At 42.0% G+C, this 57671-nt stretch carries 54 protein-coding genes (1 of these 54 only partly in view); 13 read left to right on the top strand and 41 right to left on the bottom strand.

Annotated features, from left to right (window positions below):
• From ffh to sdaAB, 13 genes are all read right to left on the bottom strand, one after another.
• Positions 1-747 carry the 5' portion of a signal recognition particle protein gene (ffh, locus tag AC1VU3_RS00535; protein WP_482982448.1) on the bottom strand. Its footprint begins 609 nt before the window's first position, so only the first 747 of its 1356 coding nucleotides appear in the window; its start codon is at positions 745-747; its stop codon lies off the left edge, out of view.
• Positions 748-760: 13 nt separating this feature from the next.
• Positions 761-1090 (bottom strand): putative DNA-binding protein, encoded by a 330-nt coding sequence (locus tag AC1VU3_RS00530; RefSeq protein WP_480388209.1) that lies wholly within the window; start codon positions 1088-1090, stop codon positions 761-763.
• A gap of 568 nt (positions 1091-1658) precedes the next feature.
• Complete coding sequence (gene ftsY / locus AC1VU3_RS00525; protein WP_480388208.1) at positions 1659-2678, bottom strand: signal recognition particle-docking protein FtsY; 1020 nt, start codon at positions 2676-2678, stop codon at positions 1659-1661.
• A gap of 13 nt (positions 2679-2691) precedes the next feature.
• Complete coding sequence (smc, locus tag AC1VU3_RS00520; protein WP_482982447.1) at positions 2692-6246, bottom strand: chromosome segregation protein SMC; 3555 nt, start codon at positions 6244-6246, stop codon at positions 2692-2694.
• A gap of 3 nt (positions 6247-6249) precedes the next feature.
• On the bottom strand, positions 6250-7008 hold the full coding sequence (rnc, locus tag AC1VU3_RS00515) for a ribonuclease III (RefSeq protein ID WP_480388206.1): 759 nt from the start codon (positions 7006-7008) through the stop codon (positions 6250-6252).
• A gap of 145 nt (positions 7009-7153) precedes the next feature.
• Positions 7154-7390 (bottom strand): acyl carrier protein, encoded by a 237-nt coding sequence (locus AC1VU3_RS00510; protein ID WP_480388205.1) that lies wholly within the window; start codon positions 7388-7390, stop codon positions 7154-7156.
• Positions 7391-7453: 63 nt separating this feature from the next.
• Positions 7454-8200: a 3-oxoacyl-[acyl-carrier-protein] reductase gene (gene fabG / locus AC1VU3_RS00505; RefSeq protein ID WP_480388204.1), complete on the bottom strand. Its 747-nt coding sequence runs from the start codon at positions 8198-8200 to the stop codon at positions 7454-7456.
• Positions 8193-9143, bottom strand: a complete 951-nt coding sequence (fabD, locus tag AC1VU3_RS00500; RefSeq protein ID WP_480388203.1) for an ACP S-malonyltransferase — start codon at positions 9141-9143, stop codon at positions 8193-8195. Before fabD ends, fabG begins: the two co-directional genes overlap by 8 nt.
• On the bottom strand, positions 9136-10131 hold the full coding sequence (plsX, locus tag AC1VU3_RS00495; protein ID WP_480388202.1) for a phosphate acyltransferase PlsX: 996 nt from the start codon (positions 10129-10131) through the stop codon (positions 9136-9138). Before plsX ends, fabD begins: the two co-directional genes overlap by 8 nt.
• A gap of 15 nt (positions 10132-10146) precedes the next feature.
• Positions 10147-10713 (bottom strand): transcription factor FapR, encoded by a 567-nt coding sequence (fapR, locus tag AC1VU3_RS00490; protein ID WP_480388201.1) that lies wholly within the window; start codon positions 10711-10713, stop codon positions 10147-10149.
• Between the two features lie 202 nt (positions 10714-10915).
• Positions 10916-12967, bottom strand: coding sequence for an ATP-dependent DNA helicase RecG (gene recG, locus AC1VU3_RS00485; protein ID WP_480388200.1), 2052 nt, complete (start codon positions 12965-12967; stop codon positions 10916-10918).
• Positions 12957-13856, bottom strand: coding sequence for an L-serine ammonia-lyase, iron-sulfur-dependent, subunit alpha (sdaAA, locus tag AC1VU3_RS00480; RefSeq protein WP_480388199.1), 900 nt, complete (start codon positions 13854-13856; stop codon positions 12957-12959). The genes recG and sdaAA overlap by 11 nt, the downstream gene beginning before the upstream one ends.
• 11 nt (positions 13857-13867) lie before the next feature.
• Positions 13868-14530 carry an L-serine ammonia-lyase, iron-sulfur-dependent subunit beta gene (gene sdaAB, locus AC1VU3_RS00475; RefSeq protein WP_480388198.1) on the bottom strand — a complete coding sequence of 221 codons (663 nt, stop codon included), beginning with the start codon at positions 14528-14530 and terminating at the stop codon, positions 13868-13870.
• Positions 14531-15263: 733 nt separating this feature from the next.
• On the opposite strand from sdaAB, the gene AC1VU3_RS00470 reads away from it, so the two are divergent.
• The gene (locus AC1VU3_RS00470; RefSeq protein ID WP_482982446.1) at positions 15264-15602 is read left to right on the top strand and encodes a hypothetical protein; all 339 of its coding nucleotides are present in this window, start codon (positions 15264-15266) and stop codon (positions 15600-15602) included.
• A gap of 85 nt (positions 15603-15687) precedes the next feature.
• Here the strand turns inward: AC1VU3_RS00470 and AC1VU3_RS00465 are convergent, their stop codons facing one another.
• Together AC1VU3_RS00465 and AC1VU3_RS00460 are read right to left on the bottom strand one after the other, a co-directional pair.
• Positions 15688-17343 (bottom strand): DAK2 domain-containing protein, encoded by a 1656-nt coding sequence (locus AC1VU3_RS00465; RefSeq protein ID WP_482982445.1) that lies wholly within the window; start codon positions 17341-17343, stop codon positions 15688-15690.
• Between the two features lie 16 nt (positions 17344-17359).
• Complete coding sequence (locus tag AC1VU3_RS00460; protein WP_480388195.1) at positions 17360-17722, bottom strand: Asp23/Gls24 family envelope stress response protein; 363 nt, start codon at positions 17720-17722, stop codon at positions 17360-17362.
• A gap of 247 nt (positions 17723-17969) precedes the next feature.
• On the opposite strand from AC1VU3_RS00460, the gene rpmB reads away from it, so the two are divergent.
• Positions 17970-18158: a 50S ribosomal protein L28 gene (gene rpmB, locus AC1VU3_RS00455; RefSeq protein ID WP_093263405.1), complete on the top strand. Its 189-nt coding sequence runs from the start codon at positions 17970-17972 to the stop codon at positions 18156-18158.
• A gap of 55 nt (positions 18159-18213) precedes the next feature.
• On the opposite strand, the gene spoVM is transcribed toward rpmB, so the two are convergent.
• The 13 genes from spoVM to gmk all read right to left on the bottom strand — a co-directional run bounded on the left by spoVM (position 18214) and on the right by gmk (position 30664).
• Complete coding sequence (spoVM, locus tag AC1VU3_RS00450; RefSeq protein ID WP_480388194.1) at positions 18214-18309, bottom strand: stage V sporulation protein SpoVM; 96 nt, start codon at positions 18307-18309, stop codon at positions 18214-18216.
• Positions 18310-18325: 16 nt separating this feature from the next.
• Complete coding sequence (locus tag AC1VU3_RS00445; RefSeq protein WP_482982444.1) at positions 18326-18982, bottom strand: thiamine diphosphokinase; 657 nt, start codon at positions 18980-18982, stop codon at positions 18326-18328.
• Complete coding sequence (gene rpe, locus AC1VU3_RS00440; protein ID WP_482982443.1) at positions 18979-19647, bottom strand: ribulose-phosphate 3-epimerase; 669 nt, start codon at positions 19645-19647, stop codon at positions 18979-18981. Before rpe ends, AC1VU3_RS00445 begins: the two co-directional genes overlap by 4 nt.
• 2 nt (positions 19648-19649) lie before the next feature.
• Complete coding sequence (gene rsgA, locus AC1VU3_RS00435) at positions 19650-20531, bottom strand: ribosome small subunit-dependent GTPase A (RefSeq protein WP_482982442.1); 882 nt, start codon at positions 20529-20531, stop codon at positions 19650-19652.
• Positions 20532-20543: 12 nt separating this feature from the next.
• A complete protein-coding gene (pknB, locus tag AC1VU3_RS00430; RefSeq protein ID WP_482982441.1) occupies positions 20544-22541 on the bottom strand; it encodes a Stk1 family PASTA domain-containing Ser/Thr kinase in 1998 nt (665 codons plus the stop codon).
• A gap of 2 nt (positions 22542-22543) precedes the next feature.
• Entirely contained in the window at positions 22544-23278 is a 735-nt protein-coding gene (locus tag AC1VU3_RS00425; RefSeq protein WP_480388189.1) for a Stp1/IreP family PP2C-type Ser/Thr phosphatase, read from the bottom strand.
• Between the two features lie 39 nt (positions 23279-23317).
• Entirely contained in the window at positions 23318-24670 is a 1353-nt protein-coding gene (rsmB, locus tag AC1VU3_RS00420) for a 16S rRNA (cytosine(967)-C(5))-methyltransferase RsmB (RefSeq protein WP_480388188.1), read from the bottom strand.
• Positions 24667-25608, bottom strand: a complete 942-nt coding sequence (gene fmt / locus AC1VU3_RS00415) for a methionyl-tRNA formyltransferase (RefSeq protein WP_480388187.1) — start codon at positions 25606-25608, stop codon at positions 24667-24669. The genes rsmB and fmt overlap by 4 nt, the downstream gene beginning before the upstream one ends.
• A complete protein-coding gene (gene def, locus AC1VU3_RS00410) occupies positions 25605-26099 on the bottom strand; it encodes a peptide deformylase (RefSeq protein ID WP_482982440.1) in 495 nt (164 codons plus the stop codon). The genes fmt and def overlap by 4 nt, the downstream gene beginning before the upstream one ends.
• Positions 26100-26125: 26 nt before the next feature.
• Positions 26126-28540, bottom strand: coding sequence for a primosomal protein N' (gene priA / locus AC1VU3_RS00405; RefSeq protein WP_480388185.1), 2415 nt, complete (start codon positions 28538-28540; stop codon positions 26126-26128).
• The gene (gene coaBC / locus AC1VU3_RS00400) at positions 28537-29745 is read right to left on the bottom strand and encodes a bifunctional phosphopantothenoylcysteine decarboxylase/phosphopantothenate--cysteine ligase CoaBC (RefSeq protein WP_480388184.1); all 1209 of its coding nucleotides are present in this window, start codon (positions 29743-29745) and stop codon (positions 28537-28539) included. The genes priA and coaBC overlap by 4 nt, the downstream gene beginning before the upstream one ends.
• A 73-nt stretch (positions 29746-29818) precedes the next feature.
• Positions 29819-30043 carry a DNA-directed RNA polymerase subunit omega gene (rpoZ, locus tag AC1VU3_RS00395; protein ID WP_480388183.1) on the bottom strand — a complete coding sequence of 75 codons (225 nt, stop codon included), beginning with the start codon at positions 30041-30043 and terminating at the stop codon, positions 29819-29821.
• The gene (gene gmk, locus AC1VU3_RS00390) at positions 30044-30664 is read right to left on the bottom strand and encodes a guanylate kinase (RefSeq protein WP_480388182.1); all 621 of its coding nucleotides are present in this window, start codon (positions 30662-30664) and stop codon (positions 30044-30046) included.
• A 617-nt stretch (positions 30665-31281) separates the two neighbouring features.
• On the opposite strand from gmk, the gene AC1VU3_RS00385 reads away from it, so the two are divergent.
• The 4 genes from AC1VU3_RS00385 (at position 31282) to rraA (ending at position 36216) form a co-directional block, all read left to right on the top strand.
• Positions 31282-32967 carry an Rqc2 family fibronectin-binding protein gene (locus tag AC1VU3_RS00385; protein ID WP_482982439.1) on the top strand — a complete coding sequence of 562 codons (1686 nt, stop codon included), beginning with the start codon at positions 31282-31284 and terminating at the stop codon, positions 32965-32967.
• Between the two features lie 309 nt (positions 32968-33276).
• Positions 33277-33711 carry a hypothetical protein gene (locus AC1VU3_RS00380; protein WP_480388180.1) on the top strand — a complete coding sequence of 145 codons (435 nt, stop codon included), beginning with the start codon at positions 33277-33279 and terminating at the stop codon, positions 33709-33711.
• A gap of 62 nt (positions 33712-33773) precedes the next feature.
• Entirely contained in the window at positions 33774-35657 is a 1884-nt protein-coding gene (locus tag AC1VU3_RS00375) for a M28 family metallopeptidase (RefSeq protein ID WP_480388179.1), read from the top strand.
• 70 nt (positions 35658-35727) lie between these two features.
• Positions 35728-36216, top strand: a complete 489-nt coding sequence (gene rraA, locus AC1VU3_RS00370; protein WP_480388178.1) for a ribonuclease E activity regulator RraA — start codon at positions 35728-35730, stop codon at positions 36214-36216.
• A 160-nt stretch (positions 36217-36376) separates the two neighbouring features.
• Here rraA and AC1VU3_RS00365 read toward each other — a convergent pair whose 3' ends face one another.
• The 7 genes from AC1VU3_RS00365 to AC1VU3_RS00335 form a co-directional block, all read right to left on the bottom strand.
• Positions 36377-36640 carry a hypothetical protein gene (locus tag AC1VU3_RS00365; protein WP_482982438.1) on the bottom strand — a complete coding sequence of 88 codons (264 nt, stop codon included), beginning with the start codon at positions 36638-36640 and terminating at the stop codon, positions 36377-36379.
• Positions 36641-36736: 96 nt separating this feature from the next.
• Positions 36737-37456 carry an exonuclease domain-containing protein gene (locus AC1VU3_RS00360; RefSeq protein ID WP_482982437.1) on the bottom strand — a complete coding sequence of 240 codons (720 nt, stop codon included), beginning with the start codon at positions 37454-37456 and terminating at the stop codon, positions 36737-36739.
• A complete protein-coding gene (locus AC1VU3_RS00355) occupies positions 37446-38411 on the bottom strand; it encodes a DUF294 nucleotidyltransferase-like domain-containing protein (protein ID WP_482982436.1) in 966 nt (321 codons plus the stop codon). The genes AC1VU3_RS00360 and AC1VU3_RS00355 overlap by 11 nt, the downstream gene beginning before the upstream one ends.
• Positions 38412-38466: 55 nt before the next feature.
• On the bottom strand, positions 38467-39732 hold the full coding sequence (locus tag AC1VU3_RS00350; RefSeq protein ID WP_482982435.1) for an ammonium transporter: 1266 nt from the start codon (positions 39730-39732) through the stop codon (positions 38467-38469).
• 239 nt (positions 39733-39971) lie between these two features.
• Positions 39972-40910, bottom strand: a complete 939-nt coding sequence (locus tag AC1VU3_RS00345; protein WP_482982434.1) for a Gfo/Idh/MocA family protein — start codon at positions 40908-40910, stop codon at positions 39972-39974.
• Positions 40907-41347 carry an alpha/beta fold hydrolase gene (locus AC1VU3_RS00340; RefSeq protein WP_482982433.1) on the bottom strand — a complete coding sequence of 147 codons (441 nt, stop codon included), beginning with the start codon at positions 41345-41347 and terminating at the stop codon, positions 40907-40909. Before AC1VU3_RS00340 ends, AC1VU3_RS00345 begins: the two co-directional genes overlap by 4 nt.
• Before the next feature lie 20 nt (positions 41348-41367).
• On the bottom strand, positions 41368-41631 hold the full coding sequence (locus AC1VU3_RS00335; protein WP_482982432.1) for an alpha/beta fold hydrolase: 264 nt from the start codon (positions 41629-41631) through the stop codon (positions 41368-41370).
• A 637-nt stretch (positions 41632-42268) separates the two neighbouring features.
• Between AC1VU3_RS00335 and AC1VU3_RS00330 the strand changes: the two genes are divergently transcribed.
• Positions 42269-43951 carry a transglutaminase domain-containing protein gene (locus tag AC1VU3_RS00330; RefSeq protein WP_482982431.1) on the top strand — a complete coding sequence of 561 codons (1683 nt, stop codon included), beginning with the start codon at positions 42269-42271 and terminating at the stop codon, positions 43949-43951.
• A gap of 458 nt (positions 43952-44409) precedes the next feature.
• Here AC1VU3_RS00330 and AC1VU3_RS00325 read toward each other — a convergent pair whose 3' ends face one another.
• Positions 44410-44868: a phosphate-starvation-inducible protein PsiE gene (locus AC1VU3_RS00325; RefSeq protein WP_482982430.1), complete on the bottom strand. Its 459-nt coding sequence runs from the start codon at positions 44866-44868 to the stop codon at positions 44410-44412.
• Between the two features lie 198 nt (positions 44869-45066).
• Here AC1VU3_RS00325 and AC1VU3_RS00320 point away from each other — a divergent pair, with 198 nt between their 5' ends.
• Both AC1VU3_RS00320 and AC1VU3_RS00315 read left to right on the top strand, forming a co-directional pair.
• Positions 45067-46458 (top strand): TldD/PmbA family protein, encoded by a 1392-nt coding sequence (locus AC1VU3_RS00320; RefSeq protein WP_482982429.1) that lies wholly within the window; start codon positions 45067-45069, stop codon positions 46456-46458.
• On the top strand, positions 46458-47801 hold the full coding sequence (locus tag AC1VU3_RS00315) for a TldD/PmbA family protein (protein ID WP_482982428.1): 1344 nt from the start codon (positions 46458-46460) through the stop codon (positions 47799-47801). Before AC1VU3_RS00320 ends, AC1VU3_RS00315 begins: the two co-directional genes overlap by 1 nt.
• 572 nt (positions 47802-48373) lie before the next feature.
• On the opposite strand, the gene AC1VU3_RS00310 is transcribed toward AC1VU3_RS00315, so the two are convergent.
• From AC1VU3_RS00310 to AC1VU3_RS00295, 4 genes are all read right to left on the bottom strand, one after another.
• Positions 48374-49087 carry a CPBP family intramembrane glutamic endopeptidase gene (locus AC1VU3_RS00310; protein WP_482982427.1) on the bottom strand — a complete coding sequence of 238 codons (714 nt, stop codon included), beginning with the start codon at positions 49085-49087 and terminating at the stop codon, positions 48374-48376.
• 77 nt (positions 49088-49164) lie between these two features.
• The gene (locus AC1VU3_RS00305; RefSeq protein ID WP_482982426.1) at positions 49165-49923 is read right to left on the bottom strand and encodes a class I SAM-dependent methyltransferase; all 759 of its coding nucleotides are present in this window, start codon (positions 49921-49923) and stop codon (positions 49165-49167) included.
• 117 nt (positions 49924-50040) lie between these two features.
• The gene (locus tag AC1VU3_RS00300) at positions 50041-50349 is read right to left on the bottom strand and encodes a hypothetical protein (RefSeq protein ID WP_482982425.1); all 309 of its coding nucleotides are present in this window, start codon (positions 50347-50349) and stop codon (positions 50041-50043) included.
• A 69-nt stretch (positions 50350-50418) separates the two neighbouring features.
• Positions 50419-51891, bottom strand: a complete 1473-nt coding sequence (locus AC1VU3_RS00295) for a helix-turn-helix domain-containing protein (RefSeq protein WP_482982424.1) — start codon at positions 51889-51891, stop codon at positions 50419-50421.
• A 161-nt stretch (positions 51892-52052) separates the two neighbouring features.
• Between AC1VU3_RS00295 and AC1VU3_RS00290 the strand changes: the two genes are divergently transcribed.
• The 4 genes from AC1VU3_RS00290 to AC1VU3_RS00275 are packed head-to-tail and all read left to right on the top strand — an operon-like array spanning position 52053 to position 57308.
• Positions 52053-53381 (top strand): YjiH family protein, encoded by a 1329-nt coding sequence (locus AC1VU3_RS00290; RefSeq protein WP_482982423.1) that lies wholly within the window; start codon positions 52053-52055, stop codon positions 53379-53381.
• Positions 53382-53396: 15 nt separating this feature from the next.
• Positions 53397-55058, top strand: a complete 1662-nt coding sequence (hutU, locus tag AC1VU3_RS00285) for a urocanate hydratase (RefSeq protein ID WP_482982422.1) — start codon at positions 53397-53399, stop codon at positions 55056-55058.
• 4 nt (positions 55059-55062) lie between these two features.
• Positions 55063-56328, top strand: a complete 1266-nt coding sequence (gene hutI / locus AC1VU3_RS00280) for an imidazolonepropionase (protein ID WP_482982421.1) — start codon at positions 55063-55065, stop codon at positions 56326-56328.
• Positions 56325-57308, top strand: coding sequence for an agmatinase family protein (locus AC1VU3_RS00275; protein WP_482982420.1), 984 nt, complete (start codon positions 56325-56327; stop codon positions 57306-57308). Before hutI ends, AC1VU3_RS00275 begins: the two co-directional genes overlap by 4 nt.
• A 39-nt stretch (positions 57309-57347) precedes the next feature.
• Here AC1VU3_RS00275 and AC1VU3_RS00270 read toward each other — a convergent pair whose 3' ends face one another.
• A complete protein-coding gene (locus AC1VU3_RS00270; RefSeq protein ID WP_482982419.1) occupies positions 57348-57647 on the bottom strand; it encodes a hypothetical protein in 300 nt (99 codons plus the stop codon).
• Between the last annotated feature and the right edge of the window lie 24 nt (positions 57648-57671).

The raw sequence follows: 57671 nt of genomic DNA, 5'->3' as shown, positions 1-57671 counted from the left end.
CGTAAGCACGACGCCAGTGATTCCAATGGATTCGTTGAAGTTGTTCGCTACGTTCACGGCATCTTGCCCTGTCATCGCATCCACAACTAAAAATACTTCATCTGGCTCTTTAAGCGCACGGATATCCTTTAATTCCTGCATGAGCGCCTCGTCAATGTGAAGACGACCAGCAGTATCGATGATTACGACATCATTATGATCTTCCTTCGCTTTTTCGAGCCCCTGCTTCACGATTTCTACCGGAGAAATGTCCGTACCCATTTGGAATACAGGCAATGAAAGCTGTTTACCAATTGTTTCTAGCTGTTTAACTGCAGCTGGTCGGTATACATCGGCTGCAATCAATAAAGGCTTTTTATTATACTTTTTACGAAGTACGTTTGCCAGCTTACCTGTAGTGGTTGTTTTACCTGCCCCTTGTAGACCGACCATCATAATAACGGTTGGTGGTCTAGAGGAGAGGGAAATTTGACTTTGCTCCCCGCCCATTAAGTTTGTCAGCTCGTCTTTTACGATTTTAATCACTTGCTGACCAGGTGTTAGGCTTTTCATTACTTCCTGACCGACAGCACGTTCCGATACGTTTTTAACGAATTCTTTTACTACCTTTAAGTTAACGTCCGCTTCTAATAGTGCATAGCGGACTTCCCGCATCATTTCTTTTACGTCTGCTTCAGAAATCTTCCCTTTACCTTTGATTTTCTGAATTGTTCCTTGGAGCCGCTCTGCTAATCCTTCAAATGCCATGCACGCTCGCCTCCTAATCCCATTCTTTTAATTGATCAATTAGTTCGATAAGCTGATCGTTTACCGACTCTTCCTTGGCCAATTGCAGAAGCTGCTCGATTGTTTCTTGTCGGTTTTCGAATTTGGATAGGAGGTTTAGTTTATCCTCATATTCCTCGAGCATTGCTTCTGTGCGGCGGATGTTATCGTATACTGCTTGCCTAGAGATGCTGTATTCTTCTGCGATTTCTCCAAGGGATAAGTCGTCTAGATAATATAGTTGCATATAGCTTCGTTGTTTATCAGTTAATAGTGCCTGGTAAAAATCGAAGAGAAAATTCATTCTAGTTGTTTTTTCAATCAATTCCCATCTCTCCTTACCATTGTTCCTTAGTAGTGCTTTGAAGCTTTAGGTAATCAAATCAGTGATTGGGTTAAGAAATCCCGTTATTAAGTGTAGGCGCTATGGGTGGACGCATTCCGCAGGGTGAGCGATGAGCCAGCACCGGCCGCTTACGCGTGTCGGTGTGCTGTCTCATTTTTCTCACTCATCCTGCAGGAGTCGCCACCCGCCGCTTCCAGTCACAAATAAAGTCGAATATAATTCTGTTCTGATTATGGAAGCCCTCTTAGCAACTACCACTTTGATTAAGAATAGTCGCTTCCTGCCGGTCGCTACCCATTACAAATTAAGTTAAATTAATACTAATTTAATTATGGATCCCTTCTGATTGATTTACAGCTCTGTTAAGTACAGTCATCGCTCAGAGCGTACTCTTACAGCAATCAATAAATCAATCCAAAGAATCCACCGTCTGGGCGGATATCTTACTCTTGCTTTTTTATATAACTTTACTTATCAATTGTATTAATACCGCACAGGTCTGTCAAGTAATTTTACTTGTCTCACTCAGCAAGTATTGGCTTTTCTGTTAGTCGTTTTCTTTCTCGTCTTCTAGCTCGAGGCCGTCTGCGAAGAGGCCGTATACGTACTTTTCTGCGTCAAATGGTTGCAGGTCATCCATTTTTTCCCCTAGGCCTACAAATTTTACAGGGATGTGAAGCTTGTTGCGGATGGCTAGGACGATACCGCCTTTTGCAGTTCCGTCTAGCTTCGTTAGCACAATTCCTGTTACATTTGTAGCTTCCTTAAACGTTTGTGCTTGCACTAGTGCATTTTGACCTGTGGTAGCGTCTAAAGCTAGTAGTACTTCGTGCGGTGCATTTGGAACCTCTCTAGAAATAACGCGATGGATTTTTTCTAGTTCATTCATCAGGTTTACTTTGTTTTGAAGTCTTCCAGCGGTATCGCAGATTAACACATCCGCTTTTCGGGATTTGGCAGCACGGATGGCATCGTACATAACAGCTGCAGGGTCAGAGCCCTCAGCCTGCTTGATAACCTCTACGCCTACTCTGTCTCCCCATACCTGTAGCTGGTCTATTGCCCCCGCACGGAACGTATCTCCTGCAGCTAGCATAACTTTTTTGCCTTCGCTGTTAAGACGATGAGCGAGCTTCCCGATTGTAGTAGTTTTCCCAACACCATTTACTCCAACGAATAAAATGACAGAAAGCCCTTCTTGTTCTAGGTTAAGCGACGTAATGTCTTCTTCACCAGCCTGATAGATTTCTACAAGCTTTTCAGAGATTACTGATTGAATACCGGCAGTATCCTTGATATTTTTACGCTGCACCTCAAATCGAAGGGAATCCATCAGCTCAAGCACTGTCTCAAAGCCCACATCAGCTTGCAGTAGGATTTCCTCTAGCTCTTCAAAAAAGTCCTCATCTACTTTGCGGTATCTTGCGACAAGATCATTCACTTTTGAGGTAAATTGATTGCGAGTTTTTGCAAGACCTTCCTTAAATTTATTCGTGACAGTTACTGTTTGCTCAGCTTCTGGAGTGGAACCAAGCATTTTATCCTTTAATTTCTTAAAAAAGCTCATAAAAAAACTCCTTTTATGTTACTAATTCTTCTTCTAATTTTACAGAAACAAGCTTCGAAATACCGGATTCTTGCATCGTGATTCCGTATAGCACGTCGGCACCCTCCATCGTTCCCTTTCGGTGGGTGATAACGATAAATTGTGTCTCATGGCTAAACTTCTTCAAGTAGTCACTATAACGTGTGACATTCGCTTCGTCTAAGGCCGCCTCTACTTCATCGAGGATACAGAAAGGTACAGGTCTTGTATGAAGGATAGAGAATAGCAATGCAATTGCCGTTAACGCTCTTTCCCCACCTGACAATAAAGATAGATTTTGTAGCTTTTTACCAGGCGGCTGCGCTACGATATCTATTCCCGTATTCAGTAAGGAGGATGGATCTGTTAGCACTAAATCTGCCTGTCCCCCACCGAAAAGTTGACGGAAGACCACCTTGAAATGGCGTTGTATCTCACGGAAGGTTGTTTCAAAGCGGATAGTCATTTCCTCGTCCATTTCTTTGATTACCTCATGTAAGGTTTCTTGAGCTGCTAATAAATCCTCTCGCTGCTCGGTTAAGAATGCATGTCTTTCAGAGACCTGCTCGAATTCTTGGATAGAGGCCAAGTTAATAGGTCCCAATTCCTCAATAGAACGTTTAAGCAGTTTCACCTTCTTACGTGCAAGCTCCTCCTCCATATCGAATGGATAATCACGCTCTGCCTCCTCTAGACTCATTTCATACGTGTCCTCTAGATGGTTTTGCAGTGCTCTTGTCTCTACCTCTATCTTGCTTAGTTTAAGCTCTAGCTCTCGCTCGTTAGATGTATGGACGGAGAGCTGCTGTAAAAGTCTCTTCAACGTCTCTTCATTTCTTGCAATCATTTGAGAAATATCTGTTCGTCCAGTTTTCCCAGCTTGAATTTGCTCGACCAGGTAATCCTTTTTCTTCTTCAAGTCACTGATCAATTGATCTAGCTCCTCAGGAGACTGTCCACCATGGTCATCATTTTCATACCAAGCAATTTCTTTCTGAAGACTACTGATTCGTTGCTTGCTTTTCGCATTATCTTCCGTTAGTTGCGCTCTATCTTTTTCACGTTGCGTAACTTGTTCATTTACAACGGCGATTGTAGCAAGCAGCTCGCCAAGCTCGTTTTGGAATTTATCCTTTTCTTCAATCGATTGCTGCTTCAGTTGCTGAAGCTGGTCAATCGTTTGCTGAATAGAAGCAAGGGATTGCTGAATTTCTGCACTTCGCTTTTCCGTTTGCTCCTTTTTACGAACAAGGTCGTTTTGAAGGTTGCTTTTTTCTGTCTTCACTTCATCATATTCTAGTAATCGATTAGACAGTCGAGTGAGGATAGCAGTACATTCTCTCGTCTCCGCTAGTAGCTTATGCTCTTCTTCTCGTAAGCCTTCTCCCTGGATACGCGCGTCCTCTAGCTCAATTTTCAGCTGATTGACCTCTTGCTTTTTCGAGGCAACAGAACGTTCAGCATTTAAAACAGAGGCTTCTAGCTCTACCAGCTTTTCATTCAGCTGCTCCAGCTCTGCTTTTCTCGTGAATACAGAGGATTGCTGTTTGGAAGCTCCTCCTGTTAGAGATCCACCGGCATTTACTACGTCCCCATCCAGTGTTACAAATCGGTATCGATATTGCAGTCGGGCCGCCATTTCATTGGCACCCTTTAAGTCTCTTGCTACGATAATATTACCAAGTAAATTTTCAAAAATTACTTGATAATCCTTTTGATAGTTAACTAGCTGGTCGGCTGTGTCAATAAAAGCTGGATGCTGTTTGATCGGAGCAAGTGTTTGCTCACTTAGCTTTCTAGATTTGATTACCTCTAAAGGCAGAAACGTAGCACGACCTACTCTCTTACGCTTCAGCCATTCAATTGCCACACGTGCATCCTGACTTGTGTCAGTAATAATATGCTGAGATTGCTGACCAATTGCAGTGTCAATCGCGCTCATATATTCGGTTGGAATCTGAATAAGCTCTGCAACTGCACCATGAATCCCTTGCAGCTCCTTCTTATCCCGTGCAAACAGCACTTCCTTTACACCCTGGAAGAAGCCGGCAAACTCGGACTCGAGCTCTTCAAGCGAATCCTTTCGAGCCTGCATCTGATGCTTCATTTGATATGCCTTTTGAAGCATTGTCTGCTGCTCCTCATAGGCTGCCTCTAGACGAGTTGCTGTCTCACGCTTCGACGTGTAAGACTCTAGCTTTCGTGCTAGCTTGTCCTGACAGGTTGCTAACAAAGCATCTAGCTCTTCTTTTCTAGCAGATAGCTTTTCAGTCTCCTCCTTTAATTCACGATAGTCTTCTACCATTTTTTCAGAGGTGACCATTTCTGTTTGAAGCTGCTGCTCCATATGCTTCATTTCATTTTTCATCGCTGCTTCTTCGTTTAACAGTTCGATGTATGAGCTTTTCAGGTTTTCAATTTCTTCTTCCACCTCAGATGCCGATTTGCTTAGCACCTTTTCGATTTGAATCTTCTTGGCACGAAGCTCCTTCAACGTCTGCTGTTTTTCAGCCTTTGATGCATCATTTTGCTCCATCTGTGCTTCCAAAGCTGCTAAACGGCTCTGTTCTTCCTCTAGCGCTCTTTTTAACTGCGCAATTTGCTGACTAGCATTTTGCTTTTTCTCAGCCAGCAGCAGCTTTCTACCCTCTAAGCGCTCTAGCTCGGAGCTAGTATCAACCAGCTGCCCTTGCTCATCATCTAATTTTTCGTCGATGGAGGTTAAGTTTTTACGGCTTTCTTGGATAGCAGCTTCGATTTGATTTATTTCTACGGTTAGCTGTCCCTTTGCCTCTTCTACTACTTGAAGCTGTTTATGTAGCGTTTCTGTTTGTTGAATAAATTGACGTAAATCGTGTCCAATGACGGCTATTTCAATATCCTTTAGCTCTGCAGACATCGTTAAATAATCGTTTGCTAAAGAAGATTGGATACGAAGAGGCTCCATGCGGTCATCTAGCTCGTGTAGGATATCTAATACACGATTTAGATTATCATCCGTTTCAATGAGCTTAAATTCGGCCTTCTTCTTTCGCTGCTTGTATTTTAGTACACCAGCTGCCTCTTCAAATATAGCTCTTCTATCCTCAGGGCGACTGTTTAGTATTTCGTCGACCCTACCTTGCGAAATAATGGAAAAGGCTTCTTTTCCTAATCCAGAGTCCATAAATAAATCGGTAATATCCTTTAATCGACAGTTCTGTTTGTTTAATAAATATTCACTATCACCAGAGCGGAATACCCTTCTGGTCACACTGATCTCTGCAAAATCAAGTGCAACTCTTCGGTCCGCATTATCCAATATTAAGGTAACCTCAGCAAAGTTTAACGCCTTTCTCGAATCACTTCCTGCAAAAATAACATCCTCCATTTTTGCTCCACGAAGTGATTTGGCAGATTGCTCTCCTAGCACCCATCTTATTGCATCTGTCACATTACTCTTTCCACTACCATTTGGACCAACCACTGCTGTCACACCAGGAACAAAATCTATCCCAATTCGATCTGCAAATGATTTGAATCCAATTATCTCTAATCTTTTAAGGAACAACGATTATTCCTCCTGTTCTTGATCCTTTATAGCATGAATGGCGATTCGAGCGGCCTGTTGCTCTGCCTCTTTCTTCGAACGCCCTTTTCCAATTCCAAGCTCCTTCGCATTTAAAAGTACACGAGACACGAAGGTTCTATTATGTGCAGGTCCTTTTTCTTCTACTATTTCATAGCTCAAGGTACCATTGTTTTTTTGCTGAACAACCTCTTGTAATTGACTTTTATAATCCATCACATGCGAAAAAGCACCGGTTTCTATTTTCGGGAAGACGACCTTTTCTAAAAATTGAACGACTTCCTCTAAGCCCTTATCTAGATATAACGCTCCTACAAATGCTTCGAAAACATCAGCAAGCAGTGCTGGTCTTTCTCGACCACCAGTGAGTTCCTCGCCTTTTCCAAGCAATACATATTTTCCAAAACCAAGCTCATTCGCAAACACTACAAGGGATGGCTCGCATACAATTGCCGCTCTAAGCTTGGTAAGCTGCCCCTCACTCATTAGTGCATATTGCTGGAATAAATATTGAGAGACGGAAAGCTCTAACACTGCGTCCCCTAAAAATTCTAAGCGTTCATTATCCGTGAAAAATTTCCGGCGATGCTCATTCACATAGGATGAATGGGTAAAGGCTTGATACAATAAGGTAGGATTATTAAAGTGTATATTAAAATGCTCCTGAAAATGCTGAAATTGTTGTTTTACTGCTTCGGGAAAACCTGTTTTTCTATTCTGATTATGTTTTCGATTTACTTTCATCCTAATCTGCCTTTCTCGCTTAAACGTCTATCTGTATAAGTTTACCCTTTTATAAACCATTGTGCAAAAAGAAATAGAGACGTTTTGCCGCTATTCATTCGAATAAAGCAGAACGTCTCTTTTCCTTAATTCATCTAAGTGGTTTTTAGCCTTGCTTGCTTTCAATATAGCTAACTGCATTACCTACAGTAGAAATGTTTTCAGCATCTTCATCAGAAATCTCCATATCGAATTCATCCTCAAGCTCCATAACCAATTCAACTACATCAAGAGAGTCTGCACCTAAATCATCACGGAAAGATGCTTCTAATGTTACTTCACTTTCGTCTACACCTAGACGATCTACGATTACTTTAGTTACGCGTTCTAAAACTGTTGACACATTTGTCACCTCCCCTCAATGATTATACAAAAAACTGCGTGTTTGGAAAAGAACTTCCTAACCTCACATGTACATACCGCCATTAACATGTATGGTTTGACCGGTTATATAGCTAGCATCCTCTGAAGCTAAGAAAGCTACTGTCTTTGCAATGTCCGCTGGCTGCCCAAATTTCGCTAATGGAATTTGACCTAGCATCTGGGTTTTCACCTCATCAGGAAGCGCATCGGTCATGTCCGTAGTAATAAAACCTGGTGCCACTGCATTTACGGTAATATTCCGGCTAGCAAGCTCGATCGCAGAGGTCTTCGTCAGTCCAATTACCCCTGCTTTAGCAGCTACGTAATTGGCTTGTCCAGGGTTACCAGCGACTCCAACGATAGAAGTGATATTAATAATTCGTCCTTTTCGTTGCTTCATCATCTGTCTTGTCACTGCCTTTGTACATAGGAAGACTCCTTTTAGGTTGGTGTTTAACACATCATCCCATTCTTGCTCCTTCATTCTCATCAACAGGTTATCGCGAGTAATCCCCGCGTTATTCACTAACACATCAATAGATCCAAAGTTCTCAAGCGTTTGTGCAACAAGCTGCTGCACATCCTCCGCTTGGTCTACATTCGCTTGTATGGCAAATGCTTCACCGCCAAGCGATTTAATCTCTGCTACCACTGCCTCTGCCTTTTCTTTGCTACCACTATAGTTAACTGCTATCTTTGCACCTTCACTTGCTAGATAAAGAGCAATTTCTTTCCCGATTCCTCGAGAAGCACCTGTCACAATGACCGATTTGCCTTCTAACTTACCCATTTACAACCTCTCCCAGCTCTGAAATGACTTGCTGCATAGACGCCTCATCATGAACGCAATAAACAGTTGCCGAACGATCTATTTTTTTCACCAACCCGCTTAACACTTTACCAGGACCGCATTCAATAAAAACAGTTACTCCAAGGTCTAATAGCTGCCTCACAGACTCCTCCCATCGAACAGGAGAATATAGCTGTTCAACTAAGAGATCCTGAAAATCGGTAGCCTTCTCTGTAGGCAGTGCAGTAACGTTAGAAATGACAGGAGTGTTAGCATCCTTCATTTCAATTGTATGAATAGCTTGTTCTAATTTATGTGCTGCAGGTCGCATTAATTCCGAATGGAAAGGTCCACTAACGACTAATGGTATAGCACGCTTTGCTCCAGAATCCTTTGCTCGTTCCGAAGCGAGTCTTACACCTTCCGCCGTTCCGGAAATAACAATTTGACCAGGACAATTCAGATTGGCAATTTGAACAAGATTCCCTTCGGCTGTCACTTCGCTAGTGACCTCCTTCAGCAAATGCTCTTCCATGCCTAGGATCGCCGCCATCGAGCCTTCTCCAAAAGGAACAGCCTCATTCATAAACAAGCCTCTTTGGTGTACTAAGGAAACGGCGTCCGTAAAACGAATGGCACCGGAGGCAACCAAAGCGGAATACTCTCCTAAGCTGTGCCCTGCTGTATAATGCGGCTTAATACCAGCATCCATGAGAGCATGCGCAACCATCGTACTCGTTGTTAATAGAGCTGGCTGTGCGTGATAGGTCTTTGTCAGCTCTTCTGCTGGACCTTCCAGCATAATGTTTGTTAATGAAAACCCTAATACTTTATCTGCTTCTTCATAAAACCTTTTTCTCTCAACGCTGCTTTCGATCAGCTGCTGCCCCATCCCCACGGATTGAGAGCCTTGACCAGGAAATATAAAAGCAATTTTAGTCATTAGATGATTCCTTTCTTAACGTAGTTTGGATAATACCCGCTACATTGTTTTCCACCATCGTTTTTGCTTGTCTGATTGCATGGAACACAGCATGTGCATTGGAAGAACCATGCGCTTTAATCACAGGGGCCTTCAAACCAAACAGCCCTGCTCCTCCGTATTCGGAGTAATCAAGCTTGCCTTTCAAGCCTTTTAGCTCGTCCTTCACAAGCAATGCACCAATTTTTGTCTTTGTAGAGCTGTTCAACGCTTCCTTCAGCAGGGTAAAAATGCTAGCCGCCGTACCCTCAATCGTTTTCAACACCATATTTCCTGTGAAACCATCCGTTACCACGACATCTGCTACGCCGCTTAGAAGATCTCTCGATTCTACGTTTCCAATGAAATTTATAGGAGATTCGCTTAGCAAGGCGAATGCTGCTTTCGTCAGCTCGTTTCCTTTTTGATCCTCCGTACCGATGTTCAGCAGTCCAACTCTTGGGTTAGAAATACCTCTTACCTTTTCTGCATAGACGCTTCCCATTACCGCAAACTGCTGTAAATGCTCTGGCTTCGCATCCGCATTCGCTCCCAAATCGAGCATCACAAAGCCCTTTCCATCCACTGTCGGTAGAGTCGGAGCAAGTGCCGGACGATCTACTTGGTCAATTCGACCAACCACGAACAGCCCTGCTGCCATTAAAGCACCTGTATTTCCCGCAGATACACAAGCGTCTGCCTCTCCATTTTTCACTGACTCCGCCATTTTCACCATCGAAGAATTTTTCTTTCTTCTAATTGCTCTAACCGGCTCGTCCGTTCCTTCAATTACTTCTTCTGTATGTATTACCTTGATGCGTTCATGCACCTTCATAAGAGGAGCTAACTTCTCTTCATTTCCATATAAAAGTATTTCGATATCCGAAAATGCATCAAGTGCCTCGTAAGCTCCTTTGACGATTTCGTGTGGGGCGTTGTCTCCGCCCATTGCATCTATTGCTATCTTCATATTACTCACCTTTACTTAAGACATAGTTACTCTATACATATCAAATTGGCCAGCAAATACAGTATCATTTTCTACCTTACTTGTCACTTCAATGACCGTATTATTTCTTTCCGTATCACTAGAAATCACAACCGCTTTCGCAATTACTCGATCACCAGCCTTGACCGGCTTCACAAAGGTAATATTCGCTTTTCTAGTTAGTGCGAGCTCGTCATTGATTACTGCTACTGCTAGCGAGTTTGCTTGTGCAAATAAATGATGGCCACGAGCTATCCCATTTCTCGCAAACACATGGTCCTGTGTTATGTCCAATAAAGAGATGGCCTGTTTATCCAATTCTATATCAATAATCTCTCCAATCACCTCATCAAGGGGAAGAGATTTCACCTCAGCTTCAAATTTATTGGCGGCGACAGATTTGATACGTTCACGAAGCTCCGGAATGGAAAGCTCCATCCGATCAAGTCGAATCGTTTGAACACTCACATGAAACGTGGATGCCAGATTTTCATCTGTGATAAAAGGATTTTTCTCTAAAGTCTCTAAAAGCAATCTCTGTCTTTCTTTTTTCGTATATTTCATCTTTCACACCACCATTTTAGCACTTGGTACTAATATCAGTATATAAATATTGAAATAAGAATGCAACAACTGATTACAGAAAAACAAGGAGCATTGCCTTTTCCAGCTTTTATTCCGAATACATTCCTTTTGCTTACCGCTTCTACAAATGAAACACGGCTTTAAACTCCGAAGAGCCTAAAGCCATGCAGATACCTAACAGTTAATCTATTCGCTCTCCATCTAATGCCTTGGATTGTTCAAGAATATCTCTTAGTCCCTTCATTTCCGTCGACTGCCAAAACTCATCAGATTCCAACAGACGCTCCGCATCAGCCTTCGCCGTATTTAACGCACGGTAATCATGCACTAAATCTGCCATCTTGAACTCTGGTAGACCGCTTTGCTTACGACCGAAAAAGTCCCCTGGTCCCCTAAGCTCCAAGTCCTTCTCCGCTAGCACAAACCCGTCGTTCGTTTCAGTCATCGATATCATTCGCTCTTTCCCTTCCTCCGATTTCGGATCCGCTAGCAAGATGCAGTAGGATTGATGCTCTCCACGACCTACCCTTCCACGTAGCTGGTGGAGCTGTGCAAGACCAAATCGCTCGGCATCAAAAATGATCATAAATGTCGCATTCGGTACGTTTACCCCTACCTCTACAACCGTCGTAGAAACGAGTACCTTGATTTGTCCATCTGTGAACTCTCTCATCACTTGATCCTTTTCATCTGGATGGAGCCTGCCGTGCATCAGTCCGACTGGGTACTGGCCACCTAGCTCATGAGCCATCATATTGTACACATCCACCGCATTTTGGACATCCAGCTTTTCCGATTCCTCAATGAGTGGGCAAATAATATACGCTTGTCTACCCTGTGCAAGCTCTCGCTTCAAGCGGACGATTAGCTTCGGTAGCTGCTCTTGCTTCATCCAATGCGTATCTATCGCTTTTCTTCCAGCAGGCATTTGATCGATAATAGATACGTCCATCTCACCAAAAGCCGTGATTGCAAGCGTTCTCGGTATAGGAGTAGCAGTCATAAATAGCACGTCCGGATTTTCTCCCTTTTCCTTCAGCACCCTTCTCTGCTCAACACCGAAGCGATGCTGCTCATCCGTGATCACCAACCCCAGCTTCTTAAACGTAACATCCGGCTGGATTAAGGCATGCGTTCCGATTAATAAATCAATATTGCCTGCCGCTAGATTCTCGAGCACCATCCTTCTTGCCTTGGCCTTGGTGCTTCCGGTTAACAAGGCAATTCTTACACCCAAAGGGGAAAGCCACTGATCCAAGGAGGCTGCATGCTGTTCTGCTAAAATCTCTGTAGGAGCCATGAGCGCACCTTGATAACCAGCTGTAATTACCGCATAAAGACAAATTGCTGCTACTACCGTTTTCCCAGAGCCTACATCTCCTTGAAGCAGTCGATTCATTCGGTGTGGCTCGAGCAAATCGCGACAAATCTCATTCACCACTCGTTTTTGCGCATCTGTTAGCTCATATGGCAAGGACTGAATGAGCTCCTTGACTTTTTCATTGTCAAAATGAATGTCATTTCCAACATTCTGCTCCTTGCGCACCTTTTTAATAGCCTGCATTTTTAATTGGAAAATAAGAAGCTCCTCATAAACGAAGCGTCTCCTCGCATTTTTTGCGTGCTCTGCATCTACCGGAAAATGAATTCCTTCCAGTGCCTCCACCATATCAGGCAGCTTGTACGCAGTTCGAATGGATGCTGGTAAAATATCCTCCATCTGCCCTTTCAGCTCATCTAATGCAAGCCTCATAAACTTTCGAAATACACGTTGATTAATTAAACCACGAAGAGAATAAACCGGCTCAAAATCCTGCTGGTCATCCGTCTTCGGACCATCCTTGTACGTGGAAACATTAATCACCTGTCTACCTCGGTCCCATTTACCCGTCACCGTAATAAAAGAGCCAGGAGTCAGTTTATTTTTTAAGTATGCCTGATTAAAGAAAACCGCCTTTATCAGATGCTGTCCTGCCAACAATCGGACCTGCAATCGTGATTTATTTTTTCCTAAAAAAAGAAGAGAGGGTTCGCTTTCGACCCTTCCTTCTACTGTCACTCTTTCATTGTGGGCTGTTTCCGCTAAGTTCTTTAATCGAAAATCCTCATGTCGATATGGGAAGGTCATTACTAAATCCTGAAGTGTGTGAATCCCCAACTCTTCCAAAGCCTTAGCCGTTCCAGCTCCCACTCCCTTTAGAGTAGTGACTGACTCCTGTAATTTATTTTCCACTGTTCATCACAGCCCCGCCAAAAATCTTCGCTTCCAGCCACTTCCCTGTCGGCGTAGCAGCAAGGCCCCCTTGAGCAGTCTCTTTTAAAGCAGTTGGCATCGTCTGACCAATTTTATACATTGCATCAATTACTTCATCACACGGAATTCTACTAGTAACTCCAGCAAGTGCCATATCCGCAGCTACTAAAGAATTCGATGCACCCATTGCATTCCTTTTCACACATGGCACCTCAACTAAGCCAGCCACTGGATCGCATACTAATCCAAGCATATTTTTCAGTGTTATGGCAAACGCCTCCGCTGACTGTGCAGGAGTTCCCCCAGCCATTTCTACGATAGCTGCAGCCGCCATTCCAGCTGCCGAACCTACCTCAGCCTGGCATCCTCCAGCAGCTCCCGAAATAGAAGCATTATTCGCCACCACAAATCCGAAGGCACCAGCCGTGAATAAATAACGGATCATCTGCTCCCTAGTCGGATGTAATTTATTTTGCACCGCAAATAAAGTACCTGGTACTACCCCAGCAGATCCAGCTGTAGGAGTCGCACAAATCGTACCCATCGCAGCATTCACTTCATTCGTAGCTACCGCCTTACTAACAGCATCGAGCATTAATTCACCAGAAAGTGAATTGCCCTTCTTCATATACTCCTGAAGAAGCACAGCATCTCCACCGGTTAGCCCTGATGTTGAACGAACACCCTTCAAGCCTTTTTCCACAGCCTCTTCCATGACAGTCAGATTACGCTCCATCTGCTGCATAATCTCTTCACGAGAACGCTCTGTCAAAAGCATTTCTTGTTCAATCATTATTTCCGAGATCAGCTTGTTCTGCGCTGTCGCCAAGTCCACCAATTCTCGAACATTACGAAATAGAACCTCCATTTTACCTCTCCTTAATCTACAATTCTTGTAACTTGCGTGATATTAGGAAGCTTCGATATCTCTTCTAAAACAGACTCGTTCACGTTCTGATCGACTTCTATCACCATTAACGCCATATTTCCCTTCCCTTTCCGAGAAACCTCCATATGGCCAATATTTATATCATAATTTGCCAAACAATTAGAAACACTTGCAATACAGCCCGAACGATCATCGTGCACCACAAGAATTGCTGACATATTACCAGACAAACGAAGTGGAAAACCATTTAACTCGGTAATCTCCGTCTTCCCGCCACCGATTGAAATACCGACCATCGACATTTCCGTCTTATCGTCCCCTAATACAATCCTCGCTGTATTCGGATGTTCCGTATGGCCTGTCTCTGGAATAAATTCATAGCTTAACCCAGCCTTCTCCGCATCCTCGAAGGCAGTCTTTATACGCTCATCAAATGTATCGTAATCTAACAATCCACCAATGATCGCTACATCCGTACCGTGTCCTCTATAGGTCTCAGCAAAAGACCCATAAAGATATATCTTAGCCCAAGTAGGCTGTTTTCCAAACAAATCTCGTGCAACTCTCCCAATGCGTGCTGCTCCAGCAGTATGGGATGAGGAAGGACCAATCATAACGGGGCCTATTATGTCAAAAACAGACTTAAATTTCAATCTACTGACCTCCACTTTCACTTTATAACTCTATTTTACACGTAATAGGAACATTAAACAAAAGTATTGTACAAAAGCGATAAAAACGCTTTCATGGATTATACCATGCTTTTCAAATGATGACGATAGGACTTGGAAGGTAGGATAGGAAAGAATTTTGAACAAAGAAGGAGTGTACGGAGTGATAGATGGTAGACAGATGACCAATGCGAACAAGAGTATTCCCCATCTATCTGAGAGTAACGGGATCCCGAACGAACCCCCATAGCAAGTGGACATAGGCCATGCCCTTCCAACAATTTGAATGAGAGTAAATTATCTGTGAGTGAGAATAAATCCCAGACAAACGAGAGTAACCCGGCTGAATGAGAGTAAAGATGGTCTATCCGAGAGTAAATCATCTATGAGTGAGAATAAACCAAATCCGAACGAGAGTAACCACCCCACAACTGAGAGTAAGGCCGACCTCGATAGCAAATGGACATAGGTCATGCCCTTCCACCAATTTGAATGAGAGTAAATCATCCACGAGTGAGAATAAACACCAGACAAACGAGAGTAACCACCCCACGACCGAGAGTAAGGCCAACCTCAATGGCAAGTGGACATAGGCCATGCCCTTCCACCAATTTGAATGAGAGTAAATCATCCGCGAGTGAGAATAAACCCCGCTCGAACGAGAGTAACCCGGCCGAATGAGAATAAAGATGGTCTATCCGAGAGTAAATCATCTATGAGTGAGAATAAACACCAGACGAACGAGAGTAAATTGACTCCGAACGAGAGTAACCTAGCGAAGGGATCAGTTCTAGAAAAAAGTGCTACAATCAACCCCATTTTTGCTACAATAACCAGCATTTTTGCTACAATCACTCCTATTTTTACTACAATCAACTTCACTGGCATAAAAAGTGCTACAATCATTCCCATTTTTGCTACAATGACCGGCGTTTTTGCTACAATCACCCCTATTTTTGCTACAATCAATTTCTACGACAAAGAAAACGCTACAATCCCCCTATTCTCCTCTATACCGACAATCCAATCAATCCCACTTTCCCGTTTTAAATAAATCCTCTAACACCCTAGTTTCCATCCCCCAAAACAAAAAGCATTCCCCACTCCCCAATCAGGGAGCAGAAAATGCTCAAATGATTTTATTCAACAGAAATGATATACGGATATAGAGGTTGCTTTCCGTTATATACTTCTACCTCGACGTCTTCGAATTGCTCCTCGATAAATGCAGCGAAGTTTTCTGCTTCCTCTTGGGATACATCTTCGCCGTAGATAACTGTAACAATTTCTGCGTCTTCGTCAATGATTTCTTTCGCTAGCTTGGTTGCTGCTTCTTCTCTTGAAGGGTCAGCTAGAATAATTTTGCCTTCAGCAATTGCCATGAAGTCATCTTTTTTGATTTCAATTCCATCAATAGAAGTGTCGCGCACAGCAAAAGTAACCTGACCAGTTTTTACACCGGCAAAGGCAGCTATCATATTGCGTTGGTTGTCTTCTACACTAGCTTGTGGGTTGAAAGCAAGAACTGCTGCCATCCCTTGTGGAATCGTTTTCGTTGGCACTACTGCCGCTTCGATTCCCATTACTTCTGCTGCTTGCTCTGCAGCCATGATAATGTTTTTATTGTTAGGCAGAATTAAAACTCTTTCTGCTCCCACTGCTTCAATCGCTTTCACGATGTCCTCTGTGGAAGGGTTCATAGTTTGTCCGCCCTCAATTACAGCAGATGCACCTAAGCTTTTTAGTAGCTCGGCTACGCCGCTACCCATTGCTACTGTTACAACAGCGTAAGGATGGATCTCGGATTTTTTTGCTGGTGCTTCCGCAACATGGCCTTCGCCAACGATATCTGTATGCTGCTGACGCATATTTTCAATCTTGATCTTGATTAGCTCTCCATATTGCTGTCCGTATGTCAAAACCTCACCAGGAGTTTCGGAGTGAATATGAATTTTCACGACTTCATCATCTGAAATAACTAGTAGTGAATCGCCATATACACTTAGGTCATTACGGAAGTCTGATTCATCAAACTTCTTCTTACCATCTTCCAGGCGCACCATGAATTCCGTACAGAAGCCAAATTCAATGTCTGCAGTATCCATAAATCCTTGAATATGCTTATGATGCTCGGCACTTACTAGATCGTCCATGGAATTTCCAACTGTTTTTTCTGGGAGCGCTTCACCCTTTAGACTAGCAAGGAAGCCCTCGTAGACAAAAACTAACCCTTGGCCGCCGCTGTCTACTACTCCGACCTCTTTTAGCACTGGTAATAGCTCTGGCGTTCTGTTTAATGATTGCTTTGCTTCTTCCACAACAGCAGTCATTAGTTCACGGATATCTGCAACTGTTTCACTAACTTCTACAGCTTTTTTAGCTGAATCCTTCGCTACTGTAAGGATAGTACCCTCTACTGGCTTCATCACCGCTTTGTAAGCTGTTTCTACTCCATATTGCAATGCCTGTGCGAACTGCTTTGCATCTAATGAAGAATAGCTTTCGATGGACTTACCAAACCCTCTGAAAAGCTGTGAAAGAATAACACCAGAATTTCCGCGTGCACCCATCAGCAATCCCTTTGATAACGCTTGAGCAGTTTTCCCGATATGCTCACTTGTGTTTGCTGCGGTTTCCTTCGCCCCAGAAGTCATAGAAAGATTCATATTTGTTCCCGTGTCACCATCTGGTACAGGGAATACATTTAATGCATCTACATAATCTGCATTTTGGAAAAGATGGTGTGCACCCATCTTCACCATATCTGCAAATTGGTTACCATTAATCGATTTCATCATTTTCTCTCCTTAATCAAACGTTTGCCACGCGAACTCCTTGTACGTAGACGTTTACGGATTTCACCTGCATACCAAGAGATTTATTTAGCGTATATTTTACTTTAGATTGAACTTGATAAGCTATTTCTGAGATTTTTGTTCCGTAACTAACAATAATATACATGTCGATGTGTAAACCATCTTTATCTTGTCGCACTAAAACTCCCTTAGTGAAGTTTTCTTTTCTCAGTATATCAGTTAAACCATCTCTTATTTGGTGCTTAGATGCCATACCGACAATACCGTAGCATTCCACTGCAGCGCCACCTGCAATTTGCGCTATAGTATCTTGTGATATATCAATTTGACCGAATTCATTTCTTAATTCTATAGACATGCTGAAACCTCCCAAGTCTTTTTGACTATCCCTTATTGTACTACACCCTATAAAATTATAAAAGAGAGGTTTATTTTCGTCTAGTTTTTCTATGTTACCCAAAATTGGCAAATCTTATCGAAAGTATGTGTAAAGGTTTTTTTCTTGATATACTTGCGTCAAGTTTCAGTCTGTGTTAAATTATTAAAGTATGTGAAATATCGAACTGAAAAATCTTTCAGCTTCTTTTTTAAAGGAGGAACTTATAATGCCAAAAGTATGTGCAATCACTGGGCGTAAAGCTCGTTCTGGTAATGCTCGTTCTCACGCTATGAATGCTAACAAGCGTACTTGGGGAGCTAACCTTCAAAAAGTACGTATTCTTGTAGATGGCAAACCTAAACGTGTGTGGGTATCTGCTAGAGCTTTAAAATCAGGAAAAATTGAGCGCGTTTAATCGTACTCATAGTTAATGCCAGGTCGACAATAGTCGACCTGGCATTATTTCTTTTCTATCCCTTTTTCTCGTCTTCCTTTTTAAATATCTTGATGCAAACCTTCATAATGCTGCTGACAGATTTAGGCAACTTAAATGTATAGACCTTCACAGAAATCCTCCCTTTTTCAGTCACTGCTTCTTATCATTAAACATATGCCTGTATCAAAGGAGATATGACTTGTTCGTCCTACTTGTTGATTGCTCGTAAACCGCCCATTTCCGATTTGAATCGTTTCTTTCTCCACGTTGTATAAAAAACCTTCCAAGGAAACATTTTCAATATCCCGTGCAAAAGCGAAGAACGATACGTATTTGTAACCTGGGTCATTTTCTAAGATGTGAGTCCCTGGCAATAAAAACTGGAGCTTATTTTGCTTGTTTTGAATAAAAAAGCGAACGTCTGGATTTGCTTGCTGAAAGCCACATACATCGTGCAAGGCAGCCTCGTAATGATCCAGCCTACCACCACTGATTCCCGTCACATAAACCTCTTCAGGATTGTATTTCATCGCTTCTCTCAAAGCTAAATGTGTATCCGTTTCATCTTTTTCAGCTGGAAGAATGGTAATGTGAGGAATTTTTTTTCTCAAAAGCTCTAGCTCTCCATCCACCAAAGAATCAAAATCCCCAATAATTTCATTGGGAACAATCCCCTGGTTTACTAAGTGGATTGCCCCCCTATCTGCCCCTATAAAGATAGTCTCTTCCATAGAAAAAGGAAGCTGCTTCACTTCCACAACTTCCTCTATAGGGCCTCCCGAACAAATAAAGACCCTTTTCATTTGCCTGCCACACTTAAACCAGCTTGCTTAATAGCTTGAAGTGCCTCCGCTCTATTTGGAGCATTATAAATAGCTGAGCCAGCAACAAAGATATTAGCTCCCGCTTCCACACATAGCTTAATCGTCTCTTCATTAATTCCGCCATCAATCTCAATATCAATGGAAAGATTTCTCTCCTTCACGATTTCAGCTAATTCTTTTACCTTCGGAAGAACGGAATGAATAAATTTCTGGCCTCCAAAGCCTGGATTAACCGTCATAAATAGCACCATATCCACATCCTCCAATATATGTTGGATAGAAGAGACTGGCGTATGAGGGTTTAGCACAACACCTGGCTTTACACCAAACGAACGAATCAATTGGATTGTTCGGTGCAAATGAGGACAAGCCTCCACATGAACCGTAATATAGTCAGCGCCCGCCTTCGCAAACATTTCGATGTATTGATCTGGGTTCTCAATCATCAAGTGAACATCTAATGGTAGCTTCGTAAGTGGTCGCAACGCCTCCACTACGATTGGTCCCATTGTAATATTCGGCACGAAATGACCATCCATAACATCAATATGGATTAACTCTGCTCCTGCTTTTTCTACTTCTACTACTTCTTCTCCAAGCTTCGCAAAATTTGCTGCTAAAATGGAAGGTGCGATTTTTACCATGATTAATACCTCGGCTTTCTTTCTGCAATTTCTTCGAAGAACTGTAAATAATGTTTATAGCGATAGTCTTTAATTTCCCCTACCTCTACTGCACTCTTAACGGCACATTTCGGCTCATTGATATGCATACAGCCTCTAAATTTACAGCCATCCTGCCTTTCCACAAAATCGGGAAAACAGTTGGTAAGCTCTTCTTTTTCAATTAAATCAAATTCAAAGGAGCTAAAGCCAGGCGTGTCCGCAAGTAGACCACCACAGACCTCGATAAGCTCTACATGTCTTGTCGTATGCTTTCCACGTCCTAATGCATCTGAGATTACACCGGTCTTCAGTTGAAGACTTGGCAGTAGCGTGTTAAGAAGCGTAGACTTCCCAACACCCGATTGACCGGCTAATACAGTGGTTTTGCCTTCAAGAATGGGGCTGATTACCTCTGTCAAGTTCTCTTCATCCTTATAAGTCAAGAGTACCTCATAACCGATTTCTCGGTAATGCTCTACATACTCTGCAATCTTTTTCCTAGTGGCTTCATCCAATAAATCCATTTTCGTCAAACAAATAATTGGCTCCACCTGAAAAGATTCTAACACTACTAAGAATCGGTCTAACAGAATGGTATTGAAATCTGGCTCCTTCACAGAAAAAACCAAGATTGCTTGATCGATATTGGCAATAGGAGGTCGAACGAGACTGTTCTTTCTTTCATGAATCACCGTGATAGTGCCATCATTTTCTCCTTCTACCGTATAATCGACGAAGTCCCCAACTAACGGGGACTCCCCTCTGTTTCGAAAAACTCCTCTTCCTCTACACTGAATGAGCTTTCCATCGTCATACACATAATAATATCCACTTAACGCTTTTCTAATTTGACCTTTTGGCATTAAAAGCCTCCCTTATTTTATTTCGTCATAGCCGATTGTTCGTTCTTCAATTGTTTGATTGTTTATCATAATTCGATAGGCCGCTTTTTCACCTTCCACGATTTGCAAGGATAGCCTTCTAGTTGTGGTTTCAACGAGCTCAAATTCTTCTACTGGCTCTGCCATCGAACGTTCTTTGTCTTCAATATAGATACGAACAAGCTGTTTTTCAGGAGTCTGTTCTTCATTCCCATCATCCTCTCCCTCTTCACCTTCAGAAGGATCGTTGTAAGGAATCGTTACCTCTTTTATAAAAGTCTTCGTATGCTTTTCTTCTGGACCAATAGATATGGTTACCTCAATTGTACTCCCTGGTGGCACTTGCGTGTTAGCCTTAGGACTTTGCTCTATCACATTTCCAGCAGGAACCGAGTTGGAATGCACCTTATTCTTGATAGAAATTTTGAATCCAGAGCTTTGTCCATAATCCTCTAATGCTTTTTCATTAAAGCCTGTTAAGTCCTTTACCGTCCGTAAGTCTGGTCCCTTACTAACTGTAAAGATCAAATCCGTTTCCTCTGGCACTATCTCCGTGCCTGGTTCAGGCTCCTGCTTAATAATCGTCCCCTTGGGTTTATCGGAGAATTCTTCTTTTTGATCAATACTCCGCAGATCTTGGTTTTGAAGCAGCGTTAATACTTGTTCAATATCTCTTCCTCTATAATCTCCGATTGCAGAGGTCTGCTTTCCTTGAGAAATAAAGATATCAATGACCGTTCCCTCTTCTCTTTCCTTGCCAGCTTCAGGAGAGGTGCCAATGACCAAATCCTTTTCTACTTCATCACTAAATTCTAATATCTCTTCTCCCGCTTCAAATCCTGCCTCTTCTAGAGTCGAGATTGCTTCCTCTAGGGTCATTCCTTCAACCTCTGGTATTTCAATTTTATCTGGCTTAAACCAGCCTGGGAACAATAGGAACACAAGCAATGCAAGGAGCAATATCCCTGCAAGGATCCCACCAATAATCAAACCCATTTTCTTCTTTTTCTTCGGTTGCTTTGCAGATGGAGGGGCAGCCTCAGCTGATTTTACCGGCTCCATTTTTTTCGTTTCTGCGACTTCCTCATAAGGCACAGGCTCTTTAATGATTGGTAGCACCTTAGTGGCACCTTCATCTGTCTCTATCACAAATTTTTCCTCATTCGCACGCTCTGCCGATAAAGAAGTGGAAAGGTCTCTCTCCATTTCTTCTGCCGAGCGATATCTGTGTCTTGGATCCTTCGCAGTTGCCTTCAAGACAACATTTTCTAAGCTTTGTGGTATGTTAGGAACCATTGCCCGAACGGAAGGGGTCTCTGCTTGTAAATGCTTTAATGCAATCGAGACTGCCGATTCGCCGGAAAAAGGGACTTGTCCAGTTAGGAGTTCAAATAATACGATTCCAAGCGCATATATATCTGATTGTCTGGTAGCGGTTCCACCTCTTGCCTGTTCAGGTGAAAGGTAATGAACTGTCCCTAAAACAGAATTCGTCTGCGTATGAGAAGTTGCACTAAGCGCCATCGCAATACCAAAATCCGTTATTTTGATATCCCCTTGTTCGTCCACTAAAATATTTTGTGGCTTAATATCTCGATGAATAATGTGATTTAAATGGGCAGCTGCGATTGCGGAAGTTAGCTGTCTCATAATAGCCACAGATTTACTTGGTGAAATTGGTGCATTTCTCTGTATGTACTGTTTTAAGGTTTCTCCTTTCACGTATTCCATGACGATATAATGGATATCCCCGTCTTCTCCAACATCATAAATATTTACAATGTTAGGGTGTGTAAGGCTGGTAGCAGATAAAGCCTCTCGCTGAAAGCGTCTACGAAGCTCCTCTTCATTCGAAAAGTCGTATCGAAGCACCTTGATCGCAACGTCTCTGTCTAAAATCATATCGTGAGCTAGGTAAACATTGGACATACCGCCTCCACCGATCATTTCTAGCAGCTTATATCTACCACTAATTCGTTTTCCTATCAGCATCCTTACACCTCCTGTTCCTTATTAGTTAATAAAATTAACGAAATATTATCTTCTCCTCCAGAATTATTGGCTTCTTTTACTAAAACCTCTCCCTTTTTCTGAAGGGATTCATCCGAATATAATGTTTCCTGAATAAATGATTCACTTAGTTTGTTGCTCAATCCATCAGTACAGAATAAAAAATACGAGTCCGGCTCAAACTCCACTTCAAAAAAATCGGGCTGAATGGCTTTTTCTGTTCCAACTGCCTTCATCATGACATTTTTCATTGGATGAAATCTAGCCTGCTCCTCATTGATTTCACCTGAATCAATCAAAACATTCACATAAGAATGGTCTCTGGTAATCAAATGAACGCGATTTTTTGATACTTGGTACACCCGACTGTCACCAATATGCGCGATGATACCCTTTTCCTTTTCGAAAAGGCCAGCAATCAGCGTGGTCCCCATTCCTTCACAGCCCTCATTAGAGGAGGAATGCTTAGCTATAATCTGGTTGATGCTCTGGAAAGTATACGTAAGCCATTCTTTTGCATCTTGAGAGGACGGGTCAAATGTTTGAAAGTACTTTTCAAATTCCGTTATAGCAATTTCACTCGCCACATCACCTGCATTATGTCCGCCCATTCCATCCGCAATCACCGCAATCACCAGGTCACCACGACTAAACACTCCGACCCTATCCTCATTTATTGTTCTTTTCATCCCAACATCAGTCTTCACAACGAACTTCATCTAATCGTTCACCTCTTTATGGTTTGAGCAGAGGAACTTTCAGCTCTTTTTTTGAAAAACAGCTACGTAAAAACCATCACTTCTTAAATCCTGTGGAAAGATTTGAAGCATCCCTTCCTGAGTCTGCGTTTTTATATTCTTTATAACGTCTGGAAAGGATGTTAGTTGCATATCTGGATGTTTTTCTAAGAAGATTTTCGTCGTGCCTTCATTTTCTTCACGATCCACCGTACAAGTACTGTAGACAAGAATTCCGTGGGGCTTTAATAGCTTATACGCCTCTTCTAAAAGCTTTAATTGTATTGGTTTAAGAGAATCAAAATCCTTCTCACTTTTTGTGTATTTGATATCCGGCTTACGCTTGACTACGCCAAGACCACTGCAAGGAGCATCCACTAGAATACGATCAAAGGATTCCGCCGGAAATATTTCGGACGCCTTTCGAGCATCCATTTCCATTGTTTCGATAAAGCTAAAGCCTAAGCGGTCTGCATTTTCTCGAACGAGCTTCAGCTTATGCTGATGGATATCCATCGCGACGAGCTTGCCTGTGTTTTTCATTTTCTCCGCGATATGCGTTGTTTTTCCTCCCGGAGCAGAGCACATATCCAGCACCGTCATCCCAGGCTCCGCCTGCAGTGCATAGGCAGGAATCATCGAGCTTTCGTCTTGAATGGTGACAAAGCCCTTTTGGAAGGCAGTCGTTTTTGCTGCTTGTCCGTTGAATAAATAAATACACTCAGGTATATGTTCGCTCCTTGCCACCACATATCCTTCTTGGGTCAATAAATGAAGTACTTGGTCGACAGTGCGCTTGAACAGATTTACACGCAAGGTCGTCACAGGTGGCTCATTATTTTCCTTCAGCATTTTCTCCGATTCTTCAAAGCCATATTCAGAGATAAATCTATTGACCATCCAAAGCGGATGACTTGTCTCAATAGATAATCGCTCCACCTTATCCGTGATTTCTTCTGTCGAACGTACTCCTTCTCTTAATATAGAGCGAAGAATTCCATTGACCATAGAAGCAATCCCTTTGTGACCGCGTCTTTTCGAAATCTCTACAGCCTCGTTTACAGCTGCATGATCTGGAATCCTAGATAGATAGTGGATTTGATATAAAGAAAGACGTAAAAGCTGTCTAACCCAGTCGTCTAATTTTCCCTTTATAAATGGCTCCAAATAATAATCTAGCGTCATCTTATGCTGAATTGTCCCGTACGTTAGCTCTGTCAGAAGCGCGCGGTCCTTTGGATCGATTTGATACTTTTCGATGGTTTGATGAAGTAAAAGGTTGCTGTATGCCTGCTGCTTCTCAACAGCCATGAGGATGGACAATGCTGCGTCGCGGACGTTCCCATTCCAAATTTTCTCTGATTTTTTTGTCATTCAAATTTATCTCCTAATTGCAATTTCCCTCCGACACCACGTAAATAGTCGGTAGAGGTCATTTTCTTTTTCCCTGCAGGTTGCAGTTCTAAAACCCGAACTGCTTCATTCGTTCCTGCTTGCACGACAAAATAATCCTTTTCAATTTTCACAACCGCACCCGGCTCTTGAGAAGCTTGCATCTTCTCTACATCCGCTCTCCAAATCTTCACTGTTTGTCCATCTAATGTTGTATATGCAACAGGCCACGGATGAAGACCACGGATTTGGTTATGAATTTCTAAAGCAGACTTATGCCAATCGATTCTTTCCTGCTCTCTGGAGATGTTTCTAGCGAAGGTAACCTTCGATTCATCTTGTTTTATTCGCTCATTCGTTCCATTTACGATAGAAGGCAATGTGTCTTTTAAAAGCTCTTTCCCAACCTCACTCAGCTTTTCAAAAAGGAGGCCTGTGTCATCGTGATGACCGATTGGAATTTCTCGCTGAGAGATAATATCTCCTGCATCCAGCTTTTCTTCCATATACATGATAGTAACGCCTGTTTTATCTTGCCCATCCATAATCGCTTGGTGAATCGGCGCGCCACCTCTGTATGCTGGCAAAAGAGATGCGTGTACATTAATGCAGCCCAGTCGCGGTGCATCCAGAATCACCTTTGGAAGAATCTGCCCGAAAGCAGCGGTTACGATTAAATCCGGCTGTAAATCTAGCACCTGCTGTAATTCTTCAGAGCCCTTTAGCTTTTCTGGCTGAAGCACTGGTAAACCAAGCTTTACTGCCTCTTCCTTCACTGGTGGAGGAGTCAGCACCTTCTTCCTACCAACTGGACGATCCGGCTGCGTGACTACTGCTAGCACATCATAGCCCTCTTCAACCAGCATCCTTAAAATAGGAGCGGAGAATGCAGGCGTTCCCATAAATACAATCGATGTCATAGCTCTTCCTCCTCTCCCTCAACCTCTAACTCTTCTAAATCCACATATCGAATGACCTTTGATGTAAATAAAACACCGTGCAAATGATCTATTTCGTGTAGAATCGCTCTTGCTTCGTAATCCTCAGCCTCTAGCTCATATAAAGAGCCGTCTCTGTCTTGTGCCTCAATCTTGACATAGAACGGTCTTTCAACCTCGCCATAAATATCTGGGAAGCTAAGACAGCCTTCTACCTCAATTTCAGATCCTCCAACCGCTACTACTACCGGGTTGATCATTTCAATGACCTCTTGCCCTTCCCCGAGGTCAACGATTGCGACTTGAATTGTTTCGCCTACTTGTGGAGCAGCGATTCCAATCCCATCGGAAGCGACCATCGTATCGTACATATCGTCTAAAAGGTTAGCAAGGCTTTCATCAAACGCTGTAACCTCTCTACATTTCTGTGTTAATAAGTCATTTGGATGGGTGATAATTGGTCGTATTGCCATGTGTTACATTCCTCTTTTCCAACAGCTTATAAAATAGTGGATGGATCCAAATCAACGGATAGGGTAATCCCTTTTTTCATCCATTCCGTACGGTATATCTTAATTAATTGCTGTAATTTTTCTATTAATAATGGTTCTTTTTTGTATTTTATCAAACATTGATAGCGATATCTATTCTGTATCCGGCTAATCGCACTTGCTGTTGGACCAATCACGATAGTCCCTGGCGACAGGTTTTCTTTTAGCCAATCAGTAGCAAGCTTGGCATGCTCAGCTGCTGCCAATACATTCTCATGCGTTACTTGTACCAACGTCACATAATAAAATGGCGGATATTCATATTGCTTACGCATCATCATTTCATTTTTATAAAATGGCTCGTAAAGCTGGTTCTTCGAAAATTCGATGGCATAATGCTCCGGGGTATAAGTTTGAATAAATACGACTCCCTCTTTCTGATGTCTGCCCGCTCGACCACTTACCTGTGTCATTAGCTGAAAGGTTTTTTCAGACGCTCGGAAATCAGCTAAATGAAGCGTCGTATCTGCGTTTAATACGCCAACCAAGGTGATGTTAGGGAAGTCCAGACCCTTTGCAATCATCTGAGTCCCTAGGAGAATGTCTGCTCCACCGTCTCCGAATTCCTTTAATATGCGCTCATGCGATCCTTTCGTTCTAGTTGTATCTACATCCATTCGAAGAACTCTTGCCTGCGGAAATAATTTGGTGATTTCCTCTTCTACCTTTTGAGTCCCGGTGCCAAAGAAGCGTATATGTTCACTTCCACACTCTGGACATTGATGAGGAACCGGCTCCTCGTGCCCACAATAGTGACATTTCAGATGCTCTCCTTCTCTATGATAGGTGAGCGAGATATCACAATTATTGCATTCCACCACAGTACCGCAATCTCGACATAGGACAAAAGAGGAGAATCCTCTTTTATTTAAGAAAAGAACGATTTGCTCTTTCTTCTCTAATTTGTCACGTATTGCATCTGCAAGGGGCACACTGAACATAGAACGGTTACCGCCTTTTAGCTCGGCGCGCATGTCCACGACATTCACGGTAGGTAGCGCTTGATCCTTTGCGCGCTTGTGAAGAGATAGAAGTGTATAGACTCCCTTAGAGGCTCTTGCGAATGACTCAAGGGAAGGAGTTGCGCTCCCTAATATAACGGGACAATGATGATACTCTCCTCGCCAAATGGCCACATCTCTCGCATGATAGCGTGGAGTATCCTCTTGCTTGTAGGAGGATTCATGCTCTTCATCGAGAATAATGACACCTAAATTGGTGAAAGGAGCAAAGATAGCGGAGCGTGCGCCTACCACTACCTTCACCTCGCCTCTCCGAATTTTTCGCCACTCATCAAACTTTTCCCCGATGGATAAACCACTATGCATTACAGCAACCTGGTCTCCAAAACGAAGCTTAAAGCGACGAGTCATTTGAGGAGTGAGCGATATTTCCGGTACGAGCATAATAGCTTGCTTACCTTCGGAGATAGCTCTCTCGATGGCATGTAAATAAATCTCTGTTTTCCCACTGCCCGTTATTCCGTGCAGCAAAAAAGTAGTCGGCTGATGCTGTTCTTGTGCTTGCGTTATGTGGGACAACGCAATAGCCTGCTCTTCATTCAGCTCCACTCGTTTATCTTGGTCCTGGTAATCAAGCGAAGCAATCTCACGGTAAACCTCTTCCTTCGCTTTTATTAAAATACCCTTTTCAATTAACGATTTGACCGTTGCATTGCTTACAAGCGTAGCCTCCACCATTTCCTGCATGGTAAAGGACTTATCCTGCTCTTGCGCCAATAACCATTCTATTAGCTCTCGTTGCTTTTTTGCCTGCTTTGTCAGGCTATCTAGCTGTTCTTTAACAAACGCTTCGTTGTCTACTAAATGGTAGGTGGTCACAGTTTTTGCCTTCGCTTGCTGCTTAATCACATTTTCTAGCTCCAAGGAGCCATCGGTTAAATGCTTTTTCATCTGAGGCAGCAAGCCAGCTTTTTCAAATGCTTCATATGGAAGCTTCTCTCGTTTTCCAAACAGCTCCAGTAGCTCTTGATCGACTTTGTCAGGCTCGACCATTTTGATAAATTTCTTATAGGATGCCCTTAAAGCAGCAGGAAGCATTACCTGTAAAGCATCTATTTCATAGCAAAGTGTCTTTTTCGTCATCCATTTCGATAAAGCTAAAAGCTCGTCCGTAATGACAGGTTCTACGTCGATAATTGATTGAACTTCCTTGAGCTTCGATTGATCTATGTCGGTATTGCGTTTAACTTCGGTAATAAAACCTTGCACTCTGCGATTTCCGAATGGCACATGCACTCGGCTTCCTTTTTCCACAAGGTCTTCCAAGTGTGCAGGAACATAATAATCGAAGGGGCGGTCAATAGGATATGCAGCAACGTCTACAATTACCCCTACAATCATGGACGATCATCTTTCTCTAATTGCAGAATGGTTTCAAACAGCTGAAGCGCAAGCTCCTTTTTCGAGGCGTGCGGAAAATGAATCTTCACATTGCCCTTGCCAACTAATGTGACCGAATTTGTTTCCGTACCAAAGCCGGAGCCTTCCTCCGTCACATCGTTCGCAACAATATAATCTGCATTTTTCTTTTCTAGCTTACCCTTTGCATAATGCACGACATCATTCGTTTCTGCAGCAAAGCCAATTAGCAGCTGATGCTTCTTTCTTTTACCAAGCTCGGAAAGAATATCGCTTGTCCGCTCTAAAATAATAGAAGCATCTCCATCCTTTTTCTTCATCTTTTGCGAATGGACTTCCTTTGGACGATAGTCTGCAACTGCAGCCGTTTTCACGACGATGGAGGCAGTATCATAGTGAGAAAGGACCGCTTGAAGCATTTCCTCTGCACTTTCAATAGAGATAACTTGTACATTTGCTGGGGGTTGTATATTTACTGGTCCAGAAATCAAAACAGTCTCCGCTCCTAAAGCTGCAGCGGCCTCGGCCATTGCGTAGCCCATTTTCCCGCTGGAGAAATTGGTCAAGTAACGTACCGGGTCAATTCTCTCTCTTGTTGGACCGGCAGTTACGACAACCTTTTTCCCCTTTAACGGAAGCTCCTTTGGTTGAAAATATGCTTCTACCAGCTTCACGATATTTTCTGGCTCCTCTAATCTTCCTTTCCCAACATAGCCACATGCCAAAAAGCCTTCAGAGGGCTCAATAAAGGAATAGCCGTCCTTTGAAAGCTGTTGTATATTTCGAATGACAGCTGGATGGTCATACATATGCACGTTCATTGCAGGTGCAATCCAAACATCAGCAGTAGTCGCAAGAAGTGTGGTAGTCACCATATTATCTGCAATGCCATTCGCAAGCTTTCCAATCACATTCGCTGTCGCTGGTGCCACAATGACTAAGTCGGCCCAATCCGCTAAATCTATATGGGCGATTACACTGGAGTCCTTTTCATCGAATGTATCAAAATAGACATCATTGCGAGACATCGCTTGAAACGTAAGAGGCTGTACAAATTGCTTTGCCGATTCCGTCATGATTACTTTCACGTTTGCCCCAGCCTGCGTTAATTTACTAACAAGCGCGACTGCCTTATATACGGCAATCCCACCTGTAACACAAACCAATATATTTTTGGATGCCAACATCTCTAATCCCCTCTCTAAACAATAACCTCCCAAAGAACGAATCATTCCTTGGGAGGTGTCTGCTGTGCCCTTATTATACTTCGTCTTCGTATACCGCTTTTTCGTCTGCAGTTACGATTGTCAGTTCTCCTGCGGCTACTTCCTCCAACGCTTTTCCAACCTGTTTAGCTGAAACGTATTTGTGCAAGCGCTCGCCACCTTGTTCTTGTAGCTGTCTTGCTCTTTTGGAAGCAACACTTACTAAAGAATACTTGGAATCAATCTTATTTTTTAAAGAATCTACTGATGGATATAACATTTATACTTCTCCCTCCAACATGGCTAAATATCTTTTTTCTACTCGCTCTCTGCGACAATGCTCCGCAGCGACAATCGCATTTATTTTCGAGCATGCCTTGGAAACCTCATCGTTTTCCACTACATAATCGTATAAGTGCATCATTTCTAATTCTTGTCTAGCTGCTTGGATTCGCGAGTTAATCACATCTTCCGTTTCCGTACCTCTACCAATTAGCCTCTGCTCTAGTTCACTTAGGCTTGGAGGTGCAAGGAAAATAAAAAGAGCGTCTGGTGCTTTTTCTCGAACAAGCGCCGCTCCCTGTACTTCGATTTCCAAGAACACATCTCGTCCTGACTCTAGCGTTTCATTGACATAGTCAATCGGCGTTCCATAATAATTGCCTACATAGGAAGCGTATTCTAGAAGCTTTCCTTGTTCGATTAGCTCTTCAAATTCTTCTTTCTTTTTAAAGAAGTAATCTACTCCGTCAATTTCTCCCTCTCTAGGAAGTCTTGTCGTCATGGAAATGGAATATTCATAATTTGTTTCAGGCTCTGAAAACAGTTCTTTTCGTACTGTTCCTTTCCCAACTCCTGATGGACCAGATAAAACGATTAATATACCTTTTTCTCTCCGCATAACTTCTCCTTCAACTACATCTTATCTCCGTCTGCTATTTTGAATACATACTTTAGTGATTATAACACATTTCCTGTTTAAAATGATAAGATAAAAAGAAAAGCGACATGGTGGATAGAAAATATATTTTTAGGAACCTTTTTAATTTTGAAAGCTGAGCTGAACTACTTAATATATGTTTCATTCTAACAAATGAACTTTTTTTAGTGTGAGCGCTTTAGGCGGACGCTTTCCGTGAGGCCGACAGGATGTTGGTCAGGAAAACGTTGTCACACGATGTGACGTTCTTAGTTTTCCATCCTAAGAGATGCCAGCACCGAACGCTAGCGCGTGCCGTTGTGCTGTCTCATCTGTTTCACTCATACCACTGGAGTCGCCGCCTGTCGCTGCTTTACTAATCAAGATAGTTGTATGATTTATGGAAACACTTTAATGTTAAAAGCTAAGCAGGGTCGTTTCTTCAATAATTGAGACAACTTATTTATGTTTATAATAGACAGCTTCCCCTTCATTTTAAGGGAAAACCTACTACTTTAATTATAATTAGTCGCATAGGATGTTTCTATTCTTATGCTTGGATAAAGGACTACTAAATACGTTTTGAAAGAGGATTAATCATGGCTTTTGATGGATTATTTACTATATCAATGACAACTGAATTACAAAGAATTGTGACTGGGCGAATTTCGAAGATACATCAGCCAAATGCACAAGAGATACTTATGCAAATACGAGCGCAAGGACAGAATTATAAGCTCTTGTTTTCGGTTCACCCTTCCTATTCTAGAATGCAACTAACAGAAGAATCGATTGATAACCCAGCGTCTCCCCCAATGTTCTGCATGATGCTGCGCAAACATTTAGAGGGTGGTATTATAACCGCTGTGAGACAGCACGAGGCTGACAGAATTATTATTTTAGAAGTTCTGAGCAAGAATGAAATCGGTGATGATATCACTCGCGAGATTCATATGGAAATCATGGGACGACATAGTAACCTAATACTAGTTGATCCAAGTAGAAACTTAATTCTAGAAAGCATTAAGCACCTGCCTCCTTCCATGAACAGCTACCGAACTATCATGCCAGGTCAGCAATACATTGCTCCACCTGCCCAGGATAAGCTCCATCCGCTGGAGTTTTCGGATAGTCTGAAGGACGTACTGGAAAGTGTGGAAGAACCTAAGGAGATTGTGGAAAAAATCGCCGGCTTCTCTCCTCTTCATGCGAAGGAGCTGCTACATCGTTTCTCTACCGGATCCGCTCGAATGGAAATCTATCAAGCTTATATGAAAGAGTTCCAGACTGGTGGCACCGCTAAGCAGCTAGTAGAATGGAACGGAAAGCAATTTTATTCACCGAATGAGCTTACCCATTTAGAAGGTGAAAAATTTAATGAGCCATCTTTAGGTAGCTTGCTTGACCGTGTGTACTTTGCAAAGGCTGAGCGTGACCGCGTGAAGCAGCAAGCTGGCGACTTAGAGCGTTGGCTACAGAACGAATTAAACAAGCTTAAGCTGAAAATGAAAAAGCTGCAAAAGGATTTAGAGCAAGCCGAAAAGCTAGATACTTTCCAGTTATACGGCGAGCTGCTGATGGCAAATGCCTATGCAATCGAAAAAGGCTTAAGCGAAGTTGAGCTTGTTAACTACTATGATGAAGACCAGAAAACAGTGAAAATACCTCTAGACAATCGAAAAACTGCCACACAAAATGCACAGAGCTATTACAACCGGTATACAAAGGCAAAAACTGCCTTGCTTAAAATAGAGCAGCAAATGAACATTACAAAAGAGGATATTAATTATTTTGAGCTGTTGCATCAGCAGGTAATGCAAGCCTCCCCAACAGATATAGAGGAAATACGTGAGGAGCTAATGGAACAAGGCCTCTTAAAATCTCGCGCCTCCAAGAAAAAGAAAAAACCCGTAAAACCGATGCCCGAAAAGTACATTGCATCAGATGGCACAGAGATCTCTGTAGGGAAAAACAACAAGCAAAATGATTATGTAACCTTTAAGCTTGCGAAAAAAACAGACACCTGGCTGCACACGAAGGACATCCCTGGGTCTCATGTCGTGATTCATTCAGACAACCCTTCGGAAACAGCCCTTCTGGAAGCCGCTAACCTAGCAGCATACTTTAGTAAAGCAAGAGGATCCTCCTCCGTGCCAGTAGACTATACGGTCATCAAGCAAGTGAAAAAGCCAAATGGTTCGAAGCCCGGCTTCGTTATCTACTTTGACCAAAACACCATCTTTGTCACACCTGACGAAGAATTAATTCGAAAAATGAAGAAATAATTGGTGATGCAGTCTCCTTTGGGAGACTGCATTTTTTGGTTGAGTGGGGTTACCACTAGTGGCTCCTACTATTTTTTGGCTTTCTCTCGGTTGGGCTCGATTTACTCTCGTTTGATGGGATTTTATTCTCGGATAGACCAAATTTACTCTTAGAAGAAGATAGCTCACTTTCTATCAAATAGGCTTTCTCTCGGTTGGGCGCCATTTACTCTCGCTTGGCCTGAATTTACTCTCGCAAAAAGGCACTCGCATATTTGTAACTTTTTCCCACTCCACTCAGTCTTATAAAATAAACTAGGAGGAAATTATATGCGATACCCTCTTCCCCTACTTCTACTTTGCTGCTTTTGTTTTATTTTCCCCATTAAAACCTATGCAACAGATTGGGCCTACCCCTTTGTTGTTTGGAAAGGAAACATGTATGTTGTGGAGGATGAGGAGATAACAGAGGTAGAAAAAAGAATAGGCAGGGTAACTGTATATTCGGATTATTACTCATCCGGAGGGAACTTCTCGAATGCTTATGAGAGAGGAACTAAATATTTCTCCATCCCAGGAGTCAGCACAAAGGAAGCAATTGCAGTAGAAACTAAAAAGGGAATATATCGAAAAGCCGTATTTAATGGGAAATATGAAGGAAATGATAGTAGCTATATCTCCAACCTAATATTAAAAGTTGGCGGTGGGGTGCTAGTAATCGTACTAGGCTATAACTTTTACCGAGCCAATCGTCGGACAAAATAATCCTGAAGTTTTTTCCAATTATTTCATTTTATACAGTAAAATAGATCGTAGGGGGTGAAACAATGAAAATACTGTTCAGGGTTTGTTTATTAATTGCTGTAAGTTTACTCATCACGGCTTGCAATGATAAGCATCTAGAATTTTCATTAGAGAAATTAGATACAGAAATCGCCTACTGGTCTTCTGAAAAATTTCAAGGGAGAGAAGCCGGCACACCAGGAAATAAGGAAGCAAGAGAGGAAATAGCAAGGAAGTTTAAAGAAATTGGCTTGGAGCCATTACAGGAAAATGATTACCTCGTGCCATTTGACTTCTTTTATAAAGGAGTGAAGAAAGCAGATTTAATCGTGCACCTTAAAAACGGAGAGACAAAGGAATTTGAATACGGAACGGAATGGTCCAATAGAGTTTCACAAGAAATCGATATAGAGCTTCCTCTCCATTTTTATGAAAAAGGACAAGATATTACCCAGGAAATAAGTAAGGGCAGCATCATTGTCACGGAGGAAACAATAATAGAAGATGTCAGAGCACAGCTTATTAAGACTGACAATATATTTAAAACGGTCAATCATTTTTCAAGTCCAGACGCAACTACGTTTGAGATAACAGAACCAGTGTATGACTACCTAACCGAGAATAAAGAGGCTATCGAAAAAGTACATCTGGCTTGGTATAACGAAATGTTCAATCCTATGACCGAATATAATGTTGCCGGAAAAATTAAAGGTAGCGGAAATAAGCAGGCTATTGTCATTTCTGCTCACTTTGACCATGTTGGGATGTCAGGAAAAACACTGTTCCCTGGCAGCTTAGATAACGCCACTGGTTTAACGGGGATGATCAATCTTGCAGAACTTCTAAAAGAGGATTCAAAAAATACAACATATGCTTCTGACATTCTCTTCGTGGGATTCAATGCAGAGGAAAATGGTCTAATTGGAAGTCAGCGCTTTGTTGAATATCTCCAAAATGAATATGACACGATTGCAAACATTAATTTGGACTGCATCGGTGCGAAGGATGGAGGCTCAATATCCCTTGTCGGAGAGACATCAGGTAGCGGTAATCTAAATGAATTGCTATCCAAGATAGCCGAAAGCCAAAAAATTAGTACTCTCAGTGCAATAGAAGAATATTCAGGACTTAATAGCGATCACAAATCCTTTTTATTATCTGGCTATCAAGCAATAAATATATCTCAAGAAAAATTCGAGCATATTCACACTCCAAAAGATACTCCAGAAAACACAGATAGTAAGCCATTGAAGCAAGCCATCGAGCTAGTTCAAGCGTTTGTGAATAAGCATCACGATACAATCTTTGAAATGCCTGTGACAGACAACAATTTAAATGATGATTTCGATGAGAGTAAATATAAGAAAAATATGAACTTTGGAGAGTATATGAAAGCGGAAGGTCACATGATATTTATGTTAGAGAGAGCTGCTACCGAAGAGGAGTTTATGGAGATGCAAAAAGTCTTCACTAATGCAGACTATCAACTTACAAATATGGAGGTTTATGCTTCTCCGTCAGATTACGAGCTTTATAATTCATTAAGCACGATTACCGAAGAAGGAGTGGTAGGTAAATTAAAAACAGATGACTATGAATTTGCTTCTATGAATCTATCCTTACAGAAGGATACACGTGAGTATAATTTAACTATCTTTTTAAAAGGAAAAATTGAAATTGCGGAGGTTGCAGAAAAAATAGGAACTTGGGAGCTGCAGGCAGACGGCGCTCTTTACAACTTAGCCCTTTCATCCCTTACAGTCGAAGATGAACCTCGTTTTATCTTCCTTCATAGCAGTAGTATAGGGACAAATCAAATACATGAATCTTTTACGAAGGACGAGTTCACAGCTTTTATTAACAGCTTCGACCAAGAACAGGCAGTAAGATTTTTACTCAAACTTAATGAGACAAAAAACAAAGAGTAAGTCTTCTTCACTTAAAATTAACTGAATAATTTGATAAGATGGTTGTATAACTATTCAGGAGGCGAAGAACATGACGTTTAAGACGACTGATTTATGCGATACCTACTCAAGTGAGATCCAGGTGATCGGCTCCGAGTTTCGTTCTTTTGGTAAGAAACAAAGCTTTTTTGGACCAATCAGCACGGTGAAGGTGTTTGAGGATAATGTTTTAGTAGAAGAAGCGCTTAGCTCAATCCCTGCTGGAAATGTGTTAGTGGTGGATGGTGGAGAATCACAGAAATGCGCCTTACTTGGAGATCGACTCGGCGAGATAGGAGCGAGCCGAAATCTTGCAGGCATTATAGTTAATGGCTGTGTTCGAGATACAGTTGATTTAGCGAAGCTAGATATCGGAATTCTAGCATTGGGTAGCAATCCATTAAAAAGCAAGAAAAAGAGAGTCGGAGAGCGAGATATCCCCTTATATTTCTCGGGAGTAAATTGGACACCAGGTAATTATGTTTACGTGGACGAAGATGGACTTGTCCTTGCAAAACGTAACTTATTAGAGGAAGAATGACGTGGAGAAATACCTTAGCATTTTTCTTTTATTGTTATTCTCGGGAGCCATATTGGTTTCCATCCCCTTCTTGTTCTTTAATAGCCTAGAAATCTATCAAAAATGGATGGTAGGATTTGCTTTTGTAATATTCACCGGGGTATGCATCATCATTACTCAATTATTTTATATAATACAAAAGAGAAATTAGTAATATTGCTTTTACTTTCAAGCAACCGCCTTGCGGTTGCTTTTTAGAACTATTTTTGCTACAATCATCGCTGTTTTTGCTACAATGAGCTCCATTTTTGCTACAATCAACCTCATTTTTGCTACAATCAATTCTCAGGATGCTTTTTAGAACTATTTTTGCTACAATCATCGCTATTTTTGCTACAATCATCGCTATTTTTGCTACAATGACCTCTATTTCTGCTACAATCAACCTCAGTTTTGCTACAATCCATTCCCAAGTCCCCTACCTATTAAAAGGACACTGCACAATTCACACAAAAAAAGAAGAGCTCACCATTAGCTCCTCCTACAGCCTCGCATATCGCTCGTATACATCCCGTAACGTTTCACAGCCTAGCTCTCTCGCTCTCTCTACGTACATTCCCCACAGCTTTGCAGTCATTTTGGCATCTCCTAAGGCATGGTGGCGCTCGACTATCGGCATTTGATTATGTAAGCACCACTCATCTAACGTAGTGAGCGACAAATTCGGTTCCACCGTTTTGAATAAAAAGGCAGTATCCACAATCCTATGCTTGAAGGGGGTTTTAAACATTGTCATGCTTGCGTGCTGCATAAAGGCTCTTTCATGTATAGCATGATGGGCTACTAGGGTTGCATCCTCTTTAAATTCCATGAACTTGATGAAGACGTCCGAAAACAAGGGAGCACTTGCAACCATCTCTGTAGTGATTCCGGTTAACCGCTCAATTTCCACAGGCACCTGTTCATCATAGCGGGCAAGGGAATAGAAGGTTTCTTCCAATACCTCAGAGCCTTGCATCTTGATTGCTCCAAGAGAAAGAATCCCATCGCCTTTTTCAGGATGGAAGCCAGTTGTTTCGATATCAAAGACTACCACCTTCAACCGCTTAAGCGGAACGGTGAGAGCGTCCTCTTGATGAATTTCCTTTTGAAGATTCCGCAGGAAAGCAATTTGTTGTGCATTTTGGATACCTCCGATTCCTGCGCCAGTCTTCCTTCTCTGAACACTTCTTAGTATATGGAAAAATGATTCAAACCCCATCTGCAACACCCTTTTTCAACATAGCAATTACTTCATCGTGTAATTTCTTCCCATCCCTCAAAATGCGCTTCATAACCTTCTTCTCATCTCGTGTCAGCTTTTCTACGTTTACATAATGGGTGTCCTCATATGAGCCTCCCCGAAAAAGAGACATCCGAAAAGCTAGCATATCACTGAAATTTTTCTCTGCATTTTGAAGCAGCCGTTCATATCCTCCAATGGACATACATTTATTTATCCTAGAGAGCGTAGAGGTTTCATACACACCCTCCTTCAAGCTTAGGAGCCGCACCGCGTTTACATAAGGAAGAAACGCTGCATACTTCAAGTTCACACAGCCTTGGTGCTCCCCATACTGCTCTACTAGAATTTGTCCAAGCGGCCCGATACCACTCTTCACATGCATCACATTGTCTACGAACCTTTTAAGCAAGTATAGATGCTCTTTTTGATAATAAAATAGGAACGTTTTTAAGTTGTGAATAAAGCCAGCTGACCCGCAAAGTGCTCTTGCATCTAGAAAGATTTGCAGGTAGCGAATGGATTCAAAACTGCCATCCTCCATCCAAAATCTCAGCTGCTCCTTCCATTCAGACTGCGACTTGCACCATAATGGATTGGAGCTCATCACTTTTCCAGTGCAGTACGGATAGCCAAGCTGGTCTAGACCAAAAGAAACCTCTTCTCCAAGACGCCGAAAATATTCCCGTGTTTGTTCATCCTCGTTTTCATAAACCATCCCATGGTCTTGATCACTAATAAAGCCCTGCTCGAATCTTCCGCCACTTCCTGTGATGAACCAAACATAGGAGCATGGCGGCTCCCCCACCTTCTCCTGAGCAAGCTTCATCACCTCTCCCATCACTTCATCATGAAATCGATTCAGAGAGATGACGTCTCGCTTGTCGTAAATATTTCTTTCCTTCCACTCTTTTATTTCCCCGTACGATTTCACATGATCCTCCCTTTATACAAAAAGCCTCTTACAAGAAGAGGCTTTTTCTGTAGTATTATGATTTTGAAGGAGCTTCCTCTAAAATCATTTGTTCTGGATATCCGTATCCACCATGCTCGCTCATATCTAGACCCATGATTTCTTCTTCCTCTGAAACTCGGATACCGCCCATTACTTTTTTCATTATAAAAAGGATAACATAGGATACAGCAAACGCGAAAGCTCCACAAGCTACAACACCCATTAACTGTACTAGCAGCTGATCAAATCCACCACCATATAGTAAACCTGCTTTTCCCGTCGTTGCTAATTCTGGTGTCGCAAAGAATCCAGTTGATAAAGTTCCCCAAACCCCGGCAGCACCGTGAACGGATAAAGCAAAGATAGGGTCATCAATTTTTCTTTTCTCGAAGAATCTAGCACTATAGAATACTAGTACGCCGGCAACTAAGCCGATTACTACAGAAGCCCACGTTTCAACGAAAGCACAGGATGCCGTAATTGCAACAAGCCCTGCTAACGCTCCGTTTAAGATCGTTGGGATATCGGATTTCCCTAATGCAACCCACGAGATAAATGTTGCAGCAACCGCTCCTGCTCCAGCAGCCAGCATTGTGTTTAATGCAACGAAACCAAAGAACGCACCTTCTACAGAAATAGTACTACCTGCGTTAAATCCGAACCAACCAACCCATAGGATCAAAACTCCTAAAGCAGTGTACACTTGGTTATGACCAGCGAGATTATTAGCAGAGCCGTCTTTATTATATTTCCCGATACGAGGCTTTAAGATTAATGTTGCCGCTAATGCTGCCATCGCTCCAGTTAAATGCACTACCGTAGAACCAGCAAAGTCCTGCTTGCCGTGTTCACTTAACCAGCCGCCGCCCCAAACCCAGTGTGCGATAACCGGATACACAGCAATTCCAAATAAAACCGTAAATACTACATAAGCGGATAGCTTTGCACGTTCAGCAAATCCTCCTAATGCAATGGTAATCGCAATACCAGCGAATGCTAATTGGAAAACAAAGAATACAGGAGTTGCCAAGGAGTCTCCATCAGCAATCGCTCCGGAATAAAAGAAATCAGTCATTCCTACAAAAAAGTTTGCATTACCTCCGAAGATAAAGGCATAGCCCACTGCCCAAAAAACTAAAGCAGCCAAGCCAAAGGTGAAAATTGTCTTACCAGCAACATGGCCAGCATTTTTCATTCTTGTTGAACCAGCTTCTAAAAGTATAAATCCACCAATCATAAAAATAACTAAAATTGCAGCAACCATGGTCCACATACTGTCCATTAAATAATTTACATCCATCCTGTATTCCTCCCTTTTTCTTGTATGTTATGTTTCATCTCTCAATGATGTTAGGAAATGTAACATAAGTTATATTTTTATTTTACACACCATTAAAAATAAGTCAACAGTATTTTCTGAATTTTTCTCCTATTGTGTCAGGATACATTACACGAACTTTATTATCCCTAGCTATTTTGACATACAAAAAGCCGATGAAAAGGGATAAACCCCTTCCTTCGACTCAGTTTTCCTACTATTTATTTCAACAGCCCGTCAATCCACCCTTGGACAAGCAAACCTTCTTCAAAGCTAACAGCTAACGCCTTTCTTCCCCTAACCGTGTCACAACAAGCTTGTATGAGGCTCGTCACGTCACCACTAACCTCTAGCCTCTTCTCCTCCATGTCCATTTCACTAACCCAGAGCTCAGACCAGTTCCGCAAGACCATCGCTTTTTCCGTTCCAAGCACCCTAAACTCCAGCTTCTCTTCTTGCCCAATACCCGACAAGCCATTCAAGAATAGCGGAATACCGCTACTAGTCCTCCCAATCGCCATCACACCTGTTTCACAGAGCGATTCATCCATCGGATACTCAGTAGAATGAGAAACAATGTCCAGTTCCCCGAACAAATGATACGCTAGCTGCAAATAATGTGGGAAAACCTCTCGTATGAAGCCCCCCTGCTCCCGAGAGCCTATCCAAGGATTTCGTTGCCACTTTCTAGGCCAATGCGGAAAGTATGTATGCAGCTCTACCCGAACGATGTTTCCAAGCTCCTTTTGTTCAACCGCTCGTTTCAATTCATGGACAACCGGACTATACATCAAAGGAAAATGCATGGCAGTTTGCACACCTGCTTCCTTAGATACCCTTACCATCCGTTCCCCTGATGAATAATCATGCGCCAAAGGCTTTTCTGAAAGTATACGAATTCCTCTCTCGGCAATCATTTCTGCCAAAGGAGCATGACTAACAGGCGGAGTACCGATATAAACCCAGTCTGGTTTGGCGTCCAACAGCTCCTCGACTGTTCCTGCCATCTCCAAGCCATACTTTGTGGAGATTTCTTTTAATCTGCTTTTATTCTCATCATAAACGGCCGTTATCTCCGCTTCCGAGTTCTTTAGGATTTGATTAATAATCCTCTCCCCGACAACCCCTGTTCCAATGAGCCCAAATTTAATTTCCTTCATTTAGATCTCCTTTTCTTATGTATAACAGCATTAATCCAACCACCAACTACCTCAGATATTTTCTCCGGCTCATCCCATGTCAGCATATGTCCCGCCCATTCGATCCGAACAATATCAACGTCCGCAACACTCTTTATAAAACGGGTTGCTTTTCTCCGCGCATCCTCCATTTCTGCCGGTAACGATGCAGAAACTAAAAGAACCGGAACCTCTACGAAAGGATAAACCTCTGTAAAAGGCTCTTGAAAAAATGCCTTCACGATCGCTAAAGCGGTATGCTTCGTAGCTACCAGGCGATATACCCCATCTTCCTCCCGGTATATCTGCCGAACATATCCCTCTTTCGAAGCATCCCATTTATGGGTATATCCCTTGTACTCCTCTAGCACTTGCCCCCAGCTAGTCGAAGCTGTTTCATCTATATACCGATCCCACATGGATAACGCCCGCTCCAACGTCAAATCTGACTGAAACGAAGGAAATGTAAAAGCACATAAATTACCCCCAAGACCTTCTCAGGAAAGTCCTTTGCGTAATGAAGCGCCAGATCCGCACCCCAAGAGTGGCCAAGCAGATAAAATGAACCCTTCACATCTTTTAGAATCGTCTGATACCAACTAGACAAACGAGAGAACAAATAGTCTGATTCTTCCTTGAATGCAGGCGTCTGACCATGCCCAGGACTATCAAAAACAAGCAAGTGAAAATCTTGCTCAAGCATCATGTGATTTCCGAATATGTATAACGACCACTACCACCTAGTCCATGAAAACAAACGATAGTAGGGTTAGATTCATCACCAAATTCCTCCATATAGACTTTCACCAACAACCCCTCCTCTATTTTTCAGTATATCAAAACGAATATTTTAATAATATTTATTTTTAAATCTTTCGACAATTAAAAACGTTTTTGAGAATAGGGGCGAAACAGAAAACAAAAAAGCCATGAACGCTCGGCTCATGACTTTTACAAACATACTTTCAAATTAAAAAAGCACCTACCATACGGTAGATGCTCTTTTCGGAAATGATCGCAATGGCTAACCAACCACAGTTACAATTGCTTTGCTATTTCCGTATCTAAACAATAACATAAAATTATCATATAGACTGTGACTATTTTCGTAAAGAAAAATATACCAATAAAATTATCTGAATTTTCAAGAGTATTTATTACTATTTTTTATTATAACTCCAAAAATCAACATTTATTCACCAACTCATATGGAAGAATTTTTCAAAATTCATGAAACCTACTCCATATATCCTCGTAAACTAGAAAGCTGATGTATCTGCAAATCCTACATAACAATTTGATAAGAAATCTTTAATGATAAAAGTTAAAGGGGTGTTTATGTGAATAAAAAAATCGTCATTCTGTTGATTTCCTTATTTATTCTCGTTGCATGCAATCAACAGACAACCAATACGTTAAAGACAGAGACCAAAATTGAAACGGCGAAGGAAACAGACCAGGTTCGGTACGCAACACTAGTGGAAGAGAAAAACAGTGACATTCCGCAAACCCCGGTCGCTATCTCCTCATACGGAGAGGAAATGGGACTAACAATAAACCAGCCAGCCTTTGCACATTTCGCGGCGAATGGGAGTATCGATCTTCACGGTACAATGGTAAACAGTGATTATGTTTCGCCATATATTTGGGTTGTCGTGCAGTCTAGTAAACAAGAGCCTGCGGGCAATCAAATGGAATACTTTGTTCCCATAAAGAACGGAGAATTTCAGGAAACTATTCACTTTTTTAACGGAGAAGGAACATACGAAATCGAATTGATGCTTCCGAGTACGGATCAAGAAAACTACTTCTATGACGCCGCTTCTTTTAAAGTAGAAAATGTAAACCCAGAAATCCAAAGAGACATTGCGATCAATCCTTTCGGTCTTCAGATTGGCTTAACCTTTTCCACAGATGAAGGGTATGTAAGGAGAGATGGAATTTACCAGTTAGAAGGGCAAATTGATCATTTTTCCGATGTCTCCCTGCTCATGATTCGCTTAAATAAAGAAGGAGCTAGCTGGAATACAGTAATCCCAGTAAAGGATGGACAATTCTCATATGAGGTCCCGCTTTATTACGGAGAAGGAATTCATACGCTCGAAGTAATGGTGCCTGATGAAACAAAAGAAAATTATTACCAAACCGCCACAACTATACTAATTGATAATCTTTCCCCTGAAATAAAAGAGCCTGTTGAGTATTCTACTGTTTACACAGAGCGCGGAATCAACCTCCTTTCTCCCTTATATGGAGGAGAGGAAGCAGAATTTACTTATTCCATAGCTGGGACGATTGATAATTCAGCGGCATTTGCACAAGACACGACACATCTTTATGTGGAAACGAAAAAGGGAGAGGACAGAGCTTTAGAGGTTATTCCTGTTAAAGATTATAAATTTGACGATTCCTTTCACCTGCGCTTCGGTGCGGGTACCTATCAAGTAACGATTCATGTTCCGATTATCACATACGAAAAAAGCAATTACTATCAATTTCATGAAGTTGCTAGATTTGAAGTAGAATCTGTTGGCACGGTGGATAAAAGAAATTTATTACCTTCGAGAGGGATTCAATCAACTGCTCCAGAAATAATAGATTTATCAAATAGCCTTACGAAAAGCAAAGAATCGGACCTCGACAAGGCCAAGGCTATCTATGATTACGTTGCAAAAAATGTTTCCTATGATGTAGAAAAATTAAATACAAACGACTTCCAATGGGATGATAGTGCATTGAAGACATTAGATTTAAAAACTGGGGTTTGTCAGGACTATGCGTACCTAACAATTGCACTCTTACGGGCAAGTGGAATAGAAGCAAGGTTAATTGAGGGCTTTGCACCTGAGCGGCACGCTTGGGTAGAAGCATTGGTAGATGGCAGTTGGATTACAATGGATCCAACTTGGGGTGCCGGATACGTGCAAAATAAACACTTCACAGCTAGCTATACCGACAAATACTTTGACCCGAATAAAGCAGATTTTGAAAAAACACACACTAGAACCGCCATTACCTATTGAGAAATAGGGTCACTGTTAGAAGAATATCTAAGCGGAAGATATAAAATTAAAGAGGCTAGGACAGAAGTGAATTCTTAAATGAAAAAGAATAGTACAAAACATTTTTTTATGATTTGTTACACATTCTTTATACAAGATTCTTATCAAGATTTATTTATTAGAAGTTAGCATTGATGGTTCGGAACAGCGTCGGTGACTCCTGCGGGAACAGCAAATATATTTGCGACGAAAGCAGAGCGACAGGAGCACCGAGGGAGTTAAGGAAGGAAAACTAAAAGCGTCACATCGTGTGACAACGTTTTCCTGACCAACATCCTGTTGGCCTCCGCGGAAAGCATCCGACGCAGTGAAGAACCACACAATTTAAAAGTAAGAAAGCACTTATGATTTTCATAAAAAATATAAAATCGCAAGTGCTGTTCTATAGTTTTGTCCTAGGCTCTTTTTTATTTCGAAATCTATCCAGCTTCCCTCTTCCCAAACCTCCCAAGGGCTGGTTTGTTCGGTCTTTCAAGAGGTGTGTAATTCATGATGAAATACCCGACGATTAAGATTAAAATGACAACGGAATTTAATAGGGTATCTAGCGGCTCTTCATGCTCCACAATAATTTGTCTAATCATGGCCGTGATGCCGATATACAAGAAGTAGCGCATTGGGAAATGGTAATCCTCTTTAAAATATTTCACAATCATGGTGATGAATTCAAAGTATAAAAAGAAGAGAAGGATATTCGCAAGGAATTGCTTATAGTCCCTGCTACCATCCAAAAGAATATGGACACATTCAACGAGTTCTCTGACTAAGAGGAAGGATAAGATCATTGCTAGGAGAATAAGGCAAACATTCAATACATGCTGAAATATCTTAGGAACCACAGACAGTACAAGTACTTTTCGATTTGATAATCCTTTCATTAAATCCCCCATTCCTATTGAAAGATAATATTAAGAAACAATTATATGCTAATTACTTCTTAAAAATCCAATGATTTACCGTTAAAATTCAAAATTTTCTGTGAAAACGTTTTCTTGTTGTTTATTATCTTAATTATCTAAAAATAATATTTATTCACACTACTTTTGAGCTATAATTCTATTAAAGGGGGAAAGAAAATGATTAAACAATCCATTATAGAGAATGTGTTAGAGGCCGCACTGTCCACTGGCGGCGATTTTTCAGAGGTGTTTATAGAAGATAAATATAACAACCGTCTGGAATTACAAAGTGGAAAAATAGAGAAAAGCAACTCTGGTAGAGACTTCGGGATAGGCATACGAATTTTCTCCGGACTGCAAAGCGTTTACACGTACACCAATGATTTTACAGAGGAAGGTTTAATAAAGGCTACACTCAAAGCTGCCCAAGCAATCAAAGGCGGTGCTAGTGGTATTATTCACCCGCTCAAACAAGATTTAATCACGCCTATCCATACGATTGGGCAAATGCCACGCTCGGTATCTCATGCTAGAAAAGTAGATGTGATGCGAAAAGCTGATTCTATTGCAAGAGAATATAACTCCCTGATCCGTCAGGTAGGAGTAGGCTATCTAGATATGGAGCAGCATGTGTTAATTGCCAACTCAGAAGGGAAATTTGTAGAGGACACGAGGGTTTATAGCAGACTTACCATTCAATCTACTGCATCTGACGGGAACGAAATGCAAACCGGTTTTTATGGCCCAGGTGCTCATGCTGGCTTTGAATTCACGGAAGCACTTGATCTTAACCACTACGCCGGAGAAGCTTCTAGAATTGCAGTAACAATGTTAGGTGCTGATGAATGTCCAAGCGGTAAGTTCCCAGTCATCATTGACAATGAATTTGGAGGGGTTATCTTCCACGAAGCATGTGGACATGGATTAGAGGCAACCTCTGTCGCTAAAAATAATTCCGTCTTTGCAAATAAAATCGGAGAAAAGGTTGCTCCAGAAATTGTCACCTATATCGATGATGGCACGCTACCAAATGAATGGGGCTCCCTCAATATAGACGATGAAGGAGAGAGAACTCGTAAAAATGTACTAATTGAAAATGGTATTTTAAAAGGCTACCTTGTGGATAAATTTAATGCTAGACGCATGAATACAACACCTACTGGCTCTTCACGTAGACAGTCTTATCGCTTCAACCCAACTTCCCGTATGACAAACACGTATATTGCTCCTGGTAGTTCCAAACCAGAGGATATTATCGCCGACACAGAGTATGGAATTTATGCGAAATATATGGGCGGTGGTCAAGTAAATCCTTCCACTGCGGATTACAATTTTGCTGTAATGGAAGCATATATCGTGAAAAATGGAAAGATTGATCGACCTGTTAGAGGTGCTACCTTAATTGGAAATGGTGCTAAGACGTTGCAGCTGGTTGACCGCGTAGGCAATAACTTGGGGCACGGTGCAGGAATGTGCGGCTCCATCAGTGGAAGTCTGCCAGTGAACGTTGGACAGCCGATGATTCGAGTAAGTGAAATCACCGTAGGCGGAACAAAGGGGGAAGCATGATGAATATAGCTACTTATCAAGAGGAGCTTTTGACTAAGGCTAAAGAGGCTGGCTTCTCAGAGGCTGAGGTTTATTACCAGAAAGCAGAGCTTTTTAGAAGTAGTATTTTTGAAGGGGAAATTGATCACTATGAAACCTCTGAAGAGGCAGGACTTGGGTTTCGTGGCTTGTACAATGGAAAGATGGGATATTCCTATACCGAGAAACTAGATGAGGAGTCAGTTAGTTATTTAATTGAACAGGCAAAGGCAAACGCCGAGGTATTGGATGAGGATGATGGAACCGATATTTTCGAAGGAAGTAGCAGCTATACGACACACTCCTATGTCAATGAGGAGCTAGAGAAAATAGATATCCCAATTTATATTGATTTTCTAAAAAAAGTAGAAAAAAATATTCTCACATACGATCCAAGAATCATCACCTTAGATTATTGTATGTTCCAAAGCATTTCACAGGAACGCCAGCTGGCCAATAGCAAAGGACTATCTTTAGACGATAATTCGAACGGAATTGGTCTGCATATTTCTGCCGTTGTAAGAGACGGAGAGGAAACAAAAACCGGGAGTGTGGTTAAGCTATCTCGTGATATCAGTGTGTTAGATGCAGATAAGATAGCACAAGAGGTCGCAGAAGAGGCACTTTCCTATTTAGGAGAAAAATCTGTCCCATCAGGCAAGTATCCAATCATTATGCGCAAGAATGCTTCTGCTTCCCTAGTAGCAGTGTTTAGTGAAATCTTTTCCGCAGAAAACACGCAAAAGGATCAATCTCAGCTGAAAGGGAAAGTTGGAGAGGTTATCGCTTCAGAAGCATTCACCTTGATAGACGACCCATTTCATCCGCTAGCTTTCGGTGGGGCTACCTTTGACGGAGAGGGTGTTGCAACGAAAAAGCACGCCGTGATTGAAAACGGAAAGCTGCAATTGCTTTTCCATAATCGAAAAACAGCAAAGGTAGAAGGCTGTGAGACAACTGGTCATGCGCAAAAGCCTTCCTTTAAAAGTACATTGGGTATTGCCCCTCATAACCTCTATGTAGCTCCTAGTGAAAAATCACTCGAACAGCTACTACAGGAAGTGAACAACGGTGTCCTAATCACAGACTTGTCTGGCTTACATTCCGGTACAAATACAATTTCAGGTGATTTCTCTGTTGCTGCAACAGGCTTCTATATCGAGAACGGAAAAATCAGCTTTCCAATCAAACAAATGACGATTGCTGGAAACTTCTATGACTACATGAAAAACGTGAAGGCTACCGCCTCCGACCTTGAATTTTCTTTTTATGGAGTAGGCTCACCTTCCCTCTTAGTAGAAGGATTATCCGTAACGGTTGATTAATTAAGCATGTGGCTTGCCTCTAGGTATAGAGGCAAGCGCCCTTCTGTATAGGGGCAACAATTCCGCCGAAAGTATTGACTTTCGCAAGTAAATTTCCTGGAACCGCACGTAACCTAGGAGCGAGCGCAAGTAAGTGACTACTTTCCGCAAGTTACCTATTCGAAAGCGCACGTATCATACCCAGGACCGCTCGTATTGGATAATCATTGGAAATGTCACCCCTTTTTGCTTTGCAAAAACGGGCCATTACTTATGACACTGTCTAGCAGACTCTAGGCTTCATAAGGAGCATTCCACTGAAGGTATAGTATTGACTTTCGCAAGTAAATCCTCGGGAACCGCAAGTATCCCGGGACCAAATGCAAGTAAGTGTCAGCAAACCGCAAGTAACCGATTCGCAGACGCACGTATCATACCCGGGACCGCTTGTATTGGATAATCATTGGAAAATGTCAGCCCTTTTTGCTTTGCAAAAAGGGTCCATTACCTATGACACTGTCTAGTAGACTCTAGGCTTCATAAGAAGCAAATCCGAAAGCGGAAGCAAAATAAAGAAAAGGAGAAACTCAGCTTCAAGCGAGCTTCTCCTTTTTTAATAAAATACTATAAAATACATTCAGCCCTACTAAATAAACGACATACACAACTGTTAAAATGATACTCATTTCCTTCGAGATAAATTGAAAGTAGCTAAAAAAGCAGTGAAACATGATTAACGGCAAAATATTTTTCGTCAATAGATACACCTGCGCCATTGCAACAGCGAAAAGAAAAGACAGTAGCACCAGCTGGAACACTGGATAAAAGCCTTGTCCTCCCCAAAATTGAAACCACAGCACAAAGGTATACAGGAAGCTAGAGACTATAATAGCAGCCGCCCTTCCCTTTTCTTTCAAACTATTTAGCAATATGGAGCGAAAGAAAGTTTCCTGGATGATACCCGTAAGTAATGCATATAGCCCATAAAAAATCAGCATTTCTCCATCTAACGCATAGAAACCAGCCCATCCTACAAGCACCAGCAACCCTAAAAGGGGCATGTACAAAAAGAGATCCCGATTCGAGATGGACAAATGAAAGCCAAAGGCCCTCCACTCCCGCTTCCCTATTAAATAGTCAACAATCCACAAGAATACAGGAAGGCTAGAAAATAGGAAAATAGTATAAACATTTTCCAAGAACAAGTAACATACTGCTGTAGCCATAAGAGATATCATCATGTAGACAGCATACAGGATACTAACACGGACATATCCATCCTCGTTCCACCGCTTGATAGATTCCATTCCCCACTCCCATCTTTTGCTTCGATTCTATAAGCATATGGTGTAACTAGGAAGGAAGATTCCTATATATCATGAATTTATTTTTTTACCTGAAAGATTATAAAATCTGCACATCTATCATCCTCTCGAAAAGATGGATATTTTCTGATCATCTCTTCTGATGGTTTCGGCTCTACCAAGCCCTCTAGTACAAAGCCGGTTTTAAGGAGCGTGTTTATATAACTCGTTAGCGTCCTATGAAAAAATAACATCCTCTTTTTATCTCCTAAGCCAGGCTGCTCGTATGCACCCTCATGGAAATACTTATCGACATTCCAATGTAGCTTTTCTCCAGTTGAGGACCTTTCCCATCCGCTGTTCGGTGTAATAAAACACGGGTGTAAAATAGAAAAGATGTAAGTCCCACCACTACCCAACAATCGATACATCTCAGAAAATGCTTGTTCATAATTTGCAAGGTCATGCATAACCATATTAGATACAATGATATCAAAGCTTGCGTCTCCAAACTCACGCAAATCCTCACAATTACCGTAAGAATATACGATGGATAAGTCGACAGATGTTCTCTCCTTTGCAATTTCCAGCATCCTTGGAGAAGAATCGACCGCTGTCACATTTGCTCCTAAGATTGCCAGCTTCCTGCTTAAGTACCCTTCCCCGCACCCTGCATCTAACACTTTCTTTCCTCGTACTTCACCTAGTAATTCAAGTAATATGGGATTTAGCAAGACTTCCTTATGTAAATCTCCATCTGCTCCGTGATTTTGAGAATATTGGTCCGCAAATGCATCCCATCTTTTAATTGCTTCTTCTGAAGTAAAATGTTCGTTCATACTTCTCCCCCCTAGTTACATGAAAATTTCCCCGCTTCTCTTATCATACCTTTTGTGTATCTCCTCCAAAAGAAAAAACTGTAAAAGCTCATTTGAGTTCTTACAGTTAATAGTTTTTTATATATATTCTCTTGAAACTTGCTCCGGCTTTGCAGCATCTAACATAAGAACAATCGCAGTTACGACATGCATTGCCCAGCCTACGATTGGGATGATGCCTAAACATGAAGCGATAATTCCCAGTATACTTCCTGTAACTGAGCCGCCTTCTTTCTTTGTTATCACAAGAGTGGTTATATGAAGAGCTAACATAATCATAAGAGGTACCCATGAGAAACCTACAATAACTATCGCTCCAAGGATTGGAATTCCTAAAACTACTTCAAAGGACCCAGTGATCCATTTTAAAATTCGTGGAGTAGACATACACAACATCCTTTTACTCATTTTTATTAAATATACCACAATAAACTATTGATGTCTGTATCTAATTTACTATAAATAATTTATCTTCTGAAGATTATCTTGCCATTTTATGCGATAACGATAGGGAGTATACCCATGTGATTGCTTAAAAACCTTGATAAAATAGTTCACATCCTCAAAGCCATTCATATGAGCAATTTCCGATATCGAAAAAGAAGTTTCTCTTAAGCTCTTTTCTGCCTGTTGAATTCTGATCCGCTGGATATATCGCTTAAAAGAGATTCCTTGTTTTTTAGAGAATAAATGGCTGAGATAATTTGGGCTGACCCCTAGCTCTTTCGATACTGCTTTTAACGAAAGCTGTGGGTCTGTGTAATGCTGGTCAATATAATCAATCGCGAGTTCTGTATAATCTGTTTGTGCCGTTTGCTTGGCAACAGAAGCCTGTTTCATTACCAACTGGGTAAATAAAATCATTTCTTGAATAATCGTATAAAGAATGGGCTCCTCTAGTATCGTTTGAAAAAGCTGTCTATACTGAGCCTCTAGCTTAGCGATATGCTGCATTCGATACTTTTGCATATAGCGTCGAATTTGCGCAAGAATACTAGTCAAATGGATTCGGACGTCATCATGAGAATAGGAAGTAGCTTGTGAAAGCTCATATAAAAATCGTTTGATAGAAGCTATGTCGTGATTTTCCAAGCTTTGAATCCAATATTGCTGCTGCTCAGGAGTGAGTAATGGATCGAGCGAGATTACTTGCTCCTCTTCATTCGCAAAAAAGATATGCTCATACCCCTGATAAAATCGCTTCATTAAAGGAAGACGTGTCTGATCATACATATAACGGATTGTTGCATTGCTTCCATCATAGATAGCAATATTCACGTATTCTCCACTCATCATGTGCCATTCCTGAATAAAAATCCGGGCTTGTCTCACTATTTCCTGCTTCGTTGAGTTTCTTCCTAAACAAACAATTCGCTTTTGCAGAGGAACCGCGGTAATGTCATCGAAAATTGGCGTATGCATTAACCAATGATACAACCTCAGATTGTCCTCCACCCTTGATGGTTCTATAAGGAAAAACGGTTGCACCGAGTTATCAATTACCTCCGAGGTTTGTAAAAATAAATCTGCATATAGCTTTGCTTCCCTACTTGTAAATTGTTCTTCTTCTTTTAAGGAGGATGGCTGGGGGATGGATAATAAAACCGATTTCAATTGAGGAAGCGGAATTGGCTTTGTAAAGAGTTCAATCGCCTTATAACGAATCGCCTTTTGAGCATGCTGAAAAATCGGATTCGCTGTTATTGCGATAAAGGAAATGTTTTTCTCACGCAGCTTCTCTAAAAATGGTGTGGTTGTCAGCTCTATATCCGCAATGACGACGGTTGGTTTCCAGGTCTCCACCTTATCCGTAGCCGTATATACGGACTTCTCTGTTTCTATTTCTAACTTTGCTGCTATGTATGTCGTTAAGTACCATTTTATCCCCTGCATTTCCTGCATATCTCGGTCCATTAGTAAGATTCGCATTTTCCATCTCCGTTCATTTTTTCTATTTCATATATAATTTCTATTTTTATTTAAGGACATGCTATATATCTTTTAATTTTACTATAAACACCTCTATTATTCTATTTATTCAGAAAATAAAGAACGGTAGAATGAGATTACATTTAAGAGGAGGTATGTATATGGTTCAACTGCAAACCGAGCTGAAGGAAAAAGCAACAGCTCCTATTAACTCCATTATGAAGATGGTTGTCTGCAGCTTAATTGGTATTTTTAGCTTTTTTGTTTCATTTGAATGGAATGGCACTTCTACTATTTTAATTGACCATATTGTTACATTCATTCGGAACACTGCCCCAACCGCTGTAACCATTTATATTTTCATCCTTTTAGTAGGCGGGGCCATTTATCCATTTGTCACGAAGAAATGGAACAAATCGATTGTAGACATGGTTCTCTCCTTCTTTAAAATAGGAGGCTTAGTAGCTGGTATTTTGTTGATTTTTAACATTGCTCCATCGTGGCTGGCAAATCCAGACATCGGACCATATTTGATGGATAAGCTCATCGTGCCAGTAGGAGTTTTGATTCCCATTGGTGCTATCTTCTTAGCACTATTAGTAAGCTATGGGTTACTAGAATTTATCGGCGTATTAATGCAGCCAATTATGAGACCACTCTTTAAAACTCCAGGCCGCTCTGCTGTAGATGCAGTTGCCTCCTTTGTTGGGAGCTACTCGGTTGGGTTGTTGCTGACAAATAGAGTGTATATGGAAGGACGTTACACTGCTAAGGAAGCTGCCATTATCGCAACCGGCTTTTCAACTGTCTCCGCTACCTTTATGGTCGTGATTGCAAAAACGCTTGGTTTGATGGAGCATTGGAACACCTTTTTCTGGGTATCGCTTGTTGTTACCTTCTTAGTAACAGCAATCACTGCAAGATTATATCCGCTCCGCAACATGAAGGATGATTATTTTGAGGGCAGTACCCCACAGCCAGAAAAGCTGGTGAAGAAGGATCGTTTAAAAGAAGCTTGGAAGGAAGGGATTACTGCGGTAGAAAATAACCCTTCTCTTGCAAAAACCGTTTGGCAAAACCTTCGAGACGGTCTAATCATGGCAATGGGGGTTATTCCGTCCATTCTATCCATTGGATTATTAGGATTGATTTTAGCGACCTATACACCTGTCTTTGATTGGCTCGCTTATATCTTTGCGCCTTTTACTTACTTATTACAGATTCCCGAGCCTATGCTAGCCGCAAAAGCATTAGCTGTATCTATTGCGGAAGTATTTTTGCCAGCATTAGTCGTGACAGAGGCTGCACTTGTAACAAAGTTTATCGTAGCTGTCGTATCCATATCATCTGTGCTGTTTTTCTCAGCAGTGATTCCATTGATTTTATCCACAGAGATTCCATTAAAGCTACGTCATATCTTAGTTATTTGGTTTGAACGAGTTGTATTGACGCTAATTATTGTGACACCGATTGCATACCTACTATTTTAAAAAGGGGAATTGTCGATGATATCCAAAACAAACGTACGCGCACCAAGAGGAACAGAGCTATCCTGTAAGGGATGGACACAGGAAGCAGCCATGCGAATGCTCATGAACAACTTAGACCCTGAGGTAGCAGAGAATCCAGATGAGCTAGTTGTTTATGGAGGAATCGGAAAAGCAGCAAGAGATTGGGAAAGCTTCGACCAGCTAATTGCAACACTGAAGGAGCTGGAAAACGCTGAGACGATGCTTGTGCAGTCAGGAAAGCCAGTAGCGGTATTCAAGACACATGAGCATGCCCCTCGCGTATTGATTGCTAACTCGAATTTAGTCCCAGGCTGGGCAAATTGGGACCATTTCTATGAGCTCGAAGAACGCAACTTAATGATGTACGGACAGATGACTGCTGGAAGCTGGATCTACATTGGCGCACAGGGCATTTTACAAGGTACGTATTTAAGCTTTGTGGAAGCAGGCAAGAAAAAGTTTGGCTCCCCTGATTTAAGAGGTCGCTTCATACTTACCGGGGGCATGGGTGGTATGAGTGGTGCTCAGCCGCTAGCCGGAAAAATGGCTGGTGCCGTTATATTGGTGGTCGAGGTCGATCGAACAAAAATCGAACGGAAAATAAAAGAAGGCTATTGTGATTATCTAGTGGAAACAGTAGATGAGGCACTAGAGCTAGTGGAAAAATTAACTGCAGCAAAAGAGCCTGCATCTATCGGACTTGTTGGAAACTGTGCGGATGTGAACCGAGAGCTACTAAACCGCGGTGTCATTCCTGATTTCGTGACAGATCAAACATCTGCTCATGACCCGATCAATGGCTATGTGCCAAACAACATGACATTAGCAGAGGCACTAGAGCTCCGTAAAAAGGATTCAAAAACTTACGAGCAAAAAGCAAAGGAAACGATGGCGGAGCATGTAAAAACAATGCTTGAATTCCAAGCTGCTGGTGCGGAAACATTCGACTACGGAAATAACATCCGTGCTTATGCAAAGGAAATGGGTGTAGAAAACGCCTTTGACTTCCCTGGCTTTGTACCTGCCTACATTCGCCCTCTTTTCTGTGAAGGAAAGGGTCCGTTCCGCTGGGCAGCACTATCTGGCGACCCAGAGGATATCTATAAGACAGACCAGCTAGCGAAGGAAATGTTTGCAGACGATACAGCACTAGTCAATTGGATTGATATGGCGCAAAAAATGGTGAAGTGGCAAGGCCTCCCTGCTCGTATTTGCTGGCTAGGCTACGGTGACCGTCATCGCTTTGCACTCAAGGTAAATGAAATGGTAGCGAGTGGCGAATTAAAGGCTCCGATTGTCTTCGGTCGAGATCATTTAGACTCTGGCTCTGTTGCCTCCCCTAACCGCGAAACCGAGGGAATGAAGGACGGCTCAGACGCAGTTTCCGATTGGCCTCTATTAAATGCATTGGTCAATACTGCGGGCGGTGCAAGCTGGGTAAGCATCCACCATGGTGGTGGAGTTGGAATGGGCTACTCACAGCATGCAGGTCAGGTGCTGGTAGCAGATGGAACGGAGATGGCTGCCGAAAAGATTAATCGTGTGCTAATCTCCGACCCAGGTCTTGGTGTCGTACGTCATGCTGACGCAGGCTACGAAAGCGCAATTCAAACAGCAAAAGAAAAAGGCATCAAAATGCCAATGCTAAAGGGATGATTAGATGTTACTAATAAAAAACGCAAACGAAGTACTGACATTACAGAGTGATACAGCCGGCCCACGAATTCGTGAAGCGATGGGCGAATTAAACATTCAAGAAAATAGCAGCATCTTAATAGAAGGCGACCGCATACTTGCGGTTGCCTCGCTTGCGGAGCTAGAAAGACAATATGGGGATGCTATTCAATCTGCTGAAGTAATAGATGCCACTGGAAAAATAGCGATGCCTGGATTAGTGGATTGCCATACTCACCTGGTGCACGGAGGAACGAGAGAGCATGAGCTCAACATGCGATTGGCCGGCGCAACTTATATGGAAATCATGAACGCTGGTGGAGGCATTCATTATACGACGACGAAAACACGAGAAGCGAGCTTTGAGGAGCTTTATGAAAAAACGTATCGTCATCTCAATCAGTTTTTACAGTATGGAGTAACAACTGTCGAAGCCAAGTCTGGTTACGGTCTTGATTGGGAGACAGAAAAGAAGCAGCTAGAGGTGGCGAAAAAGCTTCAGGAGAACCATCCAGTCGATGTCGTCTCTACTTTTATGGGCGCACATGCTGTCCCGAAGGAGTACAAAGGAAATGAGGATGCATTCGTCAATTTGATTATCGAGGAAATGATCCCACAGGTTGCTGAGCTGGGACTAGCTGAGTTCAATGATGTGTTTTGTGAGCTTGGTGTATTTACACCTGAGCAGTCTCGTCGCATTTTAGAAGCCGGAAAACGATACGGCCTCACCCCTAAAATTCATGCAGATGAGATTGAACCGTATGAAGGAGCAGAGCTAGCAGCAGAGGTCGGTGCAATTTCTGCGGAGCATTTACTGGTTGCCTCGGATGAAGGAATTAAAGCCATGGCGGAGGCTGGAACAATCGCCGTGCTTTTACCAGGTACAGCTTTCTTCCTTCGCGCACCATTCGCACGGGGACGACTAATGGTGGACTCAGGAGTGCCAGTGGCGATTTCGACAGACTTTAACCCAGGCTCCTCCCCTACCATCAGTCTACCGCTCATTCAAAATCTAGCGTGTATGAACATGGGAATGACGATGGAAGAGGTACTGTGTGCAACGACAATCAATGCAGCCTATGCCATCAACAGAGGGCATGAAGTCGGCTCACTCGAACCAGGCAAAAAAGCAGATATTCTTTTATTGGATGTGCCTAACTACAAGCAGCTGCAATACTTTTACGGAATGAACCATACAAACACAGTGGTAAAGACTGGAAAACTGGTTGTGAAGGATGGTGTGCTTCTATGAAGGATTTAGCAAGCAGTTATCTAACGAAGCCTCCTGTTACGTGGAACCGAGTAATTGGTCAGGACATGAAGGTAAAGGATTGGATTGTGCCTGGTTGGGAAACAAGCGAGGAGCCTCATGTAGTACTGATGGGAGCCCCTCTCTCCCGCTCCTCCATCAGCGCTTCCGCGGCATCGGAGTTTCCTGCAGCATTTCGTCAAAGCTGGAATTATTTCTCTACCTATTATATAGATGATCAGATCGATTTCCGTGAGCTGAAGGTAGCCGATTTAGGAGATATTCAAATGCATGGCACGAACATTCTCACCTGCCATTCGAATATACAAAATGCCATGACAGATGTATGGAAGGCCTATCCGAATAGCTTCACTATCACCATTGGCGGAGACCATTCCATCACCGCTCCTTTAATTCGCGCACATGCAGCGGAATCACAAAAACGAATAGGCATTATTCAATTCGATACCCATTTAGATTTGCGAAACGTGGAAGAGCATGGTCCATCTAATGGGACTCCTATCAGACAGCTGCTAGACGGTGGGGTTGTTCGCGGAGAGGATGTCTATAACATCGGTTTGCATGGCTTTTACAATGCTCCTTCCTTAATGGAGACGGCAGCTCATTATGACGTCACCATGATTACGTTAAAGGAATTTAGACGTAAGGGTGCAGTGGCACAAATAAAAGAGGTAATAGAAAAACTCCAAGATAAAGTGGATCTGATTTACGTTACCGTGGACATCGACGTGCTAGACATCGCCTACGCACCAGGTGTCCCTGCCTCTACTCCAGCCGGCATGCGTACTGACGAGCTATTCGACCTTCTATATGAGCTTGGTAAATACGATTGCCTAACCGCCATGGACTTCGTCTGCATCGATCCACACAAGGATACGAATGTAGGAACTACCGTGAAGGCTGTGACCTATGCTTTTCTTACTTATTTGGTGAGTCGGTATAAGCATTTGCATGTAAAATAGAAATCCGCCCCTAGCCATTGGCTAGGGGCGGTTTGTTTATTACACATATTTCAAAAATTCCATATAAGGGATGATCTTTAATTTATCTTTAGGTATCTCTCTTTTATATCTAGCTGGAATTACATCAAAGGTAATCATTATATGAATGGTGTCAGCTCCGACTATCTCATTAATCTGTTCCATCCTTAATCCTGCACAGATTCTCTCTATAAGACTCCCATATCCATGTGGAGGTAAGCTATACCATAAATTCATAAACTCTTTAACCACAGTTTCCGAATCTTTTTCATTCTTGATTAATTCCTTTATATCTTCTCTTATTAGACATGGATTTAGCACATGAACTCCTCGGGTAAATAAAGA

This window comes from Psychrobacillus sp. Z16_25 (assembly GCF_056856695.1).
This window is presented reverse-complemented; position numbering and strand designations above follow the sequence as displayed.

Excerpts from the sequence above, each read along its gene's own strand:
- coaBC (WP_480388184.1), bottom strand. The coding sequence starts at position 29,745 with ATGTTGGCATCCAAAAATATATTGGTTTGTGTTACAGGTGGGATTGCC.
- AC1VU3_RS00315 (WP_482982428.1), top strand. The coding sequence starts at position 46,458 with ATGAATATAGCTACTTATCAAGAGGAGCTTTTGACTAAGGCTAAAGAG.
- sdaAA (WP_480388199.1), bottom strand. The coding sequence starts at position 13,856 with ATGGAGGTTCTATTTCGTAATGTTCGAGAATTGGTGGACTTGGCGACA.
- plsX (WP_480388202.1), bottom strand. The coding sequence starts at position 10,131 with ATGAAGATAGCAATAGATGCAATGGGCGGAGACAACGCCCCACACGAA.
- rraA (WP_480388178.1), top strand. The coding sequence starts at position 35,728 with ATGACGTTTAAGACGACTGATTTATGCGATACCTACTCAAGTGAGATC.
- AC1VU3_RS00460 (WP_480388195.1), bottom strand. The coding sequence starts at position 17,722 with ATGTCTATAGAATTAAGAAATGAATTCGGTCAAATTGATATATCACAA.
- AC1VU3_RS00465 (WP_482982445.1), bottom strand. The coding sequence starts at position 17,343 with ATGAAATCGATTAATGGTAACCAATTTGCAGATATGGTGAAGATGGGT.
- hutU (WP_482982422.1), top strand. The coding sequence starts at position 53,397 with ATGATATCCAAAACAAACGTACGCGCACCAAGAGGAACAGAGCTATCC.
- rsgA (WP_482982442.1), bottom strand. The coding sequence starts at position 20,531 with ATGCCAAAAGGTCAAATTAGAAAAGCGTTAAGTGGATATTATTATGTG.
- fmt (WP_480388187.1), bottom strand. The coding sequence starts at position 25,608 with ATGACATCGATTGTATTTATGGGAACGCCTGCATTCTCCGCTCCTATT.
- AC1VU3_RS00360 (WP_482982437.1), bottom strand. The coding sequence starts at position 37,456 with ATGGGGTTTGAATCATTTTTCCATATACTAAGAAGTGTTCAGAGAAGG.
- rpe (WP_482982443.1), bottom strand. The coding sequence starts at position 19,647 with ATGGTAAAAATCGCACCTTCCATTTTAGCAGCAAATTTTGCGAAGCTT.
- AC1VU3_RS00425 (WP_480388189.1), bottom strand. The coding sequence starts at position 23,278 with ATGAAGTTCGTTGTGAAGACTGATGTTGGGATGAAAAGAACAATAAAT.
- def (WP_482982440.1), bottom strand. The coding sequence starts at position 26,099 with ATGGCAATACGACCAATTATCACCCATCCAAATGACTTATTAACACAG.
- AC1VU3_RS00290 (WP_482982423.1), top strand. The coding sequence starts at position 52,053 with ATGGTTCAACTGCAAACCGAGCTGAAGGAAAAAGCAACAGCTCCTATT.
- AC1VU3_RS00310 (WP_482982427.1), bottom strand. The coding sequence starts at position 49,087 with ATGGAATCTATCAAGCGGTGGAACGAGGATGGATATGTCCGTGTTAGT.
- AC1VU3_RS00470 (WP_482982446.1), top strand. The coding sequence starts at position 15,264 with ATGAGTGAGAATAAACACCAGACGAACGAGAGTAAATTGACTCCGAAC.
- AC1VU3_RS00275 (WP_482982420.1), top strand. The coding sequence starts at position 56,325 with ATGAAGGATTTAGCAAGCAGTTATCTAACGAAGCCTCCTGTTACGTGG.
- AC1VU3_RS00300 (WP_482982425.1), bottom strand. The coding sequence starts at position 50,349 with ATGTCTACTCCACGAATTTTAAAATGGATCACTGGGTCCTTTGAAGTA.
- priA (WP_480388185.1), bottom strand. The coding sequence starts at position 28,540 with ATGATTGTAGGGGTAATTGTAGACGTTGCTGCATATCCTATTGACCGC.
- AC1VU3_RS00445 (WP_482982444.1), bottom strand. The coding sequence starts at position 18,982 with ATGAAAAGGGTCTTTATTTGTTCGGGAGGCCCTATAGAGGAAGTTGTG.
- ftsY (WP_480388208.1), bottom strand. The coding sequence starts at position 2,678 with ATGAGCTTTTTTAAGAAATTAAAGGATAAAATGCTTGGTTCCACTCCA.
- AC1VU3_RS00350 (WP_482982435.1), bottom strand. The coding sequence starts at position 39,732 with ATGGATGTAAATTATTTAATGGACAGTATGTGGACCATGGTTGCTGCA.
- fapR (WP_480388201.1), bottom strand. The coding sequence starts at position 10,713 with ATGAAATATACGAAAAAAGAAAGACAGAGATTGCTTTTAGAGACTTTA.
- AC1VU3_RS00320 (WP_482982429.1), top strand. The coding sequence starts at position 45,067 with ATGATTAAACAATCCATTATAGAGAATGTGTTAGAGGCCGCACTGTCC.
- AC1VU3_RS00340 (WP_482982433.1), bottom strand. The coding sequence starts at position 41,347 with ATGTGGGATCGGTATATAGATGAAACAGCTTCGACTAGCTGGGGGCAA.
- fabG (WP_480388204.1), bottom strand. The coding sequence starts at position 8,200 with ATGGGTAAGTTAGAAGGCAAATCGGTCATTGTGACAGGTGCTTCTCGA.
- fabD (WP_480388203.1), bottom strand. The coding sequence starts at position 9,143 with ATGACTAAAATTGCTTTTATATTTCCTGGTCAAGGCTCTCAATCCGTG.
- AC1VU3_RS00385 (WP_482982439.1), top strand. The coding sequence starts at position 31,282 with ATGGCTTTTGATGGATTATTTACTATATCAATGACAACTGAATTACAA.
- AC1VU3_RS00345 (WP_482982434.1), bottom strand. The coding sequence starts at position 40,910 with ATGAAGGAAATTAAATTTGGGCTCATTGGAACAGGGGTTGTCGGGGAG.
- pknB (WP_482982441.1), bottom strand. The coding sequence starts at position 22,541 with ATGCTGATAGGAAAACGAATTAGTGGTAGATATAAGCTGCTAGAAATG.
- rnc (WP_480388206.1), bottom strand. The coding sequence starts at position 7,008 with ATGAAAGTAAATCGAAAACATAATCAGAATAGAAAAACAGGTTTTCCC.
- rsmB (WP_480388188.1), bottom strand. The coding sequence starts at position 24,670 with ATGACAAAAAAATCAGAGAAAATTTGGAATGGGAACGTCCGCGACGCA.
- AC1VU3_RS00295 (WP_482982424.1), bottom strand. The coding sequence starts at position 51,891 with ATGCGAATCTTACTAATGGACCGAGATATGCAGGAAATGCAGGGGATA.
- AC1VU3_RS00305 (WP_482982426.1), bottom strand. The coding sequence starts at position 49,923 with ATGAACGAACATTTTACTTCAGAAGAAGCAATTAAAAGATGGGATGCA.
- rpmB (WP_093263405.1), top strand. The coding sequence starts at position 17,970 with ATGCCAAAAGTATGTGCAATCACTGGGCGTAAAGCTCGTTCTGGTAAT.
- AC1VU3_RS00380 (WP_480388180.1), top strand. The coding sequence starts at position 33,277 with ATGCGATACCCTCTTCCCCTACTTCTACTTTGCTGCTTTTGTTTTATT.
- rpoZ (WP_480388183.1), bottom strand. The coding sequence starts at position 30,043 with ATGTTATATCCATCAGTAGATTCTTTAAAAAATAAGATTGATTCCAAG.
- AC1VU3_RS00375 (WP_480388179.1), top strand. The coding sequence starts at position 33,774 with ATGAAAATACTGTTCAGGGTTTGTTTATTAATTGCTGTAAGTTTACTC.
- gmk (WP_480388182.1), bottom strand. The coding sequence starts at position 30,664 with ATGCGGAGAGAAAAAGGTATATTAATCGTTTTATCTGGTCCATCAGGA.
- hutI (WP_482982421.1), top strand. The coding sequence starts at position 55,063 with ATGTTACTAATAAAAAACGCAAACGAAGTACTGACATTACAGAGTGAT.
- AC1VU3_RS00325 (WP_482982430.1), bottom strand. The coding sequence starts at position 44,868 with ATGAAAGGATTATCAAATCGAAAAGTACTTGTACTGTCTGTGGTTCCT.
- AC1VU3_RS00335 (WP_482982432.1), bottom strand. The coding sequence starts at position 41,631 with ATGCTTGAGCAAGATTTTCACTTGCTTGTTTTTGATAGTCCTGGGCAT.